The organism is Paenibacillus sp. DMB20 (genome assembly GCF_000987955.1).
Taxonomy (GTDB): domain Bacteria; phylum Bacillota; class Bacilli; order Paenibacillales; family Paenibacillaceae; genus Paenibacillus_AQ.
The window spans coordinates 1-57,671 of sequence record NZ_LAZU01000018.1 but is presented as its reverse complement, the minus strand read 5'-3'; the positions used below and the strand labels follow the sequence as shown (position 1 = coordinate 57,671).

Genomic DNA, 57,671 nt, shown 5'->3' with positions numbered 1-57,671 from the left:
CAACAATATCCGAAGGATCAGCAGCGACTCCACAAAAGGAACAGCCGCAAAAACGACCAGCAGACCGGTAACGCCGATCAGGATAACGCGCTTCTTTCCGAACCGGCTCCCCAGCCAACCGCTGGGAATGGCAAAAAGCACAAAAGCAAGCGAGAAAAACGTAAGCGAGAAGGAAGCTGCCGATTCGCTTAGCCCCATCTCATTTTTCCCGTAAAGCGTAAACAGGGTTTCAACCCCCTGGTAGGCGACAAACCAGAAAAAAAATCGCCGCGAGCAAAAAACAAGGTCGTCCGGTTCAGCTGTCCCTTGAACGAAATTTTAGGCCTCGTTCCGGTTAACGCCGCATATCCCGGCGAATCCCGTTTCTCCTTAATAAAGCGCTGCAGAATAAACATCGAGATCAAGGTAACGCAGGCCGCTGCTACAAAAGGGAACGATTCGTGGGCTTTGTATAAAATAGACCCGACGCCGAACGCCAGGATGGATCCGATCCCGCCCATGAAGTTAATGATCCCGTTCGCGCGCGTACGGTTCTTTTCCGGCGTAATGTCAGGCATCAAAGCCACCGTCGGCGAGCGGTACAGGCTCATCGCAAGGTTCATCAGCATCATGAACAGAATGAGCGTGAAGAGCCCGTTATGGAACGGAATGATCGCGGTAAACAAGGCGCCGAGCGGCATGCCGATAAGCAGGTAAGGCATTCTGCGGCCGAAGCGGGTATCGGTGCGGTCGCTCCGGCTTCCTATCCATGGCTGCAAGAACAGAGCAAAATAATTATCGATGGTCATGAAAAAACCGATAAGCGCAACGCTTGATATGTAATCCTCCAAAAAATAAGGCACAAAGGCGTTATATAATGCCCAGGTAATGCTGATGCTGAAAAAGCCGAATCCGAGCAGCCACGTTTTTTTCACCTATTCACGCTCCTTCATCCTGAAGCAGACTTTTCAGCACATCGGGATAATCGGTAATGATTCCTGCCACCTTGGCCTGAATCAGCCGCTTCATTTCCCCGGGATCGTTCACGGTAAACGGGTGATACGCGATGCCCACATTTCGGGCTTCCTCCACCCATTCCGGCAGGACGGCCAATTTGTAAGCATGCAGCGCATCGGCCGAAACCGTGGCGGCGTATTCCCAAGCCTTATAAAGACCTTCCATGTACAAAATGCCCGTGCGGATTTCCGGAGCAATCGCTTTGCATTTTACGAGCGAATAATGATTGAAGCTGGAAATGACCACGCGTTCTTCCATCCCGTAGCTTCGCACGCAGGCGATGACCTTGTCCTCAAGCCCCGGATATTGGACGGCCCCGTTTTTGAGCTCAATGTTGACGATCGTATCCAGATCCTTCGTCAGATCCAACAGCTCCTCCAGCGCCGGAATGCGCTCGCCGCTAAACGGCTCGCCAAACCATGAACCCGCGTCCAGCTTTTGAATCTCTTCAAACGTATGGTCCTTTACCAAGCCCGCGGTTCCCGTTGTCCGAATTAATAATTCGTCGTGGATGAGAACGAGTCGGCCGTCCCTGGTCATCTGCACATCGGTTTCGATTCCGGTCGCTCCCAGTTCAAGCGCCTTTCGGAAGGCGGCCATCGTATTCTCCGGACATACGCCGGATGCTCCCCGATGCGCAAAGTTGATCACTTGTGTCATTTTAATATTCCTCCTGATTATCCTATTGAGCATAATCCAAGCATAACTCCTGAATGTTAAGGCTGTGTAAGAATGTCGCAGATGGTCTGCCGATTCATTCCTCTCCTCATCCATATTCCACACGCGTCATGTTAAACCCTGTATCCTTCCCGCATAGAACGATAAAATTTTTACATATCGGGTTCAACCATCGCCTGAACAAAAAAAGGGCGCCCCTCGAATCTTGTGGATCCGAGAGATGCCCCTGTATTACGATTACGATCATGCTTTTCGCTTCAGCTATTTTCTTCAATATATTTGCGGACTTCATCAAACGTCGGATCCTCGAATTTTACGCCGTTGATAAACACCGTCGGAACTCCCTGCACTCCGTGTTTATCGGCGATGTCCAGATCGCGTTTGATATTTTTGATATACTTCTCTCTTTTGAAATCCTCCTTGAAACGATCAAACGGGACTTCGGGCATTTCCTTTTCAACAAGCTCGGTAATGAAAGCGTATGTGGCCCACTCGGTGCCCTTATCTCCCTGACGCTCCGTCATCAGACCGTGATATTTCCAGAAATATGCCGGATCCATTTGGTACAAGGTTTCCCCTGCCAGAGCGGCCAGAACGGAATCCCGTGCCAGAAAAGCCATGTCGACGTAGACCAACCTTGCTTTGCCCTGGTCGATGTACGCCTCCTTGATTTCAGGCAGTACCTCCTCCATCCACAGCTTGCAGTAAGGACACTTGTAATCGGAAAATACGACGATTTGGAAGGGAGCGGATGCGTTTCCCAATACAGGCTGGTTCTCTTCGTCAAACCCTTCCGGTGCTTGCCCCGATTCTACCTGTTCCAGATCGGGATAGGCCATTTCGGCTTCTCCGCCGGTCTGCTCTTTTAAGATGAATAACGCGGCAACTAGCGCTACCGCCAAAAGAACAAACCACATGCTACCGTTAACCATTCTCTTGCGTCCTGCCGTCTGTGCTTTCTTGGACCGTTGAGTAGCCTCCCGAGACTTCCCCGATTTGCGGCTGCTCTCCCCCATGCTCCATTCTCCTCTGCTCGATTAAGATTAAAAAAGTATACAAAGAGCCGCCGATGGAGACTAGGAAGTTTCTCACTTCTAGGGTTTCAGGGACACCGCAGCATGTGGCAAAACGTTGACGAATATAACATGTTTAACATATTATTGTTTAGACAACTATTTTTGAAAATGAAATGAAAGCGGTGATTTTCTTGAAAAAACATCTCTTCTCGGACTCCGTCGGTTTTCGGCTCGGGTGCACTTACCGCCGCGCTTCGAACCTGTTTGCGAATAAATTAAAATCTTTTGATATCACCCCGGAGCAATGGTCGATGCTGAGCCGAATCTCCGAAAACGAAGGATTGAAGCAGAAGGAAGTGGCCGCGAGGGCGGACAAAGACCAGCCGACGACAACCCGAATTCTTGATCTGCTTGAGAAAAAGGGCCTTATCAGGAGAGAAATCTCGCCTAACGACAGAAGGGCTTTTCTGCTGCGCATGACCGAAGCCGGCCACGAGCTTTTGGCATCGACCAGCGAAATCGAAAAGGAATGCGGACGTCTTATCACCGAGGGCATCGATCCAAAAGAAATGGAAATTTTTTGGGACATCATCTCTCGCATGAACGCTAACATCGAACGAAACTAACCATACCGGGAGAAATGAACTCATGAACAATGTAACGAATAAGCTATGGACCAAAGAATTTATCACCTTGATGCTCAGCAACCTGTTTTTGTTTCTGACTCTGCAAATGCTTTTGACCACACTGCCCGCCTATGCCAAAGAAGCCTTCCAGGCCAGCCCGCTTCAGGTCAGCCTCATTACAAGCCTGTTCGCCTTCAGTGCGATCCTTGCCCGCTTGTTCTCCAGCAAGGCTCTGGAAAAGGGCAAGCGGCGGCAGCTGCTTTATATCGGCCTGATCGTCTCCCTCCTTGCCACCTTGGGATATTACTGGGCGACCGGGATAACGTTTTTACTCCTGATGCGGATCCTTTTCGGCATCGGTTTCGGAATGACCAGCACCTCTTTCCCGACCATGGCTTCGGACGTGCTTCCGCCCAAACGCCTGGGAGAAGGCATGGGGTACTTCGGTTTATCCACCACGCTGGCCATGTCCATCGGGCCGATGATCGGACTGTCGTTGCTGCAGAAAGGAGGATTCACGCCGCTCGTGATGATTACGGCGGCTGTTAACGTGCTTATTTTCCCGCTGGCTTTTCTTTTAACCTCCCGCACGCCGAAAGATCACAGAGAGCCGGTGGCCGAATCCGTCCCTGAAGAGGCCAAAACGTCCTTATTCCGCCGGCTCCTGCTTCCCGGCGTGCTAAACTTCCTGACCTCCATTACTTACGGCGGCTTGCTGAGCTTTCTGGCCCTGTTCGGCAAGGAAGCCGGACTTGAGAGTCCCCAGTACTTTTTCTTGTTTAACGCGCTGGCCATCATCCTGATCCGCCCGGTATCCGGAAAAATATACGACCGGTACGGCCACAAGGCTCTGCTGATCCCGGCGGCGGCGTTTATGCTTATCGGCCTTATGGCGTTGACGTTTGCTTCGTCCACCGGGGGACTTCTACTCGCCGCCTCGTTCTATGGCATCGGTTTCGGAGCGATGCAGCCTTCCCTCCAGACGTGGATGATCCAGCGGTACCGCCAAGGCAGCGGGGGACGGCGAACGGCACCTTTTTGAATTCGCTCGACTTCGGCGTCGCCATCGGATCCATGGCACTTGGCGCGATCGCCCGCTTCGCCAATTATACGGTCATGTACCGTTATTCCGCCGGAGCCATGATTCTTTTCATTCTGATTTACGGCATTTACCTTCTGAAACGGTTGTTCCCTAAAAAGAACGAAGCGTTATCCCCATCCTCGGAGCGTTTCTCCTAACCCCTCCCGCCAGCGCCGGAATCATTCGGTTCCGGTGCATAAAAACCCCTTCCCTGAGACAAACTGACGGTAAAAATGTTTCAAACCGGTACGTTTAGGACAATGAAAGAATACGGTAACTAACTGTCTTCGGCACATGCTGAAGACTTTCCTCATTTCAGGCGAGTCTTCCGCCATGCATAACAGCACCTGCTAAAGCAGCAGGGGGAGGGTGTCTATGATCAAATTTGAAAATGTCAGCAAAACGTATCCCGACGGCTTTGAAGCCGTGAAAAATCTGAATTTCGAAATTCAGCGCGGCGAATTTCTTGTTCTCATCGGGCCGAGCGGATGCGGTAAAACGACGACGATGAAAATGATCAACCGTCTGATCCCCCACACGGGGGGCCAGATTACGATCAACGGCAAGGATATCAAGAAGACGGATATCGTCGAGCTCCGGCGCAGCATCGGTTATGTCATTCAGCAGACGGGACTGTTCCCGCACTATACGCTTGAGCAAAACGTCGGATTATTGCCTGATTTGAAAGGCTGGGACAAAGCCAAAAAGAAACGCCGCGTATACGAGCTGCTTGATTTGGTCGGACTGGATCCGGAAGTGTATGCTGCCCGTTATCCAAAGGAGCTATCGGGCGGACAGCAGCAGCGCGTTGGCGTCGCCAGAGCGCTTGCCGCGGATCCCGAAGTCATTCTGATGGACGAGCCTTTCGGGGCCCTGGATCCGATTACGCGGGAACAGCTTCAGGATGAAGTGCTCAAACTGCAGCAGGACCTCAAAAAAGACGGTTGTCTTTGTCACGCACGATATGGATGAGGCGCTGAAGATGGGAGACCGGATTGCCGTGATGAAAGCGGGAACGATGCTTCAGCTGGATTCCCCCGAAAAACTGCTCCGCGAGCCGGCCCACGGCTTTGTGGAGGAATTTATCGGCAAAAACCGGGTCTACCAGAACCCGGCCTTCATCCCCGTCACGGAGGTGATGAGGGATAATCCGGCAACGGTCCTATCCCATCGTTCGCCGCTGCGTGCCATGACCTACATGAGGCACCGCAAAACGGATACGCTGCTTGTGGTGAACGAGCATAATGTACTGCTCGGGCTGGTATCCGGGTACGAGCTTCAAGCCAATATCGATACCGTATCCAAGGTGGAGGAAATCATGAAGCCGATTCAATCCGCCCTTCCGGAAACGGCAACGGCAAAAGACGCTCTGATCGCCGTCAATGATGCCCCTTTCGGCATCATACCGGTGATTGACAGCCGCCAGCGGCTGAAAGGGGTCGTTACACGCGGAACGTTGATTTCGACATTTGCAAGCCACTGGGCCGGAAAGGGGGATGAAGAATGAATTCAACCATCTGGGAACAAATTGGGCGCCAGTTCTCGCTTCGTTGGGGCGAGCTTCTGGCCTCCACCGGCGAGCATATCCAGCTCGTCCTCTTGTCCATGGCCTTGGCGATCCTGATCGGCATCCCCGCCGGCATCCTGGTGACCCGGTTCAATTTCTTGAAATCCTGGATCATCGGCGGCGCCAGCATTCTTCAAACGGTACCGAGCCTTGCTCTGTTGGGCTTTATGATCCCGCTGCTCGGCATAGGTATGAAAACGGCCGTGGCCGCGTTATTCCTATATTCCCTCCTTCCGATCATCCGAAATACGTATACGGGAATCAAGGATGTCGATCCCGCCATCATCGAAGCCGCGCGGGGAATGGGAATGACCCAGGCGCAAATCCTGCTCCGCGTTCAGCTTCCGCTCGCCATGTCCGTCATTATGGCGGGAATCCGGACGGCGACCGTTATTAATGTCGGCACCGCCACGCTTGCCGCCTTCATCGGTGCCGGAGGCCTTGGGGATTTCATTTTCCTTGGCATTACGCGCAACATCGACGCGCTGATTCTGCTGGGGGCGCTGCCTGCAGCCTTGATGGCCCTGCTGTTTGATTATCTGCTGGGACTTCTGGAACGCTGGACGACGCCGAGAGGGCTCAAAATTTAACGTGCGATGGAGGAACAACCATGAATAAGAAACGATGGCTGTTGGCTGCGGTAGCGTTCATGTTTTCGATCTCCGTCATCGGCTGCGGCGCACAGCAGTCCGCTCCCGGCAGCGGCGGGCCGGCCGATTTGACCATCGGCTCCAAAAACTTCACGGAAAATATCATTCTGGCCCATATGATGGCAGACCTGATTGAAGACCGGACCGGCCTTACGGTGAGACGAACCTTGAATCTCGGCGGTTCCAGCGTCACTTGGAAAGCGCTGCTCAATAATGATATCCAGCTCTATCCGGACTATACGGGTACGATTGTGGCTAACTATTATCAAAAGGAAACGGGCAGCGCAGAGGAAACCCTCAAGCGAACCAGGGAGCTTGTCCGAGGAGATGGCCTGGAATTCCTTGAGCCTCTTGGATTCAGCAACTCATATGCACTTGCCGTTACGCCTGAAACCGCGGAGAAATACAACCTCAAAACATACAGCGACCTGGCCAAAGTATCGGCAGGCCTTGAGCTTGGAGCAGAATTTGAATTTACGGATCGCCCGGATACGTATCCCGGCCTCAAAGAGCTGTACAACATGAACTTCAAGCGGGTGAAAGGCATGGACCAGGGCATCAAATACAGATTGATCGGCCAGAATGACCTGGATGTTGCCAGTGCCTATACGACGGACGGACAAATTAAAGTCAATAATCTTGTGATCTTGGAGGATGACAAGGGCTTCTTCCCTCCATATGATGCCGGAGCCGTTGTGCGGAGCGATCTGTTGAAGAAATATCCGGAAATCCGTGACGCGCTTAACGAGCTCGGGGGAAAAATCAATGAGGAGAACATGCAGGAGATGAATGCCTTGGTAGATGAAGGTTACCGCGAGGATATCGTGGCCCGTGACTTTCTGGTAAAACTGGGGCTTTTCCAAAAGTAAATTCAAAACCGCAAACAAACAACAAAAAACCTTATCTTTTTTGTATAACGTACCCTGTAGAGCAGACTTAAAAAAGTCTCTTAAATAGGGTGCTTTTTCTTTATCAATGTAATTGGGAGGTGAACGTCAATGTCCGGACGGGGAAACAACTCAATAAAAAAAGATGACCCCTGTTCAATACAGAGATCATCTTCTTAAAGCAGCCTAGGGCTTTCCAAAACATCCTTTACATAAGAACCGCTTATTTTCGGGCAAAGTTTTTTGATTTTGGAGCCGTTCGGCTTTTTTAAACTCCACGCGCTGAAGGCCTCCCTCTCCTCCTTCATCTTCTCCCTTTTGTTCCGGCTTGACCGCAAAAAAGGTTAAAAGCGCCCCTACGGCCGCTACCGCTGCCAAAGTTCCAAAAAAGAACCCCGTGGCTAGCCCCAAGTAAAAGCGACACCGCAGGAGGACCCAGCGATACGCCGATAAATCGCATGCTGCTGTACAAGGAAGTAATCGTGCCCCGCTGTTTCTTCTCCACCCCTTCCGTAAGAAGGGTATCCATGCTGGGCAGGACCAGACCAATGCCGATGCTTCCCAAGCTCATAAAGCCAATCACGAAATATATCTGCTCGCTGAAGCCGATCACGATCAGCGAGCCCGTAAGCAGCATCATCCCGGTAAAGCCCGTCCATTTCATGACCGCCTTGTTCTTTCCGGAAAATTTACCTGCCACATAGGAAGCAAGGCAAAGCGCGGCCAGCGGGATCGCAAGAACAAGCCCCTTGATGATTCCTGTAAGCCCGTAAGTCGATTCCAGCGTCTCCGATAAATAAAACTGAACTCCGAACACGCCGAACATGGCGATGCCGCCGATCGCAAAAACGGCGTACACCCACCGTCCTTTTTCTCGTAAAACCTCTTTTGTCGCCTTCAGAAATTCACGGATCGATTCTTTATTCTCCTCATCCGTTTGCCGAGGCGTTTTCACAAGAAAAAATGACAAGCAGCAGGCCTATCGCACAAAAAAAACGGAATGGCCATAAACGGGACGAACCATACAAAACTCCCTAAAAAAGCCCCCAAAATCGGGCTAACAACTTTGCCGAACGTATTCGATGTTTCGATAATGCCCAGGCTTTTACTTACTTCTTCTTCATCCATAAACATATCCCCGACAAGCGGAATGACGATCGGGAAAGCGCCGGCAGCTCCTATTCCTTGAAGAAACCTCCCCCCAAGAATGACGGCATAGGCCCCCGTTCCGTCCATTAGCCAAGCCGCTGCCGCGGAAATTCCGCTCCCAACGACGGTAATGATTAAGCTCGGAATGATGATCTTCTTCCGTCCGTACCGATCGGATAAATAACCGGCAATCGGAATTAGCAGAATAGCCACGATCGCGTACACCGTAATCAGCATGCTGACCAAAAACGAACTGATTCCCAGAGCCCTCTCGATTTGCGGCAAAATGGGAATCAGCATGGAATTGCCCAATGTCATAATGAGCGGTATAGATGCAAGGGCAACCAAATCCCACTTCTTCTTTTCCATAAGAAGACCACCTTAAACATCATTTGTGTCTTTTTTATAGTGTGGGTTCTTTCTTCCGTAATATTCATGGCAAATAGAAGTTCCCCCTATTTCTGGACTTTGAATCCGGACATCAAGTTTTTAAGCTGGGCTGACATGCTGTTTAACGTCTCGACCGTTGACGCAACCTCTTCCATGGAAGCCAGCTGCTCCTCGGAGGCTGCGCTGACGCTTTGCGCGCCGCCGGCCGTGGTTACGGTAATTTCCGCGATCCTCTGGACCGAATTCACGATTCCTTCGGCACCATGATTCAGCTGTTCGGTCGCCTTGCTGACATCATTGATCTGTTCGTTAAGCAGCCCAATCGATTGCTCTATGTCCTGAAACGCGGTTTCGGCGCCCTGGGCAACCGAAATCCCTTCCGAAACCGTTTGAATCCCCATCTCCATAACGCTGACTAGCTCCGAAATATCCTTCTGTATGTGCTGAACAAAGCGGCTGATTTCTACGGAAGACGCCGCAGATTGATCAGCCAGCTTCCTTACCTCGGAAGCCACGACGGCAAAACCTTTGCCGTGCTCGCCAGCCCGTGCCGCTTCAATGGAAGCATTCAAAGCGAGCAGTCCCGTGCGTGCAGCCAGATCATTGATCATATCCCCCATGGCTCCAATGTTAGCGGCTTGATTCCCCAATTCCTGAACGGCCAGCGCCGACTGGTCCACGCTGTTCCGAATCTGCTCCATTTGCCGGAGTGTATGCACGACAGCCTGCTCCCCTTCCAAAGCAAGCCGCTTGGTGTTCCCCGACAGTTCGGCCGTTTCGCTTGCGGCAGCGGCGATTTGCTTCATCCCGCCGGCCATTTCCCCGATGACGGCTGATGCCGCTTCCGTATCCATAAGCTGGGCTTCCACCCCTGCGGCCAAATTTTCCATAATTTCAGAAGTATGACGCGTAGCATCCCGTATCTCCTTCGAGGTCGACTTTAACTGCTCGGTCGAATCAGATACCTGATAAGCGGACTCTTGAATCTGCAGCACCATTTCGCGGAATCCTTCAACGAGTTTGTTGTACGCATCCGCCACCTCTCCGATTTCATCCTTGGTGCGGACATCCAACCGGGATACCAGATCGCCCCCGCCTTCCCCGATGGCCGACAGCTGTGTCACCATCTGCCCGAGAGGACGGATCGAGCGAAGAAGCATCAGACTCTGGATCACGTAATAAAGAATAGCGGCTGCCCCTACCATGAGCAAAATATCGTTTCGGACCTTTCCGCTCTTCTCGATCTTGGAAGCGCGTTTGTCCATTTCTTGATCCTTTCGGGTTTTGAAATCCGAGATGAGAGGCGTAAAGGATTTGCGAATTTCCCGTTCCTGCTCAAAAGACTTGGCGTAAACAGTATACGGAGCGGGCTTCCCTCCCTGACCCATACCGGCTTCCGCTAATACCTTGTCTACGGCATCGTTGTAAATGGTATAGCCCCTTTTAATCTGATCCATCACCTTGATGTCCTTCGGATCGGCAACAAGCTTCCGGGTCTTCTCGGCAGTTTGATCGAAAGATTCCTGTTTCTCCTTCAAGGCGTCCTGGTACGACGGATCGCCGGAAAGGAGGAGACCCCGCTCATCATTTGCCATTCCCGACAAAAGCATCTGCATTTGCGACAAATTATAAACGACCTGCTGATCCACCTTGATGATCGACATATATTTTTCTTCCGTGGACTTCGAAGAAATAAACGCCGTGAGAATCATACCGGCTGTTACCGCTCCTACGATGACGGATGAGAGCAGCATTTTTGTTTTGATTTTCATGTTTTTTTTAAAATCCCCCTTAATCTGGCTGATAATGTCGAATTATTTCTATGTACTGTATTTATTTCGACAAAATTCGCAACAAAGTGAATAGAGCCGTTGCCCATTCACCGCTCTATGCGGAAAATAAAAAAACCCGTCCTGGAACGAACGGGTTTACATCCTGCTATTAAGGCAAAAACCTGCTTTTTTCTCCGGTATGATAGATGTGAAGCTCGTGCATCGCTCTTGTACAAGCGGTATAGAACAGCTTTCGCTCGCTTTCCTTGCCATACACGTCATCAGAACCGTTGTAAATGATCACGGCATCAAACTCAACGCCCTTGGCCAGGTAAGCCGGTACGACCAGCGTGCCTTTCTCAAAGGCCGGGGTCGTTTTCGCAATGAGCCTGGACTGGATGGCGGTAGAGAGCTGCTTTTGAACCCGGCGGCTCTCTTCTTCGGTTTTGCAAATCACGGCTACGTAATGATACCCCTTGGCCTGAAGCTCACCGATATCCGAGATCACCAGCCGGCATAATTCCTCATCGTTAATCGCGGCTGTGACGCGAGGTTCTTCGCCAGGCCGGTTAAACGGAACGATGTCTTCTCCTCCGGGGATCATTTTCCGGGTAAAGTTCACGATTTCGTAGGTGGAACGGTAGCTTCGGGTAAGGGAGATAACCTCCGTCTCTTCCTCCCCGTACAGGCTGACCAAATTCTTCAGGTTCCCCAGCGCTTCCCCGTGAGCGTAGATGGCCTGATTCAAATCGCCGAGAACGGTCATTTTTGCCCTAGGAAAAAGCCGCTTCAAGAATTCCAACTGGAACGCCGAATAGTCCTGCACCTCGTCCACGATCACGTGGCGAATGGCCGTATTGGTGCGGAAGCCCTGAAGGAGCTCCTTCAAGTACAGAAACGGCGTGGCATCCTCATAGGCCAATTCCTTATTTTCTATTCTCTCCATAGTCTGGCTGCATATTTCGCTCCAGCTAGCGGGCAGTGCGGCTCCTCCGCCCAGCAGCCTTCTGAACAACCTTTCATCCGCAAAAAGCTTCCGGTATAGTCCTTTGACGTCCACATACCGGTAACGCTTGATCCACCGGCGAAGGGGCTTGAGGCGGTCGCTGACCACCATCCGCGATAGCAGCTCTTTTTCCGTGTCGAAATCGCTGAAGCTGTCTTCCCTTTTGTTTTGCTTTCGCCGCATGGTCTGAAAAGCCCGTTGGTAATCTTCTTGATCCAGGAGCTCGATCTGATCTTCTACCCAAGATGCCTTTCTTTCCTCCTGCGCAAACTCGGATAAACGTTTCAGCAGCCACTCCTTCATCAGATCAAGCCGATTGGCAAGCTTTACAGCCGGATCGTAGCCGTAAAACTGCCGGCTCATGTCATCCCCGCTAATAATGACCCTTCCTTGAAAAACGACCGGACGAAACATCATGCCTTCCCGCTCCAAAAGATCCTTATAAGCCCGGATGACGTTCAAGTACGGAACGCTTGATTTAAACGTGATTCCTTCCCTTCGCGCCCGATTAGACGGGGTGTCCGGCGCGTTCAAAAGCGTCTCTGTTTGGGAAAAGACATCCTCAAGCTCAAACTCCTTGCCCAGGCGGTGCTCCAGATATGACTGGAACGTCGTCTGCTGCATATTATCTTCGCCGAGCTCCGGCAGAACCGTCGAAACATAGCTGTTGAAAAGCGGGTTCGGCGAGAAGAGAATCATTTGATCCGCCTGCAGAACTTCCCTGTATTTGTAAAGAAGATAGGCTACCCTCTGCAATGCCGCCGAGGTTTTTCCGCTTCCGGCAGCTCCCTGGACAACCAGCATTCGCGTTTTGTCGTTCCGGATGACGGCATTCTGCTCCTTTTGGATCGTGGCGACGATATTTTTCATCCGGTCGTCGGCACTGTGGCTAAGCACCTGCTGCAGCAGCTCGTCGCCGATGGTTACGCCCGTGTCAAACAGCACCTCAATCACCCTGTCACGGATAACGAACTGCCGCTTCAGGCTCATCTCGCCCTTAACCGTTCCCGATGGGGTTTCATAGGCCGCCGCGCCGGGAGCCCCGTCATAATACAGGCTGGAAATCGGGGCACGCCAATCATAAATAAGAAAATGCTCCATGGCCTCATCCATAAATGACCCGATGCCCAGATAAATTGCCTCGTTTTCGTCTGCACCTTCCTCCCGGAAATCAATCCGCCCGAAATACGGGGACAGCACCAGCTTTTTATATTTCTTCAATGCCTTGCTGGACTGAAGGTGTGACCTTTCCCTTTCGGAAAGTACCTGGGACTGCTGGCGAAGGTTGGTCGATGTCTCTCCCAAGTCGTCCGGGTTGCTGAAGTTGACCGTTACCTCGTCCCAAAAATCCTTTCTCATTTCAATGACTTCACTGCGTACATTGCCGACATCGGCTTCCAACTGCTGAATTTTCATGCCGATTTTATCCGTTACCTCATCAACGCGCGCCTGTTCTTGCTTCCAATCCTGATCGCTGATAGCCATCTCTTCATCCCCTTATTTACTGGTTGACAGCGCATTTAACACATGTTAAAATATAATTGTATTAATATGCCTCGGCAACACTTTTATGGAATCAGACCAAGGCTTATTGTATCAGTCTATAACTTATTAATCAATATGTTTACCCTAAAGTCGGAGAAACTAGCCGATTTTTTTGTTTTTATAAGATAAATAACAACCTGCACGACATAAAGTGCAGGTTGTTATTTTTTCAGCCAGGCCAAAATTCCTTTGCTGTTCTCTTTCCCTTCCACCATGCGGCCGATATGATCCGCCACCCGGTTAAGGCGCTCCAGCGTATGCCCATAATCATACATCGCCGCAGCAACAACGGAAAGCCGGAATCCCCCCGGCAGCCGATCCTGCCCCGTTCATGACGCCGTCCATAAAAGCCTCGTTCTGTTCCGCCATGCTTTCGGCTTCTTCCTCATTAGGCTTCAGCTTGTCTTCGAATTTCCATAAAATATGCTCATGGAATTTTATCAACCTTTCCAGATTGGCATCAAACTCCTGGTCGACCTCTTCCGTCCGCTGGGCCTGAAAATAGTGATTTTCCACGGCAACCAGCACCTCGTAGCCTTTTTGAAGCGAGCTCAGCAAATGCTTATAGACGACCAGCTGCCTGGAATGACTGTATTTCGCCCTTTTCAGCTTCTTCTGCTCTTCCTCAAACAGGTTGTATTTGTCGGCGAGCGATATGATTTTACCTTCCAGACTGTTCATTTCATCCCGGTAGACGGCGTCCTTGATTTCGTGGGAGATGGCCGTTCGCAGGAGAAGCGACATCTTGCCGAAAACATCGTTGATCTGCTTAAAATACTGTTCCCTCGGTTTCGGGGGAAACACGAGTATATTAATCAGAAAGGCAGAAACGATACCGATCAACGTCAGGAAAAACCGGTTGATGGCAAAATCCCACTGCCCGGACGCCTCCATGACCGTGATGACGGTGACCAGCGTCAAACCGATGGTCTCGCCCATATTGAGTTTGATGCAAATCATAATGACGACGATGCACACAAGGCCCACCGCGATCGGCTGATTGGATAAAAAGTATCCCCCCAGCATCGCTATGATCGCACCGAGCGTACTCGTTTGAAGCTGGTCGAGGAAATACCTCCAGGAACGGTATATCGATGGCTGCATGGCAAAAATCGCAGCGATCGCCGCACCGACCGGCGAGGTTATGCCTAACAGCATCGTCAAATAAAGTGCCAGCGTTACGGACAAGCCTGTTTTGAACATTCTAGCACCGAAGGCCATCGACAGCCCTCCTTACTTATCTCTATATCATGTATAATGGATATGTTGCCTGTTTAGCAAGCACCCGGCACACAGTATAAGCATTACTTACCCTCACGAATGCCTCATGATGCGCTTCGGCCGTTCCGGAGCTCGTAAATGCCGATGGCAAAAAGCATCCATGCACAACTTGCCAAGAAGCCGCCAAGGACATCGCTCGGATAGTGCACCCCCAGATAAATCCGGCTTAGGCCGATACAGAGTATCATTGCGCCGGACACGGCAAGAAGCAGAACTCTTCCCGCTGCGCTTGGAATATGCCGCCACAGCAAGTAGGTCAATATACCGTACAGTGAAAATGCAGCCATGGAGTGGCCGCTGGGAAAGCTATACCCGCTGATCTCGATCAAACGGTGAATATCGGGTCTTACACGCTTAAAGGAATGTTTCAGCAAAAGATTCCAAAGTTCTGTTCCCAACAAGACCGACATAAATAGGAGCAGTTCCCGCCGGTGCCGCAGCACGACGTAAAGGAACAACAGAATAACCGCACAGAGGACGATTACGGCCGACGTGGAGCCGACGAAAGTAAACCCTTTGGCAGCCTCCGTTAAAACGGGACCTTCAAGTCCCTGAATCCATGTGATGACAGCCATGTCGAATCCTATCTCCTTGTTTGCAGCAACAAGTGCAGCTATGCCGGCAAAAGCAAGAATACACAGCAAGGAACTGATCCAAAGCCGCGATATCCGGGTATTATGATATAGGCGTGTTCGGTTCATGATGTAACTCCTTTTGTACGTGTTAAAGCAATCGGAAAATATGATAGTATCATGTTCCTGAACCGAAGTACAGCTTTTCCCAAATATCCTTTAGAATTTCGTAAATCATGCCGAATTATTAACGTTTTTTTCAAATCAAAGATGCTGGAGGTTGTTTCATGAAACGCAAGTTTTGGTATGGAGCTGCCCTGTGCGCAGCTTTAGGCATAACGTTCTCGCTGCCCGTCGCGGCCTTTGACGGAGAGATCAAAGCGGGAGCCGGTACGTATTCCACGGTTTTGCCGCAGGGGGCTGCCGAAGTACAGCCGACAATGTATGCAACCCCGAACGTTTCCGGGGCCCTTCCCTCAAGCAAGTGGTGGAGCAGCCTTGCCTGGGATCCTTACTCCGAAGCGCAGTATCCGCATCCGCTCGCCGTAAAAAACGAGGAACAAGGATTAAGGATATATCACCCGGGGCCGCGCATGGCCGCAGACGATTCGAGTCTTTCCGGCTCCCTGGCGGAAGCGGGCGACTTTGTCGCAGGACATTCGGACGTATCCGCCTTTCCGGATGCCAGGGTTGACGGCTATAGCGACTGGTTCGTGAACGCCAAGTATACATACGGGACTAAAACGATGAAGGTTGCATACGGTCATGGATCCCCATACGTTTTTTTTCGCCTATTCGGGAGGCAATCCCAGCCTGACTTTTACCGGCAAGCCGGAGATTTGGTATGGCGGCCGGAACGGTCCCGTGCTGGGATTGACCGTAAACGGAGCCCACTACGGACTGTACGGCCCGAGCGGCAGTACATGGAGCGGGATCGGCACGGACAAGCTGATCAACTCCTTAAACGGAAAGCAATACTTTTCTATCGCCGCGCTGCCGGACAACCGTCCCGAAACCCTGGAAAAGTTCAAACAATATGCATATTCCCACGTAACGGACACGAAGGTAAGCTGGAGCTACGATTCCCAAACCAGCGATGTGGTTACGACCTATGAATACGAGACGGAAGTTATGGAAGGTACGCGAAAGGGAACGATATTTGCCCTGTACCCGCACCAGTGGAAGCACTCCGGGGATGCCCGGCTGCCCTATGCCTATTCCTCGGTGCGCGGCACCATGAAAACCGGCGAAGGATCGTCTTTTCAAACCAGGATGAAATACACCGGCATGCTTCCAGCCCTGCCGGATTCTGGATCCTATGACCCCAAACTGGCGAAGTACATCGAGGAGGCCGGCGATGAAGATTATATCGGTGCCCCGGATACCTATTCGGTCGGCAAACGGCTTGGAAAGCTCGCTACGCTGGTACCGATCGCGGAGCAGGCCGGAGATGATGAGGCCGCAGCTCAATTTCGCGGGGAAATCAAATCGAGGCTGGAAGACTGGCTGACGGCAAGCGATGCCGACGGAACCCTAAACCTTTCGGAATTGTTTTATTACAATAAATCCTGGGGAACGCTCATCGGCTACCCGGCAAGCTACGGTACGGACGCCGAGCTGAACGACCATCATATTCATTACGGCTATTTCATCCGGGCAGCTGCCGAGCTGGCGCGGAACGATAAGACCTGGGCAGACGAGAAACATTACGGGCCGATGATCGACTTGCTTATCCGGGATATCGCCAATCCGGAGCGGGGGGATTCCATGTTTCCGTTCCTTCGGCATTTCGACCCGTTTGCGGGCCATTCCTGGTCATCGGGGCACGGACGCTTCGGGGACGGCAATTACAACGGTTCATCCTCCGAGGTCATGAACGCTTGGTCGGCTTTAATTATGTGGGGAGAGGCCGTGTCCGACCCCAAAATAAGGGATCTCGGCATTTACCTCTACACCACCGAAATGAACGCCATTAAGGAGTATTGGTTCGATACGGAGGGAACCAATCTCGGGAAACATTTCAATCCCGTCTCGGCAAGCATCGTATGGGGTGGAAAAACGACAGGAAATGCCACCTGGTGGACAACCCGCCCGATCGAGGCGGCTGCCGTCAACTGGCTCCCCGTGACGGGTGCCTCCTTGTACCTGACGCACCAGCCTTCCTTTGCCGATCAGCAATACTCCATGCTGGTCAGGGAGAATGGCAGTGCCTCCTTCGAAGTTTGGGAAGACCTGATCTATATGTACAGGGCTGTGTCAAACCCGGACGAAGCCGGGACCTTATTCGACCGTCAAGCGGACGCCATGGTTCCCGAACCGGGCAATTCCAAAGCCAATGCGTATCATTGGATTTCCAATATCGCCTCTCTCGGCACGCAGAACCCGGCCATCACGGCGGACACGCCATTTTTTGCCGTATTTGAGAAGGAAGGCCGCAGAACCTATGTCGTCTACAACATGACGGAATCGGATCAAACCGTTCATTTCTCGGACGGCACCTCATTCCGGGCCGAACCGGGTCAATTCACCGTGGAAAAGCATCCGGGGTAAGACGTCTATCGACGTACTTTCTCAGAAGACAGACCGCATTTAGCGGAAGTTTTTCTTGCGAGATAAGGATGGCAAACCTCTGAAGTTTATACTTCTCTCTTAAAAATGCACTTATTATCATGAAAACATGCGTCATAAACAGCAAGGGTGTCCCTAAAGGTCCAAGCGACCCGGGGACACCCTTGCTTGTTGTTTATTTATGAAGGTTAGCACTCAAGATGACGCGGCATCAATCGAATATCACCCAAACCAAAACGAAAGCGGCAAGGGCGACGACATAAAACGCCACCAATCTGACCATATTGGACCTGGTTTTTCGCCCGTAATCCGGGTTGGACTTCCTGTTCTCCTGGGATAATCCGACCATCATGGTCGAAATGCCGCCAATTAATATCAGAGCAATTACGATGACATAAAAAATCACGCCATCTTCCCCCTTCATATGTGATCAACCGATAAAGATGCATGATCTTTCGATATTAGAACCGGCGGCCCAATAATTCTTTTATGGCCCGAACCGCCTCTGCCGGAGTACCTGCCTTAATAACGATCTGTTGGTTCTCGCCGTACAACCGGGCCGAGTGATCATATTTCGGATCATAGTAATGGACCAGCAGAAGCCGGACCGCCTCGGCGAATCGGTCTTCATCCAAGCAGCGTAAAATCTCTGCCGCGATCGGCGTATGAATCCGATCCTTGATCCGGTTGAAGGCCGCGATGCATTGGTTCTTGAACTCGTAAGGCCGGTAATCCTTCATGATTTGCTCCACGCGCTGTTCCACGGGCATGTCCAGTATGATGGCGGTACCGGCTTCTTTTTTCTCCATTAAAAAATCGGGGAGCACCACTTTCCCGATCCGTTTGCTCTCGGCTTCGAGCAGTACGTACGGCGATCCTTTCATTTTCTTTAACTTTTCAAAAAACAAGGAATCAAACGTCTTCTGATTATATGACGGTAGACCGATATGCCCAAAGATCGACCCGCGGTGGCCCGACAAACCCTCCAGGTCCAAAACGGGATACCCTTCCCGCTCCAGCTGCTGCAAAACGGCCGTCTTCCCGGTTCCCGTATAGCCGTGCAGCACGAAAGCTTCCATATCCAGCCGGGTATTATCCAGCGCATCGACGACAAGCCTGCGGTATGCCTTTATGCCTCCCTCAATCCGGCTGACATGCACATCCATCAGGGAAAGTACCGTGGCCGCCGTCCGGCTTCGCATGCCTCCCCTCCAGCAAAAGACCGCTTTATCCCCGTCTATCTCTTTAAATTGCTTTACGAAGGAAGGCAGCTTGGCCGACATGATTTCCAAGCCGCGGTCTTTGGCCGCTTCCACGCTGACCTGTTTATACAGAGTACCGATTTCCGCTCTTTCCTCATCGTTGAACACGGGAATATTAAGACTTCCCGGAATGGTGGAATCCCGGTACTCGGAGGGCGACCTTACATCGATCAGGGTTATATTCTTGCTTTCCTTTTGCTTGAGCAGTTCTTCAACACTGATGTCTTGAAACATTTCGTACGCTCCTTTATCCTTGCCGGACGAGACTCCGCTGTCTACTGAACGACAATTCTTCCGGGATGCTCTTCCGTTACGCGGCCGATCATTCCCGCTTCCAGGCCGGCATCGCGGAGTTCCTGAAGCAGTTGCCCGGCCTCGCCGCCTTCAACCGAAATCAGCAGGCCCCCCGAAGTGACGGCATCGCACAAAATCCAGCGGTCGATCTGATCCATCTGTTCCGGGAACTGAACCGAATCGCTGACATGATCATGGTTGTTTTTGGTGCCGCCCGGGATCACGCCGGAGTCCGCCATTTCACGTACGCGGGGGAGAACCGGCACCTGGTCCTTTTGAATGACGATGCCGGTCCCGCTGCCCTTGGCCATCTCAAGAGAATGGCCCATCAGACCGAAGCCCGTTACGTCCGTGCACGCATGAACCGTGTATTTGTCCATGATTTCCGCAGCGGTCTTGTTAAGCTGGGACATCACCGCCGTGACTTTGGCGATTTCCTCGTCCGTCAAAAGATCCTTTTTAATCGAGCTGGACAAAATGCCCACCCCGATCGGCTTGGTGAGAATAAGGACATCTCCCGGCTTCGCCCCCGCATTGGTACGCACCCTGTCGGGGTGTATAATCCCCGTCACGGCCAGACCGAATTTCGGTTCCTTGTCATCGATGGAATGTCCTCCGACCAAAGTAACGCCCGCTTCCTTCAGCTTGTCCCCCGCTCCGCGCAAAATATCGGAAAGGATCGATTTGTCGAGCGTCGAGATCGGAAAAGCCACGATATTGAGAGCCGTCAGAGGTTTCCCGCCCATCGCATAAATATCGCTGATCGCGTTTGCCGCGGCAACTTGTCCGAAAGAATACGGATCGTCCACGATCGGGGTGAAAAAGTCCACGGTTTGTACGATAGCCAAATCATCTGTCAAACGGTATACGCCGGCATCATCGCTTGTATCCAGACCGACGAGAAGATTCGGGTCGTGTTCGGCAGGCGGCAAGGTTCGTATCACTTGCGCCAGATCCGCAGGCCCTATTTTACAGCCGCATCCTCCTTTGGAGGAAAATGAGGTGAGTTTGATTTTGCCTTGCTGCTGATTCATTGCGGTATCATCCTTTCCAGCTTATGCATCATCTATCGTTCTAACATGCAACAACCCCGGATGTGCGGCGCTTTATGCGCCAGGCATCTCCCGGGGGCTAATCAACAAAAAAAACGTTTTTAGGTTAGCTATATTATATGAAATAACGAAACGGAAGTCTATCATACGGGACAATCGCATGATGTTGACGTTGACGGAACATTATTCAAAAAATATTTTTTATCATTTCTTAAGGTAAACCGAATGCTTATCTGGTAAAGTGATAAAAGAAAATGACCACTTAAATATAAGCAGTTGAAGGGAGTCAATGATTTAATGAAGGAAAATGATGTACAGCCAACCAACAACGGACGTCCTGAGGATGAATTGGGACAAGTCCCGGGGCAAAATCCGGACACAACCAGTGATCCCGCAGCATCCGGGGAGCATAATCGACAGCCGGACATTCCGGAAGAAGGCAATGTAGACGACAACCGCGAAATCAATTCGAATCGGGATGAGCTTACCCCTGTCGACGACATGGCCTCATCCGATCCCTCCGAACCGGCAGCCGACATTCCTCCGGGACATAACGGCAGCAATCCCGCATCAGCCGGCGGAGGCGGCGGCAAAGGCTGGATGGTTGCTTCGCTGCTGCTTGCAGCTGCCTTGGTCGTCGTACTCATCGCCCCTCCTTTCGCGAAAGACACCGGCAAGGAAGCCGTAGCGACGGTTAACAACGTAGATATTACCAAGGACAAGCTCTATGACGAACTCGTCAAAGCGGGCGGCGAGCAAACGCTCGACGGATTGATCAGGGAAGAGCTGATCAATCAGGAGCTGGGCAAAAAATCGATAAAAATAACCGACGCCCAAGTGACGGAAGAAATTGACTCGGTTAAAAAAAATGTTCCCTTCCGAAGACGATTTCAACAATGCGCTCGCATCCAGCGGCATGACCATGGACAACTTGAAGGAACAGACGAAAATGCAGCTGGAGATCACGAAGCTGCTCGGCGACAAGGTTAAAGTGACCGACGACGAAATCAAAAAAACCTATGACCAGTACAAGGACAGCTTTGCTACGCCTGAACAGGTTCGGGCTTCCCACATTCTCGTGGATACCAAAGAGGAAGCCGAAAAAATCATTAAACAGCTTAAGGACGGTGCCGACTTTGCGGCCATCGCCAAAGAGAAAAACGAGGATGCCACGAAGGAAACCGGCGGAGACCTCGATTTCTTCCCCAAGGGAAAAATGGACCCCGCTTTTGAAGAAGCCGCATTCAAGTTGAAAAAAGGCGAGATCAGCAGCGAGCCGGTCAAGTCCTCCTTCGGCTACCATGTCATCAAGGTGACGGACCGCAAGGAAGCGACGAACCCTACCTTCGAGGATAAAAAAAGAAGATATCCGCAAACAGCTTGTCTCCTCCAAAGTAAGCGAGCAGTCCGGCGCTTATCTCCAAGAGTTGAAAGACAAAGCGAAGATCACGAACACCCTCGAAAAAAAAGGATGACAAAGCAGACGAGAAAGCAGCCGAAACGCCGGCTAAGCCGTAAAAAAATCCGAAACGACGCCGTGGCCCTTCCCGAAGGACCGCGGCGTTTTTTGTAGATGAATCCAAAAAAAATGCTCTATATTCAAGGGGGAGGGAGTTTTTTTTATGCAAAATCACAAAAAAATGCTTTAATGAAGCAGTAAAAACGTGGTAATATGAAAGCGTTATCATCAAATTGGTAATAACATAAGGGGGAATCAGAATGATGAGGTATGCACCAGAATCCAGAAACGTTTATGAGGACTTCGTGGTGGAAACGGACATTCTGTTCTTTAAGACCGGAACCCACGGCCTGGTTAGCTTTCACGGCAGAAACTATAATATAAAGAAAAGAATGTCTGCCGAGCAACTCCGTTCTCTTTTATCCGGCAAAAAATTTTACAATGTCGGCGGCAACTGCTACGTGAACGTCGACAAGGCGACCGATGTGGAACAAGGAGTCGTTTATTTCGGCGAAAAAGCGCCCTCCGCCAAAGTGCTTCGGATTCCGAGGTGGAAACAGGAGCCGCTGAAACGGCTCATGGCCGGAAACAAGCTGCCCGTTACATAAACCCGGCAGCGTAAACCGCCCTGCTCGCTGATGAGCAGGGCGGTTTTTATTAACGGAAGGGGGCTGCCATCCGATAGCCGATGTAAAAAAAACATCTCCCTCAGCAGAAACGGCACCTTGGTTTTCAGGCTTTGATAGGCGCTGGCGGTAGTGGGCGAAGAATAAGCCTTCATCCCCAAGTCCTCGGCCATCCTCATTGCACGTTTCATATGAAGCGGATCGCTGACGATCAGGTAGGTCTCAATGCCTCCCGCACGTTCGGCTGCAGCTTTTGCATTAGCAAGATTTTGCTCGGTAATCTCCGAAACGGTCTCGATCAGAATGTCTTCCGGTTTAACCCCTCGTTCCAACGCATACCGCCTCGAAGCCTCGGCTTCGCTGATCTCTCCAACGTCTTTCGCTCCGCCGGTAAATATCAGTTTTTTCGCATCTCCGCTCCGGTACAGCTCCAAAGCGTGGTCAATCCTTCGTTCAAGGACGGGAGATGGCTTTCCCCCCGGCGACAGCCGCCCCCAAGACAACCGCTGCATCAGCTTTCACGTTATGGGTCACCAGGCTGAAGGACCATATGGAATAAGCGGTGTAAAGTACGTAAATCAGAAAGAATCCGGATATCCACCATATCAACCGAAAACTCTTCCTCCATCGGCGTTCCCCCTGTTTTTTCGTTTTCCACTTGCCGTTCCGTCTGATCCCCCCCCTTTGCATCCTCCCTGCATATTCTACGTCTATTGTACTGAAACATCATTCACTAAATTTTTTTATGAAAAAAATTAAGGCTTTGAGGAAGATAAACCCGTTCATTCATGATAAAATCCAAATCATTAATGGAAACCTAAGAGGAGGTTGTCCCCATTCAAGAGTTGTTTGATCCGGAGTATCCGTTTATGTTTCATGCCTTTTCCCTGGAGCATTGGCTGATTTTGAGCCTGCTGGCTTTGATGATCCTTGGGCTATTCGCGTTTCGCGGCCGGATTGCCGGAAATCCCGGTGTCCATGCCGCCATCCGCCGGGTCCTTATTGCAGCTCTCGTCCTGCCCGAAATCGCGCTCCAACTCTGGTATATATCGGTCGGCATCTGGGACCCTACTACTTCGCTACCGCTTGAGCTTTGCAGCCTGACCATGGTTCTCGGCGCTGTCGTCCTGATCACCGGAAGCCGTAAATTCTATCCGATCCTGTATTTTGCGGGGATTGGCGGTGCGCTTCAGGCGGTGCTTACCCCCAGCCTGGATTATCCGTTCCCCCACTTTCGCTTTTTTCATTTCTTTATTGTTCATATCGCCATTATACTCGCGCCCTTATATATGACCTGGGTCAAAGGCTACCGCCCGAACTGGAGGTCGATCGGATGGACGATGCTGTTTTTGAATGGTGCCGCGCTTGCTGTCGGAACGGTCAATTGGGCGGTCGGCTCCAACTACATGTACCTGATGGGAAAACCGGCCACGCCTTCGGTGCTGGATGTTCTGGGGCCCCACCCTTTTTATATTCTGGCCGAGGAGTTGTTCGCTCTCGTGCTGTTCATCTTGATGTATTCCGTCTTTTTTTTACATTCCGGATCGGGTCGGACAAAGACGCAAGATCTCTTCCAGCCTGTCCCAAACCTCGTCGGCACCTTAAGCGAAAGAAAAAAACGCCTCACGGCGTTTTTTTTTGGTTACAGGGACGTTCCATGGTGATGAGCCAAAGAACGGGCTGGGGCGAAAAGCCGCTATTTCAGATAAAAAACGGGAGGTTTCCTCCCAAATCTCTCCCGGGGCCAGGCCGAAAAGACCGATTTCGTCGGCCGGAAGATCCATATTCGGCGCATTGACCAGATTGATCTGCGGCTCCGGACAGAAAAACCGCCCGTTGGCGCCGTTATTCCAAATCATCCACTGTTTATAGGATGTGCCGGCGTCATACACCAAGGTCTTGCCGAGTTTGGTATCGGTCAATTCCATCCGGTTTCGCCCGTTTTGAGGAGCGGCCGTGTAGTGGTTGTCCATAGCGGCAAAATACGGGCTGACGCCTTCGCTCTTCAGCCTTTCCTCATCCGCGGTCAACGTCTGGTATTTGCCTGTCGGCAGCATCCGGTCATTCAATGCCCACCGTTCCCCGACCGTGATTTTCACTTTGCAATTCTCGGAGGCGCTGCCTTCCGCAAAAGGCGCATTTAGCGCCGTATGGAATGCAAGCAGGCATGGCATGGCGCTGTCCCCTTCGTTTCGGATGAATACATGCTGGGACAACCCGGCATCGCTTAGAGTGTAACGCAGCTTAAAAGTAAAAACATGCGGCAGCATCGCGTACACAACGTGATTTTTATCGATTTTCACGCTGACGGTCACATAGCTTTCCGACGGCGTTGTTCCAAATTCCTCTACCGTCCAGGGAATCGTATGTAAAAAGCCGTGAAGGTGGTTGCCCGTCGCCTCCTCATTCACCGGAAAACGATACGTTTGGCCATTCCACGGGAATTTACCGTCCTCATATCGGTTCGGCGGAAAAAGCACCGGTATACCGTGTACGCCCGGGTTCGACTTAAACTCGTCCATCTCCGTCTCGGCCGGCTCCCGCAAAAACCGGTAACCGTTTTCCGTTTCGCGGAAAGCGATCAGGTTCCCGCCGATTTCCGGCAAAACGGCCGCTTCATAGGGTCCGTACTGAAGCCATACGGCTTTCTCTCCTTGATAAGATCCTTCGAATGCCTTGTGGTTCATCGGGTTGATCTCTCCTCTCAAGTATAGACGTATATAGATTACCATACCGATGCCCGGGGATTCTATACCGTCCTACCAACCGAACCAATGACGCCGCCGGATTCGGCGACCCGTGCGCAAGACATGCCGCCCGGGCCGGGGGTTCCGCGATCAAGCCTCGCGAATCTGCTGCAGACCCGTCACAGCCAGCTCCGTTTGGGCAGGGCGCGTCGCATCCTGAATCTCTCTTTCCAGCTCCTGCGCGTACACTTCCTTCTCCCCCTCGCTCCAACCCAGAAGCCCTGCCATGCACTCGATTACAGGCTTCTGCCACTGCAGGGTCCAGCCGATGTCAAACAGCAGCGAACCGGTACGGCGGATGAAGAAATCAACCGGTTTAACAGCCATTTCATGCTGTATGGCGTAAAGCAGCGGGACATACACGGAGACGGGCAGTCCAAACGCTTCGTCCTCTTGTCCCCACTCGCGTGCCATGCGGAACAACTCGCCCGCATTGGAACCGTACATCCGCGACCACTTTTCGGCAAGTTTGCGCTCCACGCCCAGCTTGACGCCGGCTTCCGTCTGATCGCGGACGTAATCGGGAAACTGCCGCGAGCCTCCTACATGTCCGCCCGAAATCGGGAGCTGCTTGGTCTGGCAGGAGCCGAATTCTGTACCTCCTTCTTCGGCGATTCGTTTGACGACCAGATCAAGCACCGTATCGGCCATTTTCCGGTAACCGGTCAGTTTGCCTCCCGCAATGGTGATCAGACCCGACGGCGACTCCCAAATTTCATCCTTCCGGGAAATTTCAGACGGACTCTTTCCTTCCTCCAGAATGAGGGGGCGTACCCCCGCCCATGCCGATTCGACATCCGAGCCGCTCAGCTTCACGTCCGGGAACATATAGTGTACGGCTTTTAAAATATAATCACGGTCCTGTTCCGTCATGAAGGGGTGTGCCGGATCGTTCTTGTAAACCGTATCGGTCGTGCCGACGTACGTTTTTCCGTCCCGGGGGATGGCAAACACCATCCGTCCGTCCGGCGTATCAAAATAAACCGCCTGCCGAAGCGGAAATTTAGATTGGTCGATCACCAGATGCACGCCTTTGGTCAGCTGAAGCATCTTCCCCTTTTTCGAATGGTCCATTTCGCGAATCCGGTCCACCCACGGCCCGGAGGCGTTCACGATCTTTTTGCCGGTCACCTGCCGCGTTCCGCCGCCCAGCATATCCTTCACGTTAATTCCCGTTATGCGGCCGTTCGCGTCATAATTGAGCTTTTCGGCTTTCGCATAATTGATCAAAATCGCTCCGCGCGCAGAAGCCTCCTTGAGCACCTCCAGCGTCAAACGGGCATCGTCCGTCCGGTACTCGACATAATAGCCGCCGCCTTTAAGCCCTTCCTTTTTCAGAAGCGGCTCCCGTTTCATCGTCTCCGCGGCGGACAGCATGGACCGGCGTTCCCCGCGCTTTACCCCGGCAAGAAAGTCATATACCTTCAGGCCGATGGACGTGCTGAATTTGCCGAAGGTCCCTCCTTTGTGGATCGGCAGGAGCATCCATTCAGGCGTGGTGACATGGGGACCGTTCTCGTACACGACGGCCCGTTCCTTTCCGACCTCCGCCACCATGCCGACCTCGAACTGCTTCAAATAACGGAGCCCGCCGTGAACCAGCTTCGTGGAACGGCTGCTCGTTCCTGCCGCAAAGTCCTGCATCTCCACCAGCAAAATGCTCATGCCTCGCGTTACCGCATCCAGTGCGATGCCGGCACCGGTTATCCCTCCCCCGATCACGATCAGATCATAGGTGCGATCCGAGAGCCCTTCGAATATGTTCTTCCGTTCCAAGCCTGAAAAATGAAAAACCTGCTGCGTCATGGTCATTTCCTCCCCGAATATCCAGGATATTATTGTTTACGGTTAAAAACGGCAAAAAAAGAGACCACGAAGCACGCGGACAGCTCCCGAATATGAAGGGCGGTTCGCGTCATGTGGTCTCTCCAGATCTCCTGACATATATTAACTTTTAGAGTGCTGATCTTTAACTTATGGCTTATTATAACACATAAAATTTTAATGAAAAGCCATGGCCGCAAAAACGGCTTTTTTTCCAGCCAGTGTACAGCTTCTCGCGCGTCCCTGCATCCATCGAAGGCTTAAAGCTCCGTTCCACGCTCCATTTTCGGCACACCTCGTCCTGATCCTTCCAAAAACCTACAGCCAGACCCGCAAGATAAGCGGCCCCCAAAGCCGTCGTTTCGCTGATCACCGGACGCTCCACCGGCACGCTCAAAATGTCGCTCTGAAACTCCATAATAAACGTGTTGGCCACCGCTCCGCCGTCAACCCGAAGGGACTCGATTTTAAAACCCGAATCCTCTTCCATAACGGACAAGACATCACATGTCTGATACGCGAGCGATTCCAGCGTAGCCCGGATGAAATGCTCCTTCGTCGTTCCCCTCGTCAGGCCGAAAACGGCCCCGCGGACCTCGCTGTTCCAGTATGGACTGCCGAGTCCCACAAACGCCGGGACCACGTACACGCCGTCCGAGGACTCGACGCGGCGGGCATAAGGCTCGCTGTCTTTCGCTTCCCGGAACATGCGCAGCCCGTCCCGCAGCCACTGAATGGCGGAGCCGGCGACAAAGACGCTGCCTTCGAGCGCGTACTGTACCTTGCCGCCGATCCCCCAGGCTATCGTCGTAATCAGGCCGTGCTCCGATTTTACCGGTTTGTCGCCGGTGTTCATCAGCATGAAACTTCCCGTGCCGTAGGTCGTCTTTACCATGCCTTCCTTGAAGCAGGTCTGGCCGAACAGAGCCGCCTGCTGATCCCCCCGCCGCGCCCGCGATCGGAACCTCGTGGCCGAAGAAATGATACGTCGCGGTCTTGGCATACACCTCGGAGGACGGTCTTACCTCCGGCAGCAAACCGGCCGGAATATCCAACAGTTCAAGCAGTTCCTCATCCCACTTGAGCTCGTGGATGTTGTACAACATCGTGCGCGAGGCATTGGAATAATCCGTTACATGCGCTTTCCCGCCGGACAGCTTCCAGATCAGCCAGGTGTCTATCGTCCCGAACAGGAGCTCCCCCCGTTCGGCGCGCTCCCTCACCCCGTCGACATGATCCAGAATCCATTTGATTTTGGTACCTGAAAAATACGGGTCGATCAAAAGCCCCGTTTTGTCCCGAACCATGGGATCATGCCCTTCCGCAATGAGCTGCTCGCAAATCTCGGCCGTCTGCCGGGATTGCCACACGATGGCATGATATACCGGAACGCCGGTGTTTTTGTCCCAAATGACCGTGGTTTCCCGTTGGTTGGTAATGCCGATCCCCGCAATCTGCTGTGTTTTCACGTTTGCCTCCGACAGGCAGGTGGCGATCACGGCCAGAATGGAGCCCCATATTTCATTCGCATTTTGTTCAACCCAGCCCGGCTTGGGAAAATACTGCGGAAATTCCCTCTGAGCCGAATATACCATCCTGCCTTCCCGATCGAAAAGTATCGCTCGCGAGCTCGTCGTTCCCTGATCCAGCGCCAATATGTATTGTTCCATTCCCGTTTCCCCTTTCCAAGTGCATCCACCCCAAAGATTACGTTTTCACGGATACGTTGTCAATTATGTCATTGCATTTTGGGGTTGTTTATGTTTCCGAGGCGAAAGAACGGAATGTCCTCAGGGAAGATAATGCCGGAACAGTTCCCGGCTGGACGTCGTCACCGCCAGCGCCCCTGCCGCAATCGCCTCTTCAACCTGTATCGGCGTTCGGATGAGGCCTCCGGCAAAGATCGGGATTCCGGTACGCCGGTATACTTCGTCAATCATGTGCGGCATGGCGCCCGGCAGCACTTCGATATAGTCCGGCTTTGTTTTTTCCAGCAGGGCGTAATTTTTTTCGAGCGCAAGGGTGTCCAGAAGAAATACGCGTTGGATGGCCACGATTCCCTTCTGCTTCGCCTTCAGGATGACGCTGGACCTCGTCGAAATCAGGCCGTCCGGACGGATTTCCTGGCATAGATATTCGGCGGCGTACTCGTCATTTTTCAAACCCTGGATAAGATCGGCATGCAAAAACATCGACTTCTTCGCCTCCCGGATCAGCCGATACATCTGTCCCAGACGGGCGATATGCGTATCCAGCAAAACCCCGTATTGATACCGGCTCTCCAAAATCTGCTCCAACTGCTTCATCTGCTTAGCCGCGGGTAAAATTTTCTGTCCGCGAAAGCTCATGGCCTGTTTCCCCCTTTAATCCCTTGATTATAACGTCCCGTTTTATCCATCGGCCAGCGGAAATACAAATATGTCCTGAAGCAGCACCGAGGCAGCCCCGATCAGTTTATCGTCCTGCTCCAGGGAGGCCAGCCCGAATACCATGTCCTCTTCCAGGGTCCGGATCGCATGCTTGCCGATGTATTCCCTCACCTTATCCAGGAGGATGGGATTTCCTATGGCCATCTCTCCTCCAAGAATAAGCGCCTCGGGATTAAACATGTTAATCAGGTTAACGATTCCGGCGCCCAGCGTCTCCGCCACCTCCTCGTTAATGTCGAGAGCCAGACGGTCCCCCTTCAACAACGCTTCTTTATAGACCGAAGGAACGATTCGGGCATATTCGCCCCCGCTCAGTTCGTGAATCAGCGTCGGCCGGCCGGTTGCAATCGCCGTAATGATGCGCGAATATACCGCGCTCCAACTGATATAGCTGTCCAGGCAGCCGACATTCCCGCATTCGCAGCGGATTCCGCTGCGGTTCACGCTGGTATGGCCGAACTCTCCGGCACCGCCGCGGCTTCCCCGCAAGATGGCGTCGTTAATCAGGATCCCCGAGCCCAATCCATCGCCTATGGAGATGTAAATCTGATTGGCGTGCGCATAGCTTCCGAACCGCCGTTCCGCGAGGACAACGGAATTCATGTCATTTTCCACCCAGGCTTTAACCCCGTAACGCTCCTCCAGAATCCGTTTCACCGGGACATTCGCCATCCGCAGTTTAGTGTTGTAATGGACGACGCCTTCGGCATGGTCCACAATCCCCGGAACCGTGACCGAGATTCCCACGCAGCGGCTCAGGTCCGCATGAGTCCCGATAAAACGGTCCAGCTTGTCCTTCAGCACTTCCATGACCGCATTTCCCTGAACGCCCGTTATCGGATGGGTCTCCTTTCTCAAAATATGGGCACCCAGATTCATCTGCGACAACATCATGACCGAATTGGTAACCGCAACCGCAAACAAGTAATGATTATCCGGATTAAACCTTAGCAGAATCGGCTTTCTCCCGCCGCTGGAGACACCGGGACCGATTTCAGAAACATAGCCTTCCCTGATCAGCTCCTGAACGGCCGACGCCACCGTGGACGGACTGAGTTTATTTTTTTTTGGCCAACTCGATTCTTGAGATCGGTCCCTCGGTACGGATTTTATTCAGCACCATCGTCCGGTTCATTTCCTGAATGAGCTTCAAATCGCTCTTTCTCATCTTTTTCAACAAACTTCAACCTTTCTTCGTCCGTATTGCTGGCATCTAGCTCTTGTACACTCCATGTTTAGACAAGAACTTATTTTTTGCAAGAAATGTTTAAACTTATTCCAATGAAAATAATAACATCAAACCACGCAAAGGATGTGAATCCCTTAGAACCATATTTTCATGTGAAAAAAAATTATTTTAAATGAAATGTAATCGCTTACTTGAAAAAAATTAAACACGATTATATAATCATTCGCAACAGATTACACAGTTATTCACCTTCATGCAAGTCCTTTAGACGCCAACTTTTTTCGTTAATTGGAATAACTGTGGCTGTAGACAAATGTAAGGAGGACTGCCCCAGCAGAAAAAAAAGCTTTGATACTGTATCCGGCCTCGCTGGAGACGATCCGGAAACCAAGCCTGAAACAGATTAAAGGAGGGTTTATTGATGAAAAAAAAGTCTCCCGCTGCTGTCCGTCTTGATGCTGATTTCTGTTATGTTATCCGCTTGCGGCGGCGGATCCGCGGACGGCGGCAGCGGCAAAAAAAGTGATCAACGTCGCTTTATGGGATGAAAAACGTGAAAGACACCCTGAATGAAACCATCAAGATTTACAACCAAAAGTTTCCTGACGTCGAGGTTAAAGTCACTTATACGCCTTGGGCGGATTACTGGACCAAGCTGAAAACCAGCCTGGCCGGAAACAGCGGCCCCGACGTGTTCTGGATGAACGGGCCCAACTTCCACTCCTATGCTTCCACCGGCCTGATCAAGGATTTGAAGCCCCTCATCGAAAAGAGCAAGCTGGACACGTCCGTGTATACCAAGGCATTGGTCGATTTGTATTCCTATAACGGCAATCTGTACGGCCTTCCGTATTTCCTTGATTCCATCGGACTTTTTTTACAATAAAGAATTGTTTGACAAAGCCGGCGTCCCTTACCCCGACGAAACCTGGACATGGGAGACGCTGGAGGAAAACGCGGCCAAGCTTACGGATAAAAGCAGCGGCGTTTACGGATTTATCGCTCCGATCGACAGCCAAATCGGATATTACAACTTCATTCACCAGGCAGGCGGCTTTGTCATTTCGGAGGACAAAACCAAATCCGGATTCGATTCGCCCGAAGCCTTGTCCGCCTTCAAATGGGAGCAAAGCTTGATCGAGAAAGGCTATTCCCCGAATGCCCAACAGCAGCTTGAAACCAAAACGCGCCAGCTGTTCGGCTCCGGCAAGGCTGCCATGTATCCGGGCATTTCCGTCAATGCCCCCGAACTTCACAAGCTGCTCGGCGATAAGCTCGGCGTTGCCGTCCTTCCGGCAGGCAAACAAAAAGCTTCCATCGTCCACGGACTCAGCTGGGCCATCAACGGGAAAACGAAAGTCGAACCGGAAGCATGGGAGCTAATCCAAGTTCTTTCCGGCAAAGAAGGCGCCGAACTGCTGGCCAAATCCGGCTTCAGCATCCCGGCCTACAAAGGAACGGAGGAAGGCTGGCTGAAATCGATCCCTACCTTAGATCTTCAGGTTTTCGTCGACAGCCTGGAATTCGCCGTTCCTTACCCGGTTTCCCAGAAAACGGCCGAATGGCAGGATGCTGAAGTGAAAGAGATCCAAGCCGCCTTCCTTGGCAAGAAATCATTTGAGGAAGCTCTCAAGAACACGGCCGAAAAAATGAACGCCATTCTGGTCACCGAGAAGAAGTAAGCCTAACCATCATTTCCATTCTGAAAGGACGGTGCTGCCCGTGAATCCTCGCGTTGCTTTGACCAGGGACCAGCCGGAAACGCCCGCCAATGGAAAGCGCAAGCCTTCAAGGCTCGCGCTTCTGGAAGCCGTATGGGGTTATGTTTTCATCCTGCCCGTTGTGCTGGGTCTCGGCATTTTTTTATATGGCCCCTTCAGCCGCCTCCCTGTTCCTGTCCTTTACGTCATGGGACGGCATGACGGCCCCCCAATTCATCGGGCTCGAGAACTTCCGAAATTTGATGAATGACGAAAAATTCACGACCTCGATGCTGAACACCCTGCTGTATACGGTCGGAACCGTGCCGTTATCCATTGCTTTCGCAACGCTGCTGGCGGTGCTCTTGAACCAGAAGATCAAAGGCGTGGTTATCTACCGGACACTGTTCTTCATTCCCGTGATCACCATGCCGATCGCGGTCGGCATGGTGTGGCGATGGCTGTACAATTCGGAGTTCGGTCTTATCAACTATGTGCTGGGGGCATTGAATCTTCCGCAGCCCAACTGGCTGTTTGACGAAAAATTCGCGCTTTTCTCCATTATTATCGTAAGCGTTTGGAGCAGCATCGGTTATAACGCCGTTATTTTGCTGTCCGGTTTACAGGGAATTTCCAATACGTATTACGAGGCGGCATCGCTCGACGGGGCAGGGACGCTGTACAAGTTCTTCCGGATCACCCTGCCGCTGCTGACGCCGAGCCTGTTTTTCGTCCTGGTGATGTCTTTTATCAATTCGTTCCAAATGTTCGACCTGATCTTTATTATGATGGACCAGCAGGCTACGCTCCTGGATCAGACACGGACGGTGGTGTACAGCATTTGGGAAGACGGCTTCAAGTTCTTTCATATGGGCTACGCTTCCGCCCAAGCCTTCATGCTGTTTATCGTCATTCTGATCATCACCTTGTTCCAGATGGTTTTTCAGAAGCGCTGGGTTCACTATCAATAGCAGGAGGAGGAAATCAACATGAACGCTTCTACCGGGTCCGGAAAAAGAGTTCCTGCGGCCGCCCACTTCCTGTTGGCCGCAGGCGCCGTCTTTATGGTCATGCCGTTTTTATGGATGCTGTCGACATCGGTCAAATCGTATGCCGATTCGATGACCGTACCGCCTACATGGCTGCCGTCTGAATGGCATCTCGATAATTATATCCGCGTGATTCAAACGATTGATTTCGGAACCTATTACCTGAATACGATCATCGTGACGTTCAGCCGGACCGCGGGGCAGCTTGTTCTCTGCTCCCTGGCGGCATATGCCTTTGCCTGCCTGAGGTTTCCGTTCAAGAATGCGATTTTTCTCGCTCTTCTCGCCGTTTTGATGGTTCCGTCGCAGGTCGTCATGATCCCGAGCTTTGTCATCATGCGCGAGCTGAATTGGCTGGATACGTTTTATGTTCTGATCATCCCCGGCGTGTTCAGCGCTTTCGGCACCTTTTTGCTTAGACAGTTTTTCATGACCCTGCCAAAGGATCTCGAAGAAGCGGCCAAAATCGACGGCTGCAGCTATTTCCGCATCTATTGGAACATCTATTTGCCTTTATCCAAAGCCGCCTTGGTATCGCTGGCCATCTTTACGATCCTTGCTTCCTGGAACGAGCTGCTCTGGCCGCTCATCATGACCAGTTCGGAAGACATGCGCGTGCTGTCCATCGGGATCTCGACCTTCCAGGGTCAGCACTCCACGGATTATCCGCTGCTGATGGCCGGAGCCGTCATGGCCACGCTGCCGATCATCGTCTTGTTTATTTTCCTGCAGCGTTATTTTATCGAAGGTATTGCCATGAATGGCATTAAAGGATGACCGCATGTATATATTGGTACAAACAACAGGCGACATGCAATCCGCAGCATTAAGGAGTCGACGCAGCTTATGCCGTCAGTCGGATATTAGGAGGCTATGTACATGCTGAAAGGAATCAATCAATGGGGATACCCGGAGAACACTTCGCTTGATGACTTGTTCCGTCATGCCAGCCTTGCGGGATACGATGCGGTCGAGCTGAATCTGAATCCCTCCGGAGGGATTGGACTTACGATGAACAGTACCGCTGACGACGCTCAAGACATTCTCTCCTTGGCGGACCGGCATGGAATCCGGCTCCGCAGCTTATCGACAAGCCTGCTGTGGAAGACGCCCCTGTCCTCTCCGGACCCCGCTGTCCGGGTGCAGGGCGCGGCAGTCGTCGCCAAGCAGATTGAACTTGCCTCGCTGATCGGCATGGATACCGTGCTTGTCGTTCCCGGAGCCGTTACCCCGGAGGTTTCTTATGAGGACTGCTACCGCCGCAGCCAAGATGAAATCCGGAAGCTGCTTCCGCTTGCCGAACAGCATGGCGTGTACATAGGCATCGAAAATGTATGGAACAAATTCCTGCTGTCGCCGCTTGAGATGAAACGTTACATCGATGAATTGGAATCCCCCATGGCGGGAGTTTATTTCGATGTCGGCAACATTTTGCTCTATGGTTATCCGGAGCAGTGGATTCGTCTCCTCGGCAAACGCATCAAGAAGGTTCATGTGAAAGATTTCAACCCCCATGTCGGCAACGGCTCGGGCTTCGTGCCTTTGCTGGCGGGAGGCGTGGACTGGGCCGAAGTGCGCCGTGCTTTGACGGAAACCGGATACAGCGACACGTTGACAGCCGAACTTAGCCCGTACGCCGCCGATCCTTATCAGATGACATACGACGCCTCGCGCCAGCTCGATCTGATCATCGGGGGCTCAAACCATATTCAGGAGTGATCAGTAACCATGATTAACATCGGCGTCATCGGTGCCGGAGGAATAGGCGCCATACATTTGAAGCATTTAGGAAAACATCCGGACGTAAAGGTTGCCGCGATCTGCGATACCAACCGGACACTTTCCGAAGCTCAATCCGCGGCTTGCGGGGCGGCATCATACACCGATGCGCATGAGATGCTGGATAAAGAACGGCTCGATGCCGTATACGTGTGCGTTCCCCCGTTCTGCCACGGCGATCTGGAGGAAACGGCCGCAGCCAAGGGCGTCCATTTAATGGTCGAAAAGCCTCTGGGACTCGATATGGAAACCGTCAGGCGCAAAGCCGAGTCGATCGCCGAAAGCGGCATTATCGCGGCCTCGGGCTATTGCCTGCGCTACATGGATACGGTGGCGATCGCAAAACAATATTTGTCGGACAAAAAAGTAGCCATGATCCGGGCGCACTACCTGACCGTTCCGGTAGACACGCCATGGTGGAGAAAGAAAGCGCTCTCCGGCGGCCAGCTTGTAGAGCAATCGACCCACACCTTAGATCTGGTCCGTTATCTCGGAGGCGAGATTGTTCGGCTGTACGCCGACATGGGTCTTCTTGTGATGGACGATATCCCGGATTTGGACATTCCCGATGTGGGAATGATCCAATTTACGCTGGATAACGGGGCGTTCGGCCATATGCAGACCGGGTTTATCCAATTTGACCACCGCACCGGAATCGAGCTGATGGGCAGGAATTTCAGGGTGACGCTCGACGGCACGACCCTCACGATCACCGAGCCCGATAAGGAAACGATCTATCGCAGCAAAACGAATTTCTACCAAAGGGAGACGGACGCATTTGTGCGTGCGATTCAGCAAAATGACCGCAGCCTCATTCTGGCGAGCTACGAGGACGGCATGAAAACATTGGAGGCGACGCTGGCCGCCAATGCATCCGCAGCCTCAGGGCTGCCGGTCCTATTAAAGCAGGGATAAGCAGACGCCGTAAGTCATGCAAAGTTTCTACAAATCGAGCGAGATATATTTGGTCTCCAGATATTCCTCGATGCCGTAATGCCCGCCTTCCCGTCCGAGTCCGCTCTCCTTGAACCCGCCAAACGGGGCCTGCGCGGTGGACGGAAGCGGGTCGTTAATACCGACGATACCATAGTCCAGGGCTTCGGCGATCCGCACCGCTTCCCCAAGATGCTCCGTAAATACATAAGCCGCAAGTCCGTACGGGCTGTTATTCGCCCGTTCGACGGCTTCTTCAACGGTCTTGAACATGGTGATGGGCGCAACCGGCCCGAACGTTTCCTCCTTCATGCAGAGCATATCATCCGTGGCATTCATGATGACGGTAGGCTTCACAAATACGCCATTCGAAGGAGATGCTGAACGCTCTCCCGTCAAAATCACTCCGCCCTTCAGCTCGGCATCCTCAATCTGTTTTCTTACCTTCTTCGCCGCTTTGTCGTTGATCAGAGGGCCGATATCCGTCCCTTCCTCCATGCCATTTCCGACCTTCAACCGTTCGGTTAAAGCCGCAACCTTTCCGGCAAATTCGGCGGCAACGGATTCTTGAACATATACACGGTTGGTGCATACGCAGGTCTGCCCCGCATTGCGGAATTTGGACAGCAGGACCCCCTCGGCAGCTTTATCCATGTCCGCGTTTGCCGTTACGATAAAAGGCGCATGGCCCCCAAGCTCAAGCGACAACTTCTTGACATGCCCCGCCGCCCCCTCCATCAGTTTCTTGCCGACGGCGGTCGAGCCGGTAAACGACAGCTTCCGGACCCGGCTGTCCTGCTGCCATGCCCCGGCGATTTCGGCCGCATCTCCCGTCACCACGTTGATCACGCCGGCAGGTATCCCTGCCCGATCCGCAAGTTCCGCCAGCTTAAGCGCCGTATAAGGCGTTTCTTCCGAGGGCTTGATCACCATGGTGCATCCTGCAGCCAAAGCGGGAGCCGCTTTGCGGGTGATCATCGATGCCGGAAAATTCCACGGCGTTATCGCTGCAACGACCCCGACCGGCTGTTTCGTGACGATAATGCGTTTATTGGGAGAAGAGGCGGGAATCGTTTCGCCGTAGATCCTTTTGCCCTCCTCGGCATACCATGCGACGAAACTGTTGGCGTAAGCGATCTCTCCCGCCGCCTCCTTCAGCGGCTTTCCCTGCTCCAGCGTCATGATCCGGGCCAACTCGCTGCTGTGCTCAGCAATCAGATCATGCCAGCGGCGGAGCGCCTTTCCTCGCTCATCGGCCGTATGCTTGGACCAGGTCCGAAACGCTGCCGAGGCGGCATCCGCCGCCAGACGGGCTTCCTTTTCACCTCCAAAAGCAACTTGGCCTATCTTTTCCCCGGTTGCCGGGTTTATCACTTCAATATTCCCGGACGCGGATACCCATTGTCCGTTGATGTACATTTGATCGGGAACCATGTTTCGAACCTCCTAGCATGTTCATTACCTTCTAATTATCGACGAAGCGGGGGACCTTTTCAAACAAACAAGCAAGCACCGGCGCCTGAATGACCGCGCGCCGGTGCTGTTAATTCGGTAATTATTATTTTAGGCCTGCGCCAACTTCCTTCACCATTTCCGCCACGGAAGCCAAACCGCCGCCGGACAGATACCAATAGTTTGGATCAAGGTAAACGATATTGCCGTCTTTGTAGGCTTTCGTTGTTTTGACAAGCTCGTTCTCGACGACCTGCTTCGCGCCGGAATCGCCGGTGCCTGTGGTTACAACCGCCCCGCGGTCAACGACAAACAGATAGTCCGGGTTTTTCTCCACGATGTACTCGCTTGAAATATCTTTGCCGTGCGTGCTTATTTCAATGTTGGGATCCACAGCGGCGAAGCCGAACACGTCATGCAGAATGCCGAAACGGGAACCAGGACCGTAAGCGCTGATTTTGCCTTCGTTAGCCAAGATGATGAGCGCATTTTTGCCGGATGCCTTTACCTTGTCGTTCAGTGCCTTGATGTCCTTATCGACAGCAGCCAGTTGTTCTTCGACCTGGGCTTCCTTGCCGAAAATTTGGCCAAGCTTGTTCATGTTTTCTTTGAAGGAATCCATGTATTTGGAAGTATCCACACCCATGTAAATCGTAGGCGCGATCTCGCTCAATTCTTTATAAGCATCACTCTGTCTGCCGGAAATAATAATGAGGTCCGGTTCGATCTTGTTGATTTTCTCAAAGTCCGGCTCCTTCAGACTGCCGACGTTTTTGATATTTGGCATCACCGTATTTGGACAAGTAAGGCGGGATATTGGCTTGAGGAACTCCCGTCACTTCAACGCCCAATTTGTCCAAGGAATCCAGTACGCCAAAATCGAATACAACGACTTTTTTTCGGATTCTTGGTGACCGGCGTTTCGCCGAGCTCGTGTTTGATCGTCAGTTTATCCCCGGAGGCTTCTCCGCCGTTACCGGACGCTCCGGTTTTCTTCTCATCGGCTCCGCAAGCGGCAAGTGCCACCGTGAGTACAGTCATCATGAACAGCATTAAAACTTTCTTCATTTCTTCCACTCCTACAATTAAATTTATAAATGATTATGAATAACATAATTGTGCATATAAGGTTAATAATTACATTTATAGGCCGCGTAAAGACCCATATGCGCTATCGCATACCACCTGAATAATATAAGGGGCAAAAGCTTCCCGGGGAATTCTCCTTGCCCCCCTCACCATTCCATTGAAGTTCCTTTTAAGCGTAATAGACGCAGATCTTGTTATCGTTGATTTCCTCGATCTCGATATCCATATCATAGATTCCTTTAAGCACATTGCTTTGGATGATCGTATCGGTTCCGCCTTCGTTTTCAATTCTGCCGTCTTTTAAAGCCACAATGTAGTCGGAGTAGCAGGAAGCAAAATTGATATCGTGGATCACGATCACAATCGTTTTGTCCAGCTCGGCAACAAGCTTTCTCAGAATCTTCATGATTTGCACGGAGTGTTTCATATCCAGATTGTTCAGCGGTTCATCCAGCAGGATATAGTCGGTGTTCTGCGCGATGACCATCGCAATGTAGGCGCGCTGCGTTTGTCCGCCGCTGAGCTGATGAAGGTACTTATCCTGCATTTCTTCAAGCTCCATGTATCGGATCGCTTCATCCACGTATTTCTTGTCTTCTTCGGTCAATCTGCCTTGGGAATACGGAAAGCGTCCAAAAGAAACGAGTTCTCTAACCGTCAGCCGGAGACTGATTTGGTTAGACTGCTTCAGGATCGAGATTTTCTTGGCAAGATCGCCGCTCTTCCACTGGCTTACCTCCTTGCCTTCAATGACGATTTGCCCGGAATCCTTGGACACAAGTCTGCTGATCATGGACAAAAGGCTGCTCTTACCGGCTCCGTTCGGTCCGATAAAGGACGTAATCTTGCCTTTCGGGATCGTCACCGACACGTTATCCACGACTTTTTTGCCGCTGTAAGCTTTCGTTACGTTCGTTACCTGGATCATGCTTTACTCTCCTTTAATAGCAGATAGATGAAGTAAACCCCGCCGATGAAGTTAATGATGACACTAAGGGTCGTAGAGAATGTAAACACCCGCTCCACAACGAGCTGGCCTCCCACTAACGCGATAATGCTGATCAGCACGGAGCCGGCAATAAGGTAGGAATGACGGTACGTTTTCATGAATTCATAAGATACATTGACCACCAATAGTCCCAAAAAAGTAATCGGCCCGACAAGCGCGGTTGCCACCGAGATCAGTACGGCCACAACGATCAGCAGTCTTTTGATAACGAAGTCGTAGTTTACGCCGAGGTTGATCGCTTGTTCCCGCCCGAGGGCCAGGACATTCAAATACTTAAAGTATTTCGCAAAATAAACGAGCGTCGCGCCAACGGCAATGATTGCGATCAGCAGCAAATCCGTATTCACATTGTTGAAGCTTGCGAACATTTTGTCGGATACGAATTGAAATTCGTTCGGATCGATCAGCAACTCCATAAAGGAAGACATGCTTGAAAACAAAGAGCCGAAGATCATGCCGATAAGAAGGAGAAAATAAATGTTGTTTCCTTCCCTTCGGAACAAAATTTTGTACAGTATTCCGGAGAAAAGGATCATGCCTGCGACATTGATCAAAAAATTGAGGTTCCCAAGCTCATACAGCTTAAACGATCCGAAAACAAAGATAACAAAGGTTTGGATCAACACATATAGGGAATCCAATCCCATGACGCTCGGCGTCAAAATCCGGTTGTTGGTAATCGTTTGAAACACCGTGGTGGACAGCGCGATCGCTCCGCCCGTCAAAACGATAGCCAGCACCTTCTTGATTCTTCTGGGCAGCGCGTAATCCCAGTTTCCTCCTAAATCAATGAAAAGGAAGAGGGCAATCAGGATCAGCGCCGCCGCGACCAGCAAACCGGTCTTGGCTTTATAAGTCATATGCCTTTCTCCTCATCAGTAAGTAAATGAAAATACCGCTTCCGATGACGCCCACGGTCAAGCTGATCGGAATTTCGTAGGGGTAAATGATAAGACGGCCGATGATGTCGCAAAAGAGCACGAATGCGGCCCCCAGAAGCGCGGTATGCGAAAGGCTTTTTTTCAAATGATCCCCCAGGTAAAGACTCACGATATTCGGGATGATCAGACCAAGGAACGGGATCATGCCAACCGTCAGGACGACGGAAGCGGTCACCAGCGCTACGATGATCAGGCCGATGTTCACGACTCTCCGGTATTGAAGGCCCAGATTGGTCGCGAACTCTTCTCCCATGCCCGCCACGGTAAATTTATTGGCGAACAAGTAAGCCAGAATGACCAGGGGAACACTTATGTACATCAGTTCGTATTGACCTTTGATGATCATCGAGAAGTCGCCCTGCAGCCATGAGGACATGTTCTGGATCAGATCATGCTTGTAGGCGAAAAACGTGGCGATCGAGCTTATTATGTTCCCGAACATCAAGCCCACGAGCGGAATGAAAACCGCGTCCTTGAACTTGATCTTGTCAAGAATCTTCATAAATATGAGCGTACCTGCAAATGCAAACAGGAAGGCGACCAGCATCTTGATCAACGGGCCTGTGGTTGAAAATACAAGCATCGACACAAGTATTCCCAGCCTGGCGGAATCCATGGTCCCCGCCGTTGTCGGCGAGACGAACTTGTTCCGGCTGAGCTGCTGCATGATCAGGCCGCAAATGCTCATACTAACGCCCGACAATACTAGACTGACAAGCCTGGGAACGCGGCTGACCAGCATGATATGCTGTTGTTGCTCCGTCATCCGGAACAGATCAAAGGGTGATATGTCCTTAACCCCGATAAACAGAGAGATGACGGACAGTACCACGACTGCGGCGATCAGGTATCTTTTCTTCATGGCTCTTCCTTCTATGCAGGTATACAACTATCAGAGCGTTCCGGTGGAATGCCGTTATCACTCTCAATGAGATTGATTATCAATTGCGATCTGTATTGAATTATAACACCCCATTCTCAACCCGACAAGTCTAATTGAGAATCAAAATCATTTAAATTTTTCACAAGGTCCCGAAACGTTCATCAATTGTTCATAAAATAAAGCTCGTTTACGATCTTATTTTCTTGCTTTCAACTGTACCGGGAAAAATGCCCTCTTATCAAAAGCTTGGTTAATTTTGACCAAAAAATGATTGAAGAACCTTGACAAACGGCAATTAGTTATATTAAGATGCTTACATATCGATCATCTCTAACATTTTGTAAGTGAATTTAACCCAAGCGATTATTACGTGAAATTCTTTCTCGTTCCGGCACTTCATGCATAATCATCGGTTGGCAGGAAATGCTTTTTAGCAGATGATCATTTAAAATGACTATTTCAGGAGGTATTTCGCTATGTCCAAAGATTTCAGTTCCGCTTTAAAAAACCGCCGCTCTTACTATGGGATCAGTAAAGATTCCGTTATATCGGATGAGCGCATTCAGGAAATTGTTAACGAGGCCGTTAAATACACGCCGTCTTCTTTCAACTCTCAAAGCGCACGCGTCGTTGTACTCCTTGGCGAACAACACGACAAGCTTTGGAATCTGACCGAAGGCGTACTTAGGGAAGTTGTCGGCGGGGATGATGCGAAGTTTGCTCCTACCGCGCAAAAAATGGCTTCCTTCCGTGCAGGTTACGGCACAGTCCTTTTCTTTGAAGACAGCAACGTGATTGCAAACCTTCAGGAACAGTTTGCGCTTTACGCAGACAACTTCCCTGTATGGTCCCAGCAATCTTCCGGCATGCTCCAATTCGTTGTATGGACCTCCTTGGAAGCCGAAGGTCTCGGCGCCTCCCTTCAGCACTACAATCCACTCATCGACGAAAAAGTAAGAAACGAATGGAATCTGCCTGAGAGCTGGAAACTGATCGCTCAAATGCCTTTCGGAAAACCGACTGCCGAGCCTGGCGACAAAGAATTTCAGCCGCTCGAACAGCGCGTGAAAGTATTTAAATAATGTTAAGTTTAAAAGGCACCGGGATAACCCGGCGCCTTTTTTGTTGACAAGCTCCTATTGAAATAACTTCTTAGAGAACGAAAGTGCTTTTGCGAGGGAATATAAGCCGATTGAGTAACGTCCCTTAAACGGTTGACGAGAACTATCGTTAGGGCTGCTGATTGATCCAGTCGGCAAAATCTTGAATCACGCCGGACGGTACGTTTCCCGGCAGCATGTACTCGGCTCCCGTCGATTCGGCATCCGACGCCACGAATAGATGGTTAAGCTTGGGGTACAGCTTGTACGTAACGTTATAGCGCTTGGCGAGGGCTTTCTTCCAACCGTTCAGATTATCCGCACTAACCTGCATGTCGTTATCACCTTGAGCAATCAACATCGGTATCGTTTGTTTCTTGGCCAGTTCACCACCGTAGTAATTGCGGAAGTCGTGCCACCATTCGGGGTGGGGCAATTGAAAACCAGGCAAACCCTTGTCAGGCGAAAATTTCGGGTCCTTCACCAAGCTAAACTGTGTTTTGAAAAATTCAAGCTGTTTTTCCACGCCTGCCACTTGTTCGCTTGGCGCCCCATTCTTCCGTACAAGTTCCAGCATATGCTCATACTGCCACAACATGATATCCTCAAGCGGCCTGGAAGGGCCGGCCATTATAAGTGCTCCATGGATGGATGCCGTCCGATCCTGTTCAAGGATACGTGGAACGAGCATGCCGCCCTGGCTATGTCCGAGCACGTATATCCGCTTCGCATCGATATGGGGATCGCGCCGGAGCCGCTTTACTGCGGCAAGAGCATCGTCGACCGTTTCTTCCTGAACGGTAAAGAAGGCCCCGTCCGATTTTACGGCATGCTCTCTTGTTCGTTTCTCGTAACGCAGTACGGCGATATTATGATTAGCCAGTCCGACGGCCAAATCGCGGAATGCCTTGGAGCCTCCGATTGAATTGTCGCGGTCGTTCGGTCCTGATCCGTGAACGAGTACAACGGCAGGATAGGGGCCTTTTCCTTTGGGTATAGTCAATGTCCCCGGAAGCGCATATGTCCCTTCACCGACGGTTACCTCTCGTTCGATGTATGCCTCAGGACGGTCATATTCAGGCCGCTTGTATGTATCGGGAAAAACCGTCGGAATGAACAGGTCGTCAACTTTCCCGTCGTGATCGAATCGCACCACGATCGACAAGTTCCTTCCCGAAGGCAAAGCGTAACTCAAATGCGCATTAAGGTGCACGGCCGACCGGCTGAGGGATACGTTCTGAAGCGTATCAAGCCGACCGTAAGCAGCTTGATATCCTTCCCCCAGCCGAACCAAAGACGCTTCCGACATCGTTTTGCGCAAGCCGGCGCTCAGCATGTTCCATGCTTCCCGTACCCTTCCTTCCATGATCGATCGAATGAAATAGCTTCCTTTGGTCGTAACATCGGATGGTGCAATCGAAATACCTGTTTCCGGATTCCAACTAATGTTTACCTTCAGAGCTTTATTAAGGGTAGCAATCGGCAAAAACAATTGTCCTTTTCTGAGGTTCGGCGTCTTCTCCATTATGAACGGGGTACCGTTCAACTCGGAATTCCTCTCCCCAGGCTTCACCAGCCATTGTTGCGTACCTCGAATGACCGAGACGCTGCCGTCGGATTGATTCCATATAACCTTAGCTCCAATAGCTTCTGCCGCTTGGCGCAGTGGTATGAATATCGAATCGTGATCGGACGGCGGCCGTTTAACTATATCTCCATTTGCGATGTTTGATCCTGCAAAAGCTGACGGCGCTTCCCCGGCTAACAACAGGACGGCTAACCCAGACAGGAACAGGATTGACGGCTTAATTTTCTTCATGAAGTTTTCCTCCTCAACTGCATATGTAAGCTGTTTTCATGATAAATGCCGGAGGTTAAAATCAAAGTATAGTTCCGTTTAAAACTGGTTTAATTTTTTTTATTCTGTTTACAATACCTCCGATTTCATATAAGCTAAAAAAAGTTATAACCGCATAGCCCAATTCGCTTTTACTAGGGGTGCCCCGTGCTGAGAGACGAGCCATCGTCAACCCTTACTACCCGATCTAGGTCATACTAGCGTGGGGAAGTGAAGCAATTATGTTTATTTCGTTATAGGCATAACTGCACTTCTTCGCGGGGTGCGGTTTTTTTTTATTTCCTAACATTTAAGGAGGTTTATAACGATGAACAATCTTTCCTGCGGTTCCAGCCGCATCGCAGGCTGCCGGTTTTCCGTTTATCCCATGAGCGACCATTTCGCTGAGATCATTCTCGGCGCCCTGAAACAGGTAAACACGGAAAAGGTGTGGATCCAGACCGATGATCTATGCACATGCGTAAGAGGAAAAGCCGAGCATGTCTTCGACGTAACCCGAGCCATTTTTGCGTTTACCGCAGCCACAGGCGTGCATACCGTATTTAATGGAACGTTCTCGATCGGCTGCCCGGGTGACAGCCAAGGAGATGTCCATATGTCTGAAGATGAACGGAAACTCAACGCTGACATTGGCCTGTCAGGAGACATCGAGACTGCCGGTCATTTTTCGCTATACCCGCTCGGGATTAATCATTATATGGATGTGATATACCAGGAAATCGAGCGTGCCAAACAAAAAGGAACGTTGACACAAGGCATTCATTATTCCTCGCGGCTCGACGGAACCTTGTCCGAACTGTTTGAGACGTTGGAGGACGCTTTTTTGAATGCGCTCGAAACGGAACAAGGACATTTGGTCATGACCGCCGTGATTTCCGCCAACAGTCCCTCTCCAAAGAAAATCCCCTGATAAGCGGCAAAAAAACCGGCCTGGAGAATTCAACAGGCCGGTTTTTGTGTGCCTCGCCGTCAGTCTGGCTGTTAGACCCAGGCAGCAAGAATGATTACAAGCAGAATGAACAGAACCAAAATTATGCCAACAGACGTACCCCATACGCCGCCGCTATAACCGCTCATGAAGATCCCTCCCTGAGTTGTTGGTTTGGTGTGATATAATCACAATACTAATGTATTCCGCGACAGATCTTCCGCAACGGCATGCGCCCGTTCCCCTTATTTATTCTTCGTAACCCACCAGATAAGGCCCCCCGTAAGGCTCCAAGAGTCTGGTTGCCAGTTCCAGCAGTTCTTTCCTCCGGTCATGCCGGTACAGCATTTCCAGCGCATATTCGAGATCGTCGGCTGTCTTGGCATCAAAAGCTGCCAGCATCCGGAACAGCGCCTTCCCTTCCCCAATCCAACGGTTATTCGCTCTAAGCAGGAATTCGCTCAGCTGCGTTGTCAGCTTCTGGGCGGCAAACCATACCTCGCCCGACTTGTCCGCGCCCTTGAAGTCCATCATATGCTCCGTGATCATATACCTGCCCGCATCCAGATCATAAGAGGTCAGGGGCAAAGGCCCGTATTCCAGATCCGTTCTCGCCTCTTCCCTAACCTCCATCCCTGCGGGAGTGGACACGATTATCGTTCCTTCGGCCAATATCCTCTGCAGGGTCGGATTGGCGGCCATCACCCCCTCATCAAAAATTTCCCGGTATCCCGAACGATTTAGAAAAAACAATTCAACAACCCAGCCCTCTGCTTCTATCGTCTTTCGCTCATAAGAATCCGTCACTTCGTCGTCCACGACCACGATATCCAGATCGGAGAACTCGTTATGCTCGCCTCTTCCGGCACTACCGCCCAACACGGCGATCAAACAATCCGGATATTCCCGGCGGATCAAGCGCTCGGCCACTTCCATCGGTTCTTTTCTCACGATTCGTTCCCCCAATGTGCCACATCTTCTTTTTGCCCTGCTTAAAAAAGGGCTCTTTTTATTAAATTCAGAAAAACCCCAAACGTACCTTGATCATATGGTAAATAAACGATTGCCCTTATACACGCGCTTTAAAGTAAAGATTGGGGGAACAAACCTTATGAATTATATCCATATGCTATCAAAATTAGGGATGGGCAGCGCTCATCCTGGGGGGTTCGAAGCGACGCTAAGGCTTTTTCGAAACGAATCCATCCCGCTTGGCAGCAGGATCCTTGAGGTGGGCTGCGGCACGGGCAGAACCGCATGTTATTTGGCGGAACGGGGATACAAGGTAACGGCTGTCGATTTGAATGACACAATGCTGAATAAGGCGCTGATGCGTTCCGAAGCCATGGGGCTTGAGGTTGATTTTTTGAAGGCTGATGTTTGTGCTCTCCCGTTCGACGATGGACAATTTGATATCGTGATTGCCGAGTCGGTCACCGTATTTACGGAAGCATCCGCCTCGTTATCCGAGTACTGCCGGATATTGGACCGTGGAGGCGTATTATACGACAGGGAATTGATTCTGGACAAACCGATGCCGCAAGAGCAGCAGAGGGAATTGGAGCAATTTTTCGGTATTCCCCATCTTATGGACAGGGATGAGTGGAGCAGGCGTCTGCTTGCGAGCGGATTTTCATCGGAAGAGGCGCTGGAGTACAATCATTTTACGGAGCAAATGAAACAAGAGCAGATCCGTCACCTGGATACGTTTGAACAAAGAGACGAAGGCGTTCTTCTCGATTTGAAGCTGTGGGAAACGCTTTTCCAGCACGACCGGATGATCCTGGACAATACGGAATACCTTGCTTCCGCTTTATTTAAAGCCGTAAAGTAATGCAGCCTTTTCCTAAACATCCGCGGGAAGCGTACGACTACATCGCACTTTCCGCGGTTTCTTCCATTTTAGATAATCAGGCCTATTTTATCACCATAAATAATTCCATATATCTACTTTTGTCGAGCGATGCTATAATCATGGTAATTATATCCTATGCTTGAAGGAGGACATTGTAATTATGGCCTGGTTCAACAAGCTTCCGCTCTCAAGTAAAATAACCGCCTCATGTTACATGGTTGCCGCTCTTTTTGCTATTCCCGTGCTGGTGACCTTCATTTTACTCGGCGAAACCATCATCGGCCTTATATTGGTAGCCGTGCTCGCCCTGCTTACATTCCCGCTTTCCCGCATCATCGAGAAAACGCTTACGGATTCTTTTTCGGATATTGCCAATGTTTCTTCCAAAATCGCGAAAGGCGATTTTACGTTCAAGGTGGACGAAGTCGGCGGGATGATGGATCTTAGCCGTACCTTTAACAGCATGGTGGAAAGGCTCCGTAAAATTTTGCAGGAGACTTCCGAAATCACCCGCAAGGTAACCATGTCGAGCCGAGATATTTCGGATAAAAACCAGGAACTGATCAAGGTGATGACCCAGGTCTCCCAATCGTCCAACGAGCTGGCTCTGGGAGCCAATGAAATATCGGAAGACGTGGCTGAAATGACCGGATCGATCCGGGAGATCGAAGAGAAGGTCGGCAATTACACCGAATCCACCAAGGAAATGAATTTGCGCTCCCTGGAAACCCTTAGCTTGGTGGAGCAGGGCCGGATTTCGGTAACCAAGCAGTCCGAAGGCATGAAAAAGAATATTGCGGCTACCGAAAAAGTGGCCGAGTCGATCGAAGCGCTATCCAAGAATGCCCAGGGAATTACGAAAATAACGGAAACCATCTCGGAGCTGGCCGAACAGACGAATCTTTTGTCGCTGAATGCATCCATTGAAGCGGCTCGGGCAGGCGAACATGGCGCGGGGTTTGCGGTTGTTGCCCATGAAGTACGGAAGCTTGCAGAGGAATCCACCTCTTCCACCCGTGAAGTGTTCAACCTGGTACGCAGCATCGAGCAAGACGTGAAGCTGGCGGGACAGAACATCAAAATTAATGAAGAGGTCGTCCGGCAGCAGACGGAGATGATTCGCGAGGCCGAAGCGGTTTTTATGAGGATCGTTGAAAGCGTGCAGTACATAACCGAGGAAATATCGGCCTTCTCCAAGGAAAGCGAATCCATGCTGGAAAGCGCCCAAAGCATATCGGCTGCCATTCAGAATATTTCGGCGATTACGCAGCAGTCCGCCGCCGGAACCGAGCAGGTATCCGCCTCCATGAAAGAAGGGATCCAATCCATCCAAAAAATGGCCGAGGAAGCTGAAGCCATGACCGAGGCCGTATTCCAGCTCCAAAAAACCATTAATATTTTCAAGTTTTAGATTTTAAAAGCGAAGGCCATGCTCTCCACCGGAAGCATGGCCTTTCTAAATAGTATGATGAGCGTTCCCCGCCAGCTTGGAACGCCTGTCCATTTATCCATTTCCCTGGAAATAAATATCCTAGTTCGTTTCAGTTTCCAGTGTCCCCGATAATGTGGTTACGGCCTGTCCCATAATATCGATTCTTTCGGGGTTCACCTTTAGTTTGAGTGTTCCTGTCCGGGCCGAGATTTGTTTTGCGGTCAATTCGTTCCGGTTCATCCGTTTCTGCCAATAAGGGCCGAGACAGCAATGAGCTGAGCCTGTGACCGGGTCCTCGTTAACTCCCACCGCCGGGTAAAAACAGCGGGAAACAAAATCCACCCCTTCCCTGCCGCTTTTGCTTGTGACTATCACGCCCCTTGCCTCAACCGATTTCCACAGGTTAAAGTCTGGGGTCAGATTTCGAACCATTTCTTCGCTTTCCAGCTCCACCAGATAGTCCATCCGGTTTTTGCCGATGTAAACATAATCCGTTCCCAATCCGTCTATCAGCGCCTGGGGAGGAATACAGGGGCTTTCCGGCTCCAGCGGGAAGTTCAGGCAAATCCAACCGTCCTTCTGTTTTGAGGCGGTCAGCAGTCCGCTCTTGGTGGTGAACCGGATTTCAGCCTCGTTCGTCAGCCCTTTTTCCCACAGAATATGCGCACTGGCCAGCGTCGCATGACCGCATAAATCGACCTCCGCTTTAGGAGTAAACCACCGTAAACGGTAGGAATCCCCCTGTTCCAGCAAAAATGCCGTTTCGGATAAATTCATTTCGGCGGCAATATGCTGCATCCAGGAATCCGGTTTAGCGGCTTGCATAATGCATACCCTCGCAGGATTGCCATGGTACGGCTGGTCGGTAAAAGCATCGGCAACATAAATTTTCATCAGATAGCCCTCCTATTCCTTGGATGATTCAAATTGTACTTCGTTTCCCCTGCCCATTGCAAAGATGCCTCCCTTTAACGATCCATAACCGCTCCACATTCGTCATCCTGCCTGCTTGAAAATCCAGGCATAGATGTCCGGCATGGTCCTCCTTGTGGGATATCAAGCCACAGCCTATCGGCAAGCGGAGCTATCGTTTCCATCACCCATGCATAAGGTATTTTTTCACGATAAACGTTATCCACTGGCTTTGAAACAAAATACTTTTTCCATCCTTAACTTCCGGAATGGTTTGCTGAATCGCGTTCTCTTTCAACGTTTCCCAATCTGCATACACCTTTCTAAGGATAGAAAAGGCTTGTTCGGCAGATAAATTAAGCTCTATTAATCCGGGCTGCTTCTCTCCGGTAGAAAGATCCGTTTCCATTACATCGGTGCTCATGAAAATGCAGTTGATTCCTCCCGGAAGCGTTGCCGCACGCATTTCGTGAAGCTTATGCATGAATGCCGCTTCGGACCCCATATGCTCCAGACAAGAACATGCAACGATAAAATGATAGGACTTCTCCTCTATATCATAATGCTCAACATCCGCTGCGTAACCCTCGATCATGCCCTCCACTCCATATTGACGCGCATGATCCAGCAGCTTGTCAATGGCGGAAGGAAGGATATCGATGCAGGTTACCTTACCGCAGGCTTGTCGGACTGCCAGGGCCATCGGAATGCTGTTTCGGCCGACGCCGCACCCCAGATCCAAAATTCGCGGTCCGGGGATATCCAACATCCTCAGCGTTTCCATTACCGCTTGGACGGGACGCGACAGCCAGCTTCCGGGCTGGAACAATTCCGTTTCCCTGTAAAATCGTTCATGGTAGTCCAGCTCTTTTGCCCGTGCCTCAGCAAACCGGTTCATGCTTTTTCCTCCTTCCGTACCGCTCCCGACTCAGACCTGCTACTTAACAAAATTAGACCGCTCTCTCCCGAAAACGGTCTATACCATTCAATCCTGCTATTATTATATTCCGGCCATTGGATTATCTCAATCCGATTTGCTCAAAACGATTGTGCACATCTTCGCTTAGAAATGATCTAATACGCTGTATTCCTTCCTCTTCCCAGTGCCGGCTCTCCATTAATAACGGAAAGAATTTCATCGGATCGCTTATACGCAGACGGTTAGGCGAGTCCTCCAATACTCGAACCATTCGGCTCCACCCATCTGCCGCTTGGTCAAATGCATGGACAGCACCTTCCAATAAAGGCCAAACATCTGCGAGCATTCGCACATACTTTGCTGAATCCTGCTTCGAAACCGCATAGTGGCGAATCGTTTCAGCCCCGCCGCTTGTGTCAAAATCGCCATTCTTTAATGCTTCACCCATTGCAGCGTATGCGGCCCTGCCGCATGCGTATTCGGATTCCGGGAGCATGATGTCATGGCTCTCCCATTTGTTGATGGCTTGAAGCAAAGATTCTTTATAGATTTCAAAACGGTTTATTTCCCCCATGTCCTCATACAACTGGTAATACCAATAAGGAGATTCGTTTCTCCCGAATTGCGAAAACGGCAGTTCCCGCAACTCTCCGGATCCGTCGGAAAAAAAGAGGACTTCTCTTTCATCGTCAAAGCCGGCAACCACTACAAATCCATCTTTCCAGATCAAGGCACCGGTATCGTTTCGAACCGCCTGTTTAAGGCTATGAATTGCATATTCTTGATATAGCGGAAACGTAGGTTGAAAATGAAATCCAGCATGCTGCGATGTCAGTACTCCGAGTAAATCCGCAGCAACAAAATGCTCGGCCTTCCAATTGTAGCAAGTCGTGGACTCGGCAGTCAGGCGCCTGTTTACCGTAAATCTGAAACTCATGGCTGTCATGCCGTTTAGAGCGTATTTCGGGCAGTTCAGCCACCCCTTATGGGTCAATACCGCGTGAAGACCGTCAATATAAGTGTTGAGTCCCGGGTTCATATGCAATCCGGTTAGCATGGTAGGAGCCATGTTTCTCCCCTCCTTTCTTTATCGAACCGTGTGGGCGCCCCAGCGCGGAAGCGTGCTGCGCTTTCGGTCCGGATATGAGCAACTCGTTTCCCGGAAGACAATCATCGCCTGGTCCTCTATGTATCGGGCTTGATGGAGCATGTCCACCAACAAGGGAATTGCACTCCGGTTAACCTGTTTGCCGTGTGGAGTCTGAATGAACATTCCGGGCAGTGTTTCCAACATCCCGGCAAGCTGGTTATACAACTTAAAGGCAGGGTGGAGCTCAGGCCATATGCCTTTCGCCTGCCGTAAATAATCCCTGATTTCTTTTCTGGAATAAGCATAAGATTCCAGGATATAGACGGCGCCGTTTTCATCAAAAATACCGTTTCTCAACCCGTTCATCAAATAATCATAGGCCAGTCTGCCGGAAGCGATATCTTTTGAAGGAAGCGTTTTGTACGGCGTTTCCCAATCCGAAACAGCCATGCGAACCGATTCCAGAATCATATCTTTCTCAGGAACAACTACCTTGTCTCCAAACAACTGAATATACCAGAATGGAGTCACATTCAGTCCAAAGTTATCATACAAAAGAATTTGGTCCTCTGCCGATCCGTCCATAAGGTAAAAGACGCCATCCCCGTCATCATAGCCGCGGATGACGGCAAACTCCGGCAGCCAATAGATAACGCCCTTCCCCTGGTTCAGACTTTCTTTAACGGCTTGAACCGCTTCCTTTTGGTAGCTTGGAAAAGTAGGATGCCTGACATAGCCGCCGTCCGTTACCGTAAATACCCCCAGATTGTCGACGGCCGGCCAATGCTCTATCCCCCATCGTCCATAAGCTGTTACAGACAGGGGTTCAAGTCGCTGATGGACCGTAAATTTAAAAGCCATGGCCGTTAGTCCGGACAGCATGTACTTGGGACCCTGAAAGTGACCGCAGCCCGTCAAAACGGCATAAAGGCAGTCCGTGAACGATTTGGATTCCCTTGCCATCGCAAGATGGCTCAAATACTGCGATTTCAATTCGTCATCTCCCATCCTCATGAGGTCCGCCACTGGCATGGGGTTCAGGTTCCAGTTTGATCAATAGTGTTTCACAGCGCTTCCTCAGCTTCACAACCAACCATTGGGGTTTCAGGATTTCCTCCCATTCTTTGCTGTGTGCATATAAAGCGTAAAGAAACATTTCGATATCGAAAAAATCCATCGTATAGACCGTCGCTCCCTCGGCTCTTGCAGGAAAACCATGCCACGCCGTTTCCGTTAACGGCTCTCTGAGCTTTAAACGTGCCTGGAAAGGCTTTGGCCGCAGACTTGCCTTCTCACCAACATGTCCACCATGCAGCAGATGGCTAATCCTGAACTTCTCCTGTCGTACATTCAGTTGGCCGATCCGGTCCAGCCGCAAATCGATTTCACGTTCATATTCGGGGCAAAACGCATGAACATAATCCGCGTTATATTTCGTATCCAATCGGAGCGGGTAAACGGTCAGCGTCTTTTCCCCCTGATCTTCCGTATATGTCAAATCCACGACATGCGACTCTCTTATCGCGTATGTGAGAAGCTCAAAATATTGTAGTGTCCTTGCATGGACATGAAATACCGGGAGACGCGTTTGCTCGGAAATTTGCTCATCCGTAAAACGTTCCAGCAAATTAGCGATTCTCCGTACCGAAGATGAATTTTCATGGTCAAAGTTCCGATATCGATGGATCAGATAAGCCAGCACTTTCTTTTCCTCATCGGTCATATATAAAAGAGGAAGGACATAAGTTTTATCCTCATAACAATAACCACGATGTTTGGCAATGTAGGTTAGCGGAGCCAGCAGCGTCGTTTCCATATATTCTATATCCCGCTGAGCCTGTCTTCTGGAAATCTCGAATTGCTGGGATAGTATGCTGCTGTTCGGGTATTTGCCCTCGCGAATCTGCTGGTCGAACCAGTGAATCCGGTGCATATTGCTCAAGATGGCATCCGCCTTCCTTATCATTTTGCTCTTTCTTGATTCGGCCCCATCATTCAAAATGTCCGCTTCCTAGTTCCAGAAGCGGACATTGCCCGGCTCAGCCGGTTACGCTAGCTGATCGCATCTACCTTCGTTTGCGGCGCGTTATCGCACCGTTTGCATACTTTAACTGCGGTGCCGTCGGATTTCGTCCGCGGGTAGAGCAGTTTTATTCTGGTGCTGCGACACACCGGACAGGTACCCCTGCCCCGGGAAGGCAGATTCCACAGAACCCGGCCTCTTTTGGTTTTAGACATTTTTGAACAAACCTCTTTTCACTTAATCTCATCTTAAATCGGCTTCCGTATTTTGGGAAGTACCCACATTATAGAACACATGATACGACATAAAATGTCGTAGCATTCGCTATTAACAATAAAATTTCCGGAATAAACCGAAGCCGGCATAATGATATGTTTGTCCCCTTGGATGGTATGCCTATATCACAAAAAACCGTCACCTGCCCCTAAGCGGGAGATGACGGTTTTTCAATGCCGTTTGAAATTAGGACTCAGACCACCTCATCAATCCTGGATTGCGGGGCCTTGTCACAACGCTTGCACACTTTTAATGCCGTCCCGTCCGATTTGGTTCGGGGATACAGCAGCTTAATTCTTGTGCTTTTGCATACCGGGCAAGTTCCCCGGCCCCGAGAAGGCAAATGCCATAAGGAATGTCCTCTTTTGGATTTAGCCATTCATGTTAAACCCCTTTTCCCTCAATTTTCACTTAAAACCGATAACCGGACCACTTTGCGAAGCGTAAACCCATCTCATTACAAAAACCTCACGGTTCATGTTTATGTTCATGGAATCCGGTTTAATCCAGTTTTTAAGATCCATTAAAGCGGGGATTACCGTTCTTTCAAACGTATTTTAAGTAAATGCCCAGCGGTTCAAGCCGTAAATGGCGGCAGGGAGCAGAAAAACGGCAACGTTATACCATCCGTTAGGCGCACCGATCTTGCCGAAGGATACCTGGGACTCCAAATATTCAACGTTCCCATGGGTACTAATAACATCCGGCACGTAATTTACCGTCATCCAGTATCCTTGGATCACCGGCCACGCAAAATAAAGGATTCCGGCCACGATGCCGAAAACGGCGGACTCCAGCAGTATTCTATATTTCATTTTGAACCTCCCAGATCATCGTATAACCGTTCCGAGTTCATTTGGCGCTGCTTTTTCTCAGTAAAAATGGCGATTGTTATTAGTTATTTTTATTACCGCTATTGTTTATCTTAAATAGATTTTCCTTATCATGTCAATGAGTCCTCAAATTAGGTTCTCACATTGAAAAAACGGCCATCCATAATATTCATTTTTATGCAATCCGCCCGAAGGACGCAACAAACGAGCAGGCTATACGAAGAGACACTTCCATTGATTATTTCAATCGAAGATGTGTTACAATAAGCGAATAGCGGCGAAAATGCCGTCTATCTTTCAATCATTTGAAAGGGTTGGGTGAGGGGCTACTATGGAAAGCAGGTTTTCGATTGGTCCACCAAAAAAAATCAGACAACTTCACAGCATAAAAGAAAACAATCTCGAGCCTTTTCGGCTGTCCTAGGGACAAGCAACTGGCGGCAGGAACTGTTAGCGGGAATCGTTTCTTTTTTTGCGATTGTCTATATTATTATCGTGAATTCATCCATATTGGCCGATGCCGGCATCCCGCAACAAGCCGGCATTATCGCGACCGTGCTTGCGTCGGCGATCGGCTGCTTCATCATGGGCTGGTGGGGCAAAGCGCCCCTTATTATCGCTCCAGGCATGGGAATCAACGCCATGTTTACGTATACCCTCGTCCAGGGTATGGGGTTGACGTGGCAGCAAGGACTGGCTGTCGTCGTCCTGACCGGCATCTGCTTCATCGCGATCAGTTTCACTTCGCTCGTCGAGAAACTGAGAACGGCTATTCCCGCTTCCTTGCAGGAAGCGATCTCGGTCGGGATCGGTCTTATGCTCGTCCTCATCGGGCTGCAGAAGGGCGGCGTCATCGTATCGGATGAATCCTCGATCATTGCCGTGCAATCCTTCGCCAATCCGGGAGTGCTCGTAACGCTCCTGACCTTGGCGCTGACCTGCATCCTTTACATGCGAAAAATTCCGGGCAACATGCTGCTGGCGATCATCGGAGGTTCGGTCTTCGCTTACCTGATCGGAGCCGTGCCGCCGAAAGCGGCATCCGGCGGCGGAGGCTTCTCCTGGTCAGCTTACGGTGAGGTCTTTGGCCAGATGACGATCCAGGGCGTATCCCTGACGACATTGATCGTCGCCGTCTTCTCGCTCACGCTGGTCATCGTGTTCGAGAGCGTCGGGCTGATCAATGCGCAGCTGAACATGAGCGGCAGACAGGATCGCTTTCAGCGAGCGGTTCAGGCCAATGCGGCCACCGTCTTCCTCAGCGGCATTCTCGGCACGAGCCCGACGGTCTCCACCGTGGAAGCGGCTGCCGGGATCTCATCCGGAGGAAGAACGGGCTGGACCTCGATCGTGACAGGAACGCTGTTCCTGTTGACATTGGTTGCAATGCCGGTCATTACGCTGGTCCCGGATCAGGCCGTGGCTCCGATTCTGATCTTCATCGGCGGGTTAATGATGCCCGCGGTGCGCTCGATCTCGTTCGAGCGGCTGGAGGAAGGGCTTCCCGCCTTCTTCATCATCGCGTTTATACCGCTGATGCACAGTATCGTAGACGGGATCGCGATCGGCTTCATCAGCTATGCGCTGTTCCACCTCGCGATCGGGAAAGGGCGCGAAGTGAAGCCGCTGTTCTATATTATTTCGCTTCTGTTCGTTCTGCATTTCATTCTGCAGGCGATGTAAGACCGAAACATGACAAAAGCCCGCCTGGACGCACTGAAGTCCGGGCGGGCTTTTTCATGTCGAGTAATAGGCATCATCCCTATGCTATAACCAGGTCACAGCCAAGCTTATAAAGTAAGCCGCTGGGATAATGACCAACTGCGCAAGCATCGTGCCGAAAAAACGCGAAACCATCAGCAGCATATACACCTTTCCAAGCTGGTCCCTTAAACGCGGCTCGTGAGTCGCTTTATCGGTAATCAACCCAAGCTGGGGGTCGACAAATATCGTTAAAATGATCGTGGCGATGCCGTTGATGATCCCGGAAGCCTGTGAAGCCGTCGTGCTTAATTCCGGCACAATATGCGCCGCGTATAATGATGACAGCACCCCTACGGTATAAAAGGCCGTGACGACGACGTTCAAGAAAATAAACCGTTTAGGCACGTCAAGGTAACGGAACTGGCTGATTTTGAGAGACGGACGCCGGAAATAATGCTTTGTATTTTTCAACTGGCTTACCGTTACGCTAGAGAGAAGCTTGGGAATCGAGCCAGCCACCTCCAGCTTCGCAATAATCCGGGAAAACAGGTTGACAAACGTAGGAAACAGCGCGATGGCAATCAATGTGCCGATGGAAGCGGCCAACAGGATAAAGCGGAAATACCGAAGAACATCAAAATCGGGATCGATTCTGGCATAATCCACGAATTTGGCCGTCAGAGGAGCCTGAATCAGATTGGAAGTTCTCGACACCAGCACGATAATGCCTGTCAGAGACAGGGCGACGGCGATTTTGTTCAGCTTGACGCCGGCATACCGAACCGAATAGGATAATGTTTCCGCCGTATGGATGACCATCGTCAATATAAATACAAGAATTAGGCTGTTAACCATGCGTGGCGTTCCCCCCTGAGCGCGGAAATTCGGTGATCGGATCTACCGAAAAAAAAAGCAAAAGGCCGGTGCAATGAAGTGACCCCCAAAAGTTAGACACGGTAATTTCATCAGGCAGCTTTCTCAAAATGAGTTCGGTACTGTACCGGACTCATTTTTAATTTTGTTTTCAACCGTTTGGTATTGTAGTATTCAATATACTTTTTCAATTCTTCTTTGAAGTGTTCCACATTTTCAAACTCGTTGTAGTAAAGAAACTCCGACTTGAGAATGCCAAAGAAACTCTCTATGACGGCGTTGTCGTAACAATTCCCTTTTCGTGACATGCTTTGGAGAATGCCTCTCGACTTAAGCGCATGGCGATACGGCTTCATTTGGTAATGCC

Annotated in this window: 49 protein-coding genes, 8 pseudogenes and 1 riboswitch (1 of these 58 running past the window's edge); of the genes and pseudogenes, 21 read left to right on the top strand and 36 right to left on the bottom strand. The window is 51.0% G+C overall.

Annotation, left to right across the window (positions count from 1 at the left end):
• The 4 genes from XI25_RS34190 to XI25_RS06455 all read right to left on the bottom strand — a co-directional run.
• On the bottom strand, positions 1-198 hold the start of the coding sequence (locus XI25_RS34190) for an MFS transporter (RefSeq protein ID WP_235439696.1). The gene continues 294 nt to the left of window position 1, outside the view; 198 of the gene's 492 nt are visible here — the first part of the coding sequence; its start codon is at positions 196-198; its stop codon lies off the left edge, out of view.
• Positions 189-914, bottom strand: a complete 726-nt coding sequence (locus tag XI25_RS34185) for an MFS transporter (protein ID WP_235439695.1) — start codon at positions 912-914, stop codon at positions 189-191. The genes XI25_RS34190 and XI25_RS34185 overlap by 10 nt, the downstream gene beginning before the upstream one ends.
• Positions 915-918: 4 nt before the next feature.
• Complete coding sequence (locus XI25_RS06460) at positions 919-1,656, bottom strand: glycerophosphodiester phosphodiesterase (protein WP_046677889.1); 738 nt, start codon at positions 1,654-1,656, stop codon at positions 919-921.
• Positions 1,657-1,931: 275 nt separating this feature from the next.
• Positions 1,932-2,690 (bottom strand): DsbA family protein, encoded by a 759-nt coding sequence (locus XI25_RS06455; protein WP_052759474.1) that lies wholly within the window; start codon positions 2,688-2,690, stop codon positions 1,932-1,934.
• Positions 2,691-2,881: 191 nt separating this feature from the next.
• Between XI25_RS06455 and XI25_RS06450 the strand changes: the two genes are divergently transcribed.
• The 5 genes and pseudogenes from XI25_RS06450 to XI25_RS06430 all read left to right on the top strand — a co-directional run bounded on the left by XI25_RS06450 (position 2,882) and on the right by XI25_RS06430 (position 7,483).
• The gene (locus XI25_RS06450) at positions 2,882-3,316 is read left to right on the top strand and encodes a MarR family winged helix-turn-helix transcriptional regulator (RefSeq protein ID WP_235439694.1); all 435 of its coding nucleotides are present in this window, start codon (positions 2,882-2,884) and stop codon (positions 3,314-3,316) included.
• A 22-nt stretch (positions 3,317-3,338) separates the two neighbouring features.
• Positions 3,339-4,555 (top strand): annotated as a pseudogene (locus tag XI25_RS06445) (MFS transporter).
• Between the two features lie 217 nt (positions 4,556-4,772).
• Positions 4,773-5,904, top strand: a pseudogene (locus tag XI25_RS06440) (ABC transporter ATP-binding protein).
• Positions 5,901-6,554 (top strand): ABC transporter permease, encoded by a 654-nt coding sequence (locus XI25_RS06435; protein WP_046677887.1) that lies wholly within the window; start codon positions 5,901-5,903, stop codon positions 6,552-6,554. The pseudogene XI25_RS06440 and the gene XI25_RS06435 overlap by 4 nt, the downstream one beginning before the upstream one ends.
• Before the next feature lie 20 nt (positions 6,555-6,574).
• Entirely contained in the window at positions 6,575-7,483 is a 909-nt protein-coding gene (locus tag XI25_RS06430) for a glycine betaine ABC transporter substrate-binding protein (protein ID WP_046677886.1), read from the top strand.
• Between the two features lie 204 nt (positions 7,484-7,687).
• On the opposite strand, the pseudogene XI25_RS36735 reads toward XI25_RS06430, so the two are convergent.
• The 5 genes and pseudogenes from XI25_RS36735 to XI25_RS06405 form a co-directional block, all read right to left on the bottom strand.
• A pseudogene (locus XI25_RS36735) lies at positions 7,688-9,019 on the bottom strand (MFS transporter).
• Positions 9,020-9,105: 86 nt separating this feature from the next.
• Positions 9,106-10,812 (bottom strand): methyl-accepting chemotaxis protein, encoded by a 1,707-nt coding sequence (locus tag XI25_RS06420; RefSeq protein WP_046677885.1) that lies wholly within the window; start codon positions 10,810-10,812, stop codon positions 9,106-9,108.
• Positions 10,813-10,981: 169 nt separating this feature from the next.
• Positions 10,982-13,303 (bottom strand): RNA polymerase recycling motor HelD, encoded by a 2,322-nt coding sequence (helD, locus tag XI25_RS06415; protein WP_046677884.1) that lies wholly within the window; start codon positions 13,301-13,303, stop codon positions 10,982-10,984.
• Between the two features lie 221 nt (positions 13,304-13,524).
• Positions 13,525-14,584, bottom strand: a pseudogene (locus XI25_RS06410) (FUSC family protein).
• A 104-nt stretch (positions 14,585-14,688) separates the two neighbouring features.
• Entirely contained in the window at positions 14,689-15,345 is a 657-nt protein-coding gene (locus XI25_RS06405; RefSeq protein ID WP_046677883.1) for a phosphatase PAP2 family protein, read from the bottom strand.
• 636 nt (positions 15,346-15,981) lie between these two features.
• On the opposite strand from XI25_RS06405, the gene XI25_RS06400 reads away from it, so the two are divergent.
• Complete coding sequence (locus XI25_RS06400) at positions 15,982-17,766, top strand: glycosyl hydrolase (RefSeq protein ID WP_052759472.1); 1,785 nt, start codon at positions 15,982-15,984, stop codon at positions 17,764-17,766.
• A gap of 229 nt (positions 17,767-17,995) precedes the next feature.
• Here XI25_RS06400 and XI25_RS06395 read toward each other — a convergent pair whose 3' ends face one another.
• The 3 genes from XI25_RS06395 to selD are packed head-to-tail and all read right to left on the bottom strand — an operon-like array spanning position 17,996 to position 20,374.
• On the bottom strand, positions 17,996-18,190 hold the full coding sequence (locus XI25_RS06395) for a hypothetical protein (protein WP_046677882.1): 195 nt from the start codon (positions 18,188-18,190) through the stop codon (positions 17,996-17,998).
• Between the two features lie 55 nt (positions 18,191-18,245).
• Positions 18,246-19,280: a tRNA 2-selenouridine(34) synthase MnmH gene (gene mnmH, locus XI25_RS06390; protein WP_046677881.1), complete on the bottom strand. Its 1,035-nt coding sequence runs from the start codon at positions 19,278-19,280 to the stop codon at positions 18,246-18,248.
• Positions 19,281-19,321: 41 nt separating this feature from the next.
• Positions 19,322-20,374: a selenide, water dikinase SelD gene (gene selD / locus XI25_RS06385; RefSeq protein WP_046677880.1), complete on the bottom strand. Its 1,053-nt coding sequence runs from the start codon at positions 20,372-20,374 to the stop codon at positions 19,322-19,324.
• Between the two features lie 315 nt (positions 20,375-20,689).
• Between selD and XI25_RS34180 the strand changes: the two genes are divergently transcribed.
• From XI25_RS34180 to XI25_RS36730, 3 genes are all read left to right on the top strand, one after another.
• Positions 20,690-21,382, top strand: coding sequence for a SurA N-terminal domain-containing protein (locus XI25_RS34180; protein ID WP_235439693.1), 693 nt, complete (start codon positions 20,690-20,692; stop codon positions 21,380-21,382).
• On the top strand, positions 21,309-21,965 hold the full coding sequence (locus XI25_RS34175) for a peptidylprolyl isomerase (protein ID WP_327204739.1): 657 nt from the start codon (positions 21,309-21,311) through the stop codon (positions 21,963-21,965). The genes XI25_RS34180 and XI25_RS34175 overlap by 74 nt, the downstream gene beginning before the upstream one ends.
• Before the next feature lie 146 nt (positions 21,966-22,111).
• Positions 22,112-22,459 (top strand): hypothetical protein, encoded by a 348-nt coding sequence (locus XI25_RS36730; RefSeq protein ID WP_082112236.1) that lies wholly within the window; start codon positions 22,112-22,114, stop codon positions 22,457-22,459.
• Positions 22,460-22,508: 49 nt separating this feature from the next.
• Here XI25_RS36730 and XI25_RS06375 read toward each other — a convergent pair.
• Positions 22,509-23,167, bottom strand: a pseudogene (locus XI25_RS06375) (YdcF family protein).
• Positions 23,168-23,346: 179 nt separating this feature from the next.
• On the opposite strand from XI25_RS06375, the gene XI25_RS06370 reads away from it, so the two are divergent.
• A complete protein-coding gene (locus XI25_RS06370) occupies positions 23,347-24,141 on the top strand; it encodes a YwaF family protein (protein WP_082112247.1) in 795 nt (264 codons plus the stop codon).
• Here XI25_RS06370 and XI25_RS06365 read toward each other — a convergent pair.
• The 5 genes and pseudogenes from XI25_RS06365 to XI25_RS06345 form a co-directional block, all read right to left on the bottom strand.
• Positions 24,079-25,164, bottom strand: a complete 1,086-nt coding sequence (locus tag XI25_RS06365; protein ID WP_082112235.1) for an aldose 1-epimerase — start codon at positions 25,162-25,164, stop codon at positions 24,079-24,081. The genes XI25_RS06370 and XI25_RS06365 overlap by 63 nt on opposite strands.
• A 150-nt stretch (positions 25,165-25,314) precedes the next feature.
• Complete coding sequence (locus XI25_RS06360; RefSeq protein WP_046677879.1) at positions 25,315-27,030, bottom strand: glycerol-3-phosphate dehydrogenase/oxidase; 1,716 nt, start codon at positions 27,028-27,030, stop codon at positions 25,315-25,317.
• A gap of 178 nt (positions 27,031-27,208) precedes the next feature.
• Positions 27,209-28,718, bottom strand: a pseudogene (gene glpK, locus XI25_RS06355) (glycerol kinase GlpK).
• Positions 28,719-28,838: 120 nt separating this feature from the next.
• Positions 28,839-29,396 carry a glycerol-3-phosphate responsive antiterminator gene (locus tag XI25_RS06350; protein WP_046677878.1) on the bottom strand — a complete coding sequence of 186 codons (558 nt, stop codon included), beginning with the start codon at positions 29,394-29,396 and terminating at the stop codon, positions 28,839-28,841.
• Positions 29,397-29,438: 42 nt separating this feature from the next.
• Positions 29,439-30,518 carry an ROK family protein gene (locus tag XI25_RS06345; protein ID WP_235439691.1) on the bottom strand — a complete coding sequence of 360 codons (1,080 nt, stop codon included), beginning with the start codon at positions 30,516-30,518 and terminating at the stop codon, positions 29,439-29,441.
• A gap of 701 nt (positions 30,519-31,219) precedes the next feature.
• Here XI25_RS06345 and XI25_RS35690 point away from each other — a divergent pair.
• From XI25_RS35690 to XI25_RS06320, 6 genes and pseudogenes are all read left to right on the top strand, one after another.
• The gene (locus tag XI25_RS35690) at positions 31,220-31,552 is read left to right on the top strand and encodes an ABC transporter substrate-binding protein (protein WP_268794472.1); all 333 of its coding nucleotides are present in this window, start codon (positions 31,220-31,222) and stop codon (positions 31,550-31,552) included.
• On the top strand, positions 31,524-32,348 hold the full coding sequence (locus tag XI25_RS06340) for an ABC transporter substrate-binding protein (RefSeq protein WP_268794471.1): 825 nt from the start codon (positions 31,524-31,526) through the stop codon (positions 32,346-32,348). Before XI25_RS35690 ends, XI25_RS06340 begins: the two co-directional genes overlap by 29 nt.
• 58 nt (positions 32,349-32,406) lie before the next feature.
• Positions 32,407-33,337, top strand: a pseudogene (locus XI25_RS06335) (carbohydrate ABC transporter permease).
• Positions 33,338-33,355: 18 nt separating this feature from the next.
• Positions 33,356-34,192 carry a carbohydrate ABC transporter permease gene (locus XI25_RS06330; RefSeq protein WP_046677877.1) on the top strand — a complete coding sequence of 279 codons (837 nt, stop codon included), beginning with the start codon at positions 33,356-33,358 and terminating at the stop codon, positions 34,190-34,192.
• A 102-nt stretch (positions 34,193-34,294) separates the two neighbouring features.
• The gene (locus tag XI25_RS06325) at positions 34,295-35,134 is read left to right on the top strand and encodes a sugar phosphate isomerase/epimerase family protein (protein ID WP_046677876.1); all 840 of its coding nucleotides are present in this window, start codon (positions 34,295-34,297) and stop codon (positions 35,132-35,134) included.
• 9 nt (positions 35,135-35,143) lie between these two features.
• On the top strand, positions 35,144-36,109 hold the full coding sequence (locus XI25_RS06320; RefSeq protein WP_046677875.1) for a Gfo/Idh/MocA family protein: 966 nt from the start codon (positions 35,144-35,146) through the stop codon (positions 36,107-36,109).
• Positions 36,110-36,136: 27 nt separating this feature from the next.
• Here the strand turns inward: XI25_RS06320 and XI25_RS06315 are convergent, their stop codons facing one another.
• From XI25_RS06315 to XI25_RS06295, 5 genes and pseudogenes are all read right to left on the bottom strand, one after another.
• The gene (locus XI25_RS06315; RefSeq protein ID WP_046677874.1) at positions 36,137-37,561 is read right to left on the bottom strand and encodes an NAD-dependent succinate-semialdehyde dehydrogenase; all 1,425 of its coding nucleotides are present in this window, start codon (positions 37,559-37,561) and stop codon (positions 36,137-36,139) included.
• A gap of 124 nt (positions 37,562-37,685) precedes the next feature.
• Positions 37,686-38,647, bottom strand: a pseudogene (locus XI25_RS06310) (siderophore ABC transporter substrate-binding protein).
• A 190-nt stretch (positions 38,648-38,837) separates the two neighbouring features.
• Entirely contained in the window at positions 38,838-39,596 is a 759-nt protein-coding gene (locus tag XI25_RS06305) for an iron ABC transporter ATP-binding protein (protein WP_046677873.1), read from the bottom strand.
• Positions 39,593-40,537, bottom strand: a complete 945-nt coding sequence (locus XI25_RS06300) for an iron chelate uptake ABC transporter family permease subunit (protein WP_046677872.1) — start codon at positions 40,535-40,537, stop codon at positions 39,593-39,595. Before XI25_RS06300 ends, XI25_RS06305 begins: the two co-directional genes overlap by 4 nt.
• Positions 40,527-41,480, bottom strand: a complete 954-nt coding sequence (locus tag XI25_RS06295) for an ABC transporter permease (protein ID WP_046677871.1) — start codon at positions 41,478-41,480, stop codon at positions 40,527-40,529. Before XI25_RS06295 ends, XI25_RS06300 begins: the two co-directional genes overlap by 11 nt.
• 497 nt (positions 41,481-41,977) lie before the next feature.
• Between XI25_RS06295 and XI25_RS06290 the strand changes: the two genes are divergently transcribed.
• Positions 41,978-42,583: a nitroreductase family protein gene (locus XI25_RS06290; protein ID WP_046677870.1), complete on the top strand. Its 606-nt coding sequence runs from the start codon at positions 41,978-41,980 to the stop codon at positions 42,581-42,583.
• 148 nt (positions 42,584-42,731) lie between these two features.
• Here XI25_RS06290 and XI25_RS06285 read toward each other — a convergent pair whose 3' ends face one another.
• Positions 42,732-44,420 (bottom strand): alpha/beta hydrolase family protein, encoded by a 1,689-nt coding sequence (locus tag XI25_RS06285; protein WP_052759470.1) that lies wholly within the window; start codon positions 44,418-44,420, stop codon positions 42,732-42,734.
• A 165-nt stretch (positions 44,421-44,585) separates the two neighbouring features.
• Positions 44,586-44,685: riboswitch (TPP riboswitch) on the top strand.
• A gap of 81 nt (positions 44,686-44,766) precedes the next feature.
• On the opposite strand from XI25_RS06285, the gene XI25_RS06280 reads away from it, so the two are divergent.
• Positions 44,767-45,369, top strand: a complete 603-nt coding sequence (locus XI25_RS06280; protein WP_046677869.1) for a YkoF family thiamine/hydroxymethylpyrimidine-binding protein — start codon at positions 44,767-44,769, stop codon at positions 45,367-45,369.
• A gap of 71 nt (positions 45,370-45,440) precedes the next feature.
• On the opposite strand, the gene XI25_RS31905 is transcribed toward XI25_RS06280, so the two are convergent.
• Positions 45,441-45,536, bottom strand: coding sequence for a YjcZ family sporulation protein (locus XI25_RS31905; protein WP_082112234.1), 96 nt, complete (start codon positions 45,534-45,536; stop codon positions 45,441-45,443).
• A gap of 100 nt (positions 45,537-45,636) precedes the next feature.
• Entirely contained in the window at positions 45,637-46,338 is a 702-nt protein-coding gene (locus tag XI25_RS06275; protein WP_052759469.1) for a nucleotidyltransferase domain-containing protein, read from the bottom strand.
• A 160-nt stretch (positions 46,339-46,498) separates the two neighbouring features.
• On the opposite strand from XI25_RS06275, the gene XI25_RS06270 reads away from it, so the two are divergent.
• Complete coding sequence (locus tag XI25_RS06270) at positions 46,499-47,221, top strand: class I SAM-dependent methyltransferase (RefSeq protein ID WP_046677868.1); 723 nt, start codon at positions 46,499-46,501, stop codon at positions 47,219-47,221.
• Between the two features lie 181 nt (positions 47,222-47,402).
• The gene (locus XI25_RS06265; protein ID WP_046677867.1) at positions 47,403-48,653 is read left to right on the top strand and encodes a methyl-accepting chemotaxis protein; all 1,251 of its coding nucleotides are present in this window, start codon (positions 47,403-47,405) and stop codon (positions 48,651-48,653) included.
• Between the two features lie 120 nt (positions 48,654-48,773).
• On the opposite strand, the gene XI25_RS06260 is transcribed toward XI25_RS06265, so the two are convergent.
• The 8 genes from XI25_RS06260 to XI25_RS06235 all read right to left on the bottom strand — a co-directional run bounded on the left by XI25_RS06260 (position 48,774) and on the right by XI25_RS06235 (position 54,709).
• Complete coding sequence (locus XI25_RS06260; protein ID WP_046677866.1) at positions 48,774-49,568, bottom strand: PhzF family phenazine biosynthesis protein; 795 nt, start codon at positions 49,566-49,568, stop codon at positions 48,774-48,776.
• A gap of 202 nt (positions 49,569-49,770) precedes the next feature.
• Positions 49,771-50,484 (bottom strand): class I SAM-dependent methyltransferase, encoded by a 714-nt coding sequence (locus XI25_RS06255; protein ID WP_046677865.1) that lies wholly within the window; start codon positions 50,482-50,484, stop codon positions 49,771-49,773.
• A gap of 121 nt (positions 50,485-50,605) precedes the next feature.
• Entirely contained in the window at positions 50,606-51,574 is a 969-nt protein-coding gene (locus XI25_RS06250; protein WP_046677864.1) for a hypothetical protein, read from the bottom strand.
• An 18-nt stretch (positions 51,575-51,592) separates the two neighbouring features.
• Positions 51,593-52,609, bottom strand: coding sequence for a hypothetical protein (locus tag XI25_RS06245; RefSeq protein WP_235439689.1), 1,017 nt, complete (start codon positions 52,607-52,609; stop codon positions 51,593-51,595).
• On the bottom strand, positions 52,593-53,528 hold the full coding sequence (locus XI25_RS06240; RefSeq protein ID WP_235439722.1) for a helix-turn-helix transcriptional regulator: 936 nt from the start codon (positions 53,526-53,528) through the stop codon (positions 52,593-52,595). The genes XI25_RS06245 and XI25_RS06240 overlap by 17 nt, the downstream gene beginning before the upstream one ends.
• 119 nt (positions 53,529-53,647) lie before the next feature.
• Positions 53,648-53,833, bottom strand: a complete 186-nt coding sequence (locus XI25_RS31900) for a hypothetical protein (protein ID WP_082112233.1) — start codon at positions 53,831-53,833, stop codon at positions 53,648-53,650.
• 254 nt (positions 53,834-54,087) lie between these two features.
• Positions 54,088-54,273 (bottom strand): hypothetical protein, encoded by a 186-nt coding sequence (locus tag XI25_RS34170; protein WP_082112232.1) that lies wholly within the window; start codon positions 54,271-54,273, stop codon positions 54,088-54,090.
• A gap of 178 nt (positions 54,274-54,451) precedes the next feature.
• Entirely contained in the window at positions 54,452-54,709 is a 258-nt protein-coding gene (locus XI25_RS06235) for a hypothetical protein (RefSeq protein ID WP_046677862.1), read from the bottom strand.
• 465 nt (positions 54,710-55,174) lie between these two features.
• On the opposite strand from XI25_RS06235, the gene XI25_RS06230 reads away from it, so the two are divergent.
• Positions 55,175-56,410 carry an NCS2 family permease gene (locus XI25_RS06230; protein ID WP_082112246.1) on the top strand — a complete coding sequence of 412 codons (1,236 nt, stop codon included), beginning with the start codon at positions 55,175-55,177 and terminating at the stop codon, positions 56,408-56,410.
• Positions 56,411-56,494: 84 nt separating this feature from the next.
• Here the strand turns inward: XI25_RS06230 and XI25_RS06225 are convergent, their stop codons facing one another.
• Both XI25_RS06225 and XI25_RS06220 read right to left on the bottom strand, forming a co-directional pair.
• Positions 56,495-57,286: a lipid II flippase Amj family protein gene (locus XI25_RS06225; protein ID WP_046677861.1), complete on the bottom strand. Its 792-nt coding sequence runs from the start codon at positions 57,284-57,286 to the stop codon at positions 56,495-56,497.
• Between the two features lie 110 nt (positions 57,287-57,396).
• Positions 57,397-57,671, bottom strand: a 275-nt coding sequence (locus tag XI25_RS06220; RefSeq protein ID WP_046677860.1) for an IS3 family transposase, incomplete at its 5' end; no start/stop codon positions are given.

Coding starts and splice junctions, on each gene's coding strand:
- XI25_RS06460 (WP_046677889.1), bottom strand. CDS start 1,656: ATGACACAAGTGATCAACTTTGCGCATCGGGGAGCATCCGGCGTATGT.
- XI25_RS06455 (WP_052759474.1), bottom strand. CDS start 2,690: ATGGGGGAGAGCAGCCGCAAATCGGGGAAGTCTCGGGAGGCTACTCAA.
- XI25_RS06435 (WP_046677887.1), top strand. CDS start 5,901: ATGAATTCAACCATCTGGGAACAAATTGGGCGCCAGTTCTCGCTTCGT.
- XI25_RS06430 (WP_046677886.1), top strand. CDS start 6,575: ATGAATAAGAAACGATGGCTGTTGGCTGCGGTAGCGTTCATGTTTTCG.
- XI25_RS06420 (WP_046677885.1), bottom strand. CDS start 10,812: ATGAAAATCAAAACAAAAATGCTGCTCTCATCCGTCATCGTAGGAGCG.
- helD (WP_046677884.1), bottom strand. CDS start 13,303: ATGGCTATCAGCGATCAGGATTGGAAGCAAGAACAGGCGCGCGTTGAT.
- XI25_RS06405 (WP_046677883.1), bottom strand. CDS start 15,345: ATGAACCGAACACGCCTATATCATAATACCCGGATATCGCGGCTTTGG.
- XI25_RS06400 (WP_052759472.1), top strand. CDS start 15,982: ATGGATCCCCATACGTTTTTTTTCGCCTATTCGGGAGGCAATCCCAGC.
- mnmH (WP_046677881.1), bottom strand. CDS start 19,280: ATGTTTCAAGACATCAGTGTTGAAGAACTGCTCAAGCAAAAGGAAAGC.
- selD (WP_046677880.1), bottom strand. CDS start 20,374: ATGAATCAGCAGCAAGGCAAAATCAAACTCACCTCATTTTCCTCCAAA.
- XI25_RS34180 (WP_235439693.1), top strand. CDS start 20,690: ATGAAGGAAAATGATGTACAGCCAACCAACAACGGACGTCCTGAGGAT.
- XI25_RS34175 (WP_327204739.1), top strand. CDS start 21,309: ATGACCATGGACAACTTGAAGGAACAGACGAAAATGCAGCTGGAGATC.
- XI25_RS36730 (WP_082112236.1), top strand. CDS start 22,112: ATGATGAGGTATGCACCAGAATCCAGAAACGTTTATGAGGACTTCGTG.
- XI25_RS06370 (WP_082112247.1), top strand. CDS start 23,347: ATGTTTCATGCCTTTTCCCTGGAGCATTGGCTGATTTTGAGCCTGCTG.
- XI25_RS06365 (WP_082112235.1), bottom strand. CDS start 25,164: ATGAACCACAAGGCATTCGAAGGATCTTATCAAGGAGAGAAAGCCGTA.
- XI25_RS06360 (WP_046677879.1), bottom strand. CDS start 27,030: ATGACGCAGCAGGTTTTTCATTTTTCAGGCTTGGAACGGAAGAACATA.
- XI25_RS06350 (WP_046677878.1), bottom strand. CDS start 29,396: ATGAGCTTTCGCGGACAGAAAATTTTACCCGCGGCTAAGCAGATGAAG.
- XI25_RS06330 (WP_046677877.1), top strand. CDS start 33,356: ATGAACGCTTCTACCGGGTCCGGAAAAAGAGTTCCTGCGGCCGCCCAC.
- XI25_RS06325 (WP_046677876.1), top strand. CDS start 34,295: ATGCTGAAAGGAATCAATCAATGGGGATACCCGGAGAACACTTCGCTT.
- XI25_RS06320 (WP_046677875.1), top strand. CDS start 35,144: ATGATTAACATCGGCGTCATCGGTGCCGGAGGAATAGGCGCCATACAT.
- XI25_RS06315 (WP_046677874.1), bottom strand. CDS start 37,561: ATGGTTCCCGATCAAATGTACATCAACGGACAATGGGTATCCGCGTCC.
- XI25_RS06305 (WP_046677873.1), bottom strand. CDS start 39,596: ATGATCCAGGTAACGAACGTAACGAAAGCTTACAGCGGCAAAAAAGTC.
- XI25_RS06300 (WP_046677872.1), bottom strand. CDS start 40,537: ATGACTTATAAAGCCAAGACCGGTTTGCTGGTCGCGGCGGCGCTGATC.
- XI25_RS06295 (WP_046677871.1), bottom strand. CDS start 41,480: ATGAAGAAAAGATACCTGATCGCCGCAGTCGTGGTACTGTCCGTCATC.
- XI25_RS06290 (WP_046677870.1), top strand. CDS start 41,978: ATGTCCAAAGATTTCAGTTCCGCTTTAAAAAACCGCCGCTCTTACTAT.
- XI25_RS06285 (WP_052759470.1), bottom strand. CDS start 44,420: ATGAAGAAAATTAAGCCGTCAATCCTGTTCCTGTCTGGGTTAGCCGTC.
- XI25_RS06280 (WP_046677869.1), top strand. CDS start 44,767: ATGAACAATCTTTCCTGCGGTTCCAGCCGCATCGCAGGCTGCCGGTTT.
- XI25_RS31905 (WP_082112234.1), bottom strand. CDS start 45,536: ATGAGCGGTTATAGCGGCGGCGTATGGGGTACGTCTGTTGGCATAATT.
- XI25_RS06270 (WP_046677868.1), top strand. CDS start 46,499: ATGAATTATATCCATATGCTATCAAAATTAGGGATGGGCAGCGCTCAT.
- XI25_RS06265 (WP_046677867.1), top strand. CDS start 47,403: ATGGCCTGGTTCAACAAGCTTCCGCTCTCAAGTAAAATAACCGCCTCA.
- XI25_RS06260 (WP_046677866.1), bottom strand. CDS start 49,568: ATGAAAATTTATGTTGCCGATGCTTTTACCGACCAGCCGTACCATGGC.
- XI25_RS06255 (WP_046677865.1), bottom strand. CDS start 50,484: ATGAACCGGTTTGCTGAGGCACGGGCAAAAGAGCTGGACTACCATGAA.
- XI25_RS06250 (WP_046677864.1), bottom strand. CDS start 51,574: ATGGCTCCTACCATGCTAACCGGATTGCATATGAACCCGGGACTCAAC.
- XI25_RS06245 (WP_235439689.1), bottom strand. CDS start 52,609: ATGAGGATGGGAGATGACGAATTGAAATCGCAGTATTTGAGCCATCTT.
- XI25_RS06240 (WP_235439722.1), bottom strand. CDS start 53,528: ATGCACCGGATTCACTGGTTCGACCAGCAGATTCGCGAGGGCAAATAC.
- XI25_RS31900 (WP_082112233.1), bottom strand. CDS start 53,833: ATGTCTAAAACCAAAAGAGGCCGGGTTCTGTGGAATCTGCCTTCCCGG.
- XI25_RS34170 (WP_082112232.1), bottom strand. CDS start 54,273: ATGGCTAAATCCAAAAGAGGACATTCCTTATGGCATTTGCCTTCTCGG.
- XI25_RS06235 (WP_046677862.1), bottom strand. CDS start 54,709: ATGAAATATAGAATACTGCTGGAGTCCGCCGTTTTCGGCATCGTGGCC.
- XI25_RS06225 (WP_046677861.1), bottom strand. CDS start 57,286: ATGGTTAACAGCCTAATTCTTGTATTTATATTGACGATGGTCATCCAT.